Raw genomic sequence first — 41,727 nt, 5'->3', positions numbered from 1 at the left:
GGGTCGGCATGGTCAGCGGCAGCCTGGACGTGGGCCCCCGCCCGGGCGGCGGTTTCCGGATCCGCGCCGTCCTCCCGCTCAAGGCCGCACACTGACCGGTCCCCCGCGACCGCCGGGACCGCCGCAGCACCCGCGGGCCCGGCCGCGGAGCGTCGACCGGGGCCGCGTGCCGGCCGGGCGTCAGTGCGGCCGCGCGGTCGGCCGCAGGACCGTGGCCGCGAGCACCAGGGCCGCCGCCAGCAGGCCCGCGGCCACCGCGAAGGCGAGCCGGAAGCCGGCCGCGAGCGCCTCGGCGCCGGGGTGGCCGGCGGCCGCGAGGGCCCCGGTGCGGCCGTCGGCGAGGGCGGTGAGGACGGCGACCCCGAACGCGCCGCCGATCTGCTGGGTGGTGTTGAAGAGGCCGGAGGCGGTGCCGGCGTCCGCCGGACCGGCGCCCGACATGCCGAGGACGGCGAGGGTGGAGAGCACCAGGCCGCCCCCGCCGGCGAGCAGCATGGTCGGCAGCAGGTGGACGGCGTAGTGCGCGTCGGCGGGCAGCCGGGCGAGCAGGCCGAGCGCGGCGACCAGCAGGGCGAGGCCGGCGAGCAGGACGCGGCGCTCGCCGAAGCGCGCGCTCAGCCGGGCGGAGAACAGCAGGGAGACCGCGCCGATGGCGACGGCGGCCGGCAGCATCGCGAGGCCGGTGGCGGCGGCCCCGTAGCCGAGGACGTTCTGCAGGTAGAGGGCGACCAGGATCTGGAAGCCGAACATCCCGGCGATGGTCAGCACCTGGACGAGGTTGGCGCCGGAGACGTCGCGGGAGCGGAACATCCGCAGCGGCAGCAGCGGGTGGGCAGCCCGGCCCTCGTGCCACAGGAAGGCGGCCAGCAGGGCGACGGCGAGGGTGCCCGGGCCGAGGGTGCGGGCCGAGGCCCAGCCGTGCTCGCCGGTCCCGACGACGGTGTGGACGCCGAGCATCAGCGCGGCGGTGATCAGCACGGCGCCGAGGACGTCGGCGCCGGCCCGCAGACCGGGGCCGCGCTCGGACTCCAGCACCCGGACGGCGAGCAGGGCGGCGGCGAGGCCGAGCGGCAGGTTGATCAGGAAGATCCAGTGCCAGTCGAGGGCCTGGGTGAGGACTCCCCCGAGCACCTGGCCGATCGAGGCGCCGGCCGCGCCGACGAAGCTGAACGCGCCGATCGCGCGGCCGCGTTCGGCCGGCTCGGGGAAGAGCGTGACGATCATGCCGAGGCTGACCGAGGAGGCGAGCGCGCCGCCGATGCCCTGCAGGAAGCGGGCGCCGATCAGCAGTCCGGGGCTGGTGGCGAGGGCGCAGAGCAGCGAGGCGGCGGTGAAGAGCGCGAGCCCGGCGACGAACACCCGCTTGCGGCCGATCAGGTCGCCGAGCCGGCCGGCGAGGAGGAGCAGGCCGCCGAAGGCGATCAGGTAGGCGTTGACGGTCCAGGTCAGGCCGGACGGCGAGAAGCCGAGGTCCTCCTGGATGGCCGGCAGGGCGACGGTGACGATCGAGCCGTCCAGGATGATCATCAGCATGCCCGCGCAGAGCACCGCCAGGGCGAGCGCGCGGGAGCGGGCGGGGGTCGCGGGGGGCGCGTCGGTCGCGGCCGGAGCGTGCGTGGTCATGGTGGTTCTCCCGGTTCGTCGAGTACCGGGAAGGACGCTATCAGATTGTTTTGTTCGGGACTATCTATGTCGGGAGCAGATCCGCGATCGGGCTACCCGCGCGCCCGACGGGCCCGGCGCACGGTGCGTTCGCTCTCCACCGGCTCCGCGAGGTGGCCGTCGACGAGGTGCGTCAGGGCCTCGACGAACACCTCGCGCTGGGGCTGCGGCAAGGACTCCAGCAGCTCGCGGTGCACCCGGTCGGCGATCGCGGTGCCCTGCACGACGGCGCGCTCGCCCGCCTCGGTGACCGAGATGATCCGGGCCCGGCGGTCGGTCGCGGACGGGCGGCGCTCGGCCAGGCCCGCCTTCTCCAGCTCGTCGACGGTGACCACCATCGTGGTCTTGTCCAGGTCCGCCAGCTCGGCCAGCTGGATCTGGGTGCGCTCGGCCTCCTGCGCGTGGAACAGCACGCAGTACGCGCGGGGGGTGATCCCGAGCTCGGTGAAGGCGGCCGCCATCCGGGTCGCCAGCACGTGGCTCGCGTGGTCCAGCAGGCCGGAGATGTCGCGGATCTCGCGCACGGGCGGGGTCGTCGTCATACGTCCGAGGTTAGCAACGGCCCGTCTGCTGCCGGATGATCCCGTTGACAACCAACACCGGGTCTACGGGATGCCCAACTCGAACAGCGCATAGCCGGCGTACCAGCCCGCCGCGACGGCGGGCATCGCGAACATCCCGACCAGCGAGGAGGTCCGCACCCGGCGCAGCGCGAACGCCAGGCCGATGCAGAGCGGGAAGGCCGGCAGCAGGTAGCGCGAGATGTTGCCGAAGATCTGGTTGCTGCTCAGCGCGGTGGCGATGGTGAGCGCGGTGTAGACCCACAGCACCAGCGGCGGGCGGGCCCGCCAGAGCAGCACCAGCAGGCCGGGCAGGGCGATCAGCAGGGCGATGGCGATCAGGTCCGGTACGGGGTTGGACTGCCAGAAGTCCCAGTGGCCGGTGATCACGTCCATGATCGTGCGGAGCGTGGAGGCGCCGCCGTCGAAGTAGCGGTTCCAGGCGCCGCGCTGGAGCTTGAAGTAGCCGCCCCAGTCGCCCATCTTCCAGCCGACCCAGGCGACGTAGCCGATCAGGCCCCACGGGGTGATCAGCATCGCGGTCAGCGGGCGGGCCACCCCGTCGGTGCGGCGGACCAGCGCGACCAGCGCGGCGATCGACACCGCGGCGATCAGCGCGGCGGCGGTCGGCCGGTTGAGGCCCGCCACCAGCGCCAGCAGACCGGCGGTCAGCCAACGGCGGGTCATCACGCAGTAGCAGGCCCAGGCGGACAGCGCGACGAACAGCGAGTCCGAGTAGACCGCCCACTCCACCCCGGAGCCCGGGAACAGGCCCCAGATCACCGCGGCGGTCACACCCGCCCGGAAGCCGCCGAGCCGCTCGGCGATCGCGAAGATCCCGGCCGCCGCGAACAGCGAGGCGAGCACCGAGACGACGATCCCGGAGCCGTACGGACCGAGCCCGGTGACCGCGCCGACCAGCCGCATCAGCCAGGGGTAGAGCGGGAAGAAGGCCGCCGAGTTCTCGTAGTAGGTCGCCAGCGGGAAGCCGTGCAGCGGGATCAGCTGCGGGTTGTACCCGTTCTCCGCGATCCGCTGGTACCAGACGCCGTCCCAGGTGCCGAGCACGTCCCAGGGGTTGGCGCCGCCGCCGCGGCCCGGCTGCTTCTTCAGGTAGTCGCCGGTGTGCGACAGCAGCAGCAGGAAGACGGTCAGACCGGTGGCCTTGACCACCGCGTACGCGCCCAGCGCTGGGGCGAAGCGGTCCACCAGCGCGCCGAACCGCCCGGGTGCCCGGCCGGTCCGTTCCCCGGCCGGTGCCGATGCGGCCGTCGCCCCGGTGGGCGCCCCGGGCTCGGTGCTGGACGACTCGGTGCTCGATGCCGTGCTCATCTGCTCTGGGTACTCCCCGCCCCGCTCGTGGTCCGCGCGGCTCCGGCGCAACGATTTTCCCGTGAGCCTACGGCACGCTCCCCGCCGCACCCGCCGTCCCCCGCCCGCCGGGAAAACCCCTGGTGCCCGGGCCGCGCCGCCCACGAGGATTCCCGGCATGCCGCACACCCCCTCGCCCCGCCGGATCCGGGCCGCCCACACCGCCGACACCGTCACCGTGTACCAGGCCTTTCCGCCGGAGATCGCCGGGCCCGCGGCGGCCGAGGGGCGGTTCCCGGACGCGTTCGAGCGCGACCGGATGACCTGGATCAAGCCGTCGTTCCTCTGGACGATGCACCGCAGCGACTGGGGCCGCAGCCCGGGCCAGGAGCGGGTGCTGGCGCTGGAGATCAGCCGGGAGGGCTTCGACTGGGCGCTGGAACGGGCCGTGCTGAGCGCCTACACGGGCCGGGTGCACGAGTCCCGGGCGGCGTGGAAGCGGGAGCTGCGTCAGAGCCCGGTGCGGGTCCAGTGGGACCCGGAGCGCGACCTGGCCCTACGGCCGCTGGACCACCGGGCGATCCAGGTCGGGCTGCGCGGCGAGGCGGTGCGGCGGTACGCGGACGAGTGGATCCTACGGATCCGGGACGTCACCGGGCTGGCCGGGCGGGTGCGGCTGGAGCGGGATCCGGCGCTGCTGCCGGTCGAGACGGCGTACCCGCTGAACGCGGCCGTCGCCGCCCGGTTGGGGGCGGCGACGGACTGAGCGGCTGGTGGTGCGGCTCTGGTGCGGAGGGCAGTGCGGCCGGTGGTGCGGCCGGATCAGCCCTGGACGTAGACGATGCCGAGCTTGGTCAGCTGCCAGAGCTGGTTGGCGGCGCCGGTGTCGGCGGCGAGCTCGACGAGCGGGTTGCCCTTGGCGTCGAGGGTGCTGCCGGCGGCCAGGACCCTGCTCTGGTCCTGGGAGTCGGCGATCTTGTAGCGGCCCTCGCCGGCCGGCTTGAACACCCAGTGCTGGTTGCCGCCGCCGTTGCAGCGCCACTGCTGGATCCGGGTGCCGGGGGCGGTCGCGGCGGCGTTGGCGTCCAGGCACATGTCGCGGTTGCCGCTGAAGTCGAGCTCGAAGCCGCCGCCGGCCTTGGCCTCCAGCACGAAGGACTGGTTGAGCCCGCCGCCGGCCGGGTAGCTGATGGCGGCCCGGCCGTTGGTGGAGTCGCCGTAGCTGCCGCCGCCGGTGAGGTCGAGCACGTTGCCGGTGCCCGCGTTGGTCAGCTGGTACCAGGCACCGTCCTCCGGGACGTCACCGAACGGCTTCCCGGGGGTGAGCGGCTGGATCGACGTGGTGTTCTGCTGGTTGAGCGTGCAGAAGGCCTGGGTCAGCTCGGGCCGGGAGTAGAACTGGCCGAGGCAGACGCCCTCGCCGCGGTAGCCGGCCACCCGCAGGTGGTACGACTGGCGGACCATGTTCATGCACAGCCCGGGGATGCCGATCTGCGAGTCGCAGCCGTTGCGCACCCACTCGGAGAGGTTGATGACGTCCCCGTTGCTGTACTCGTACGGGGAGCTGGTCCACTCCGCGCAGACCTCGTGCCCGAAGGCGACCCGCCGCTGGTCCAGGTAGCGGACGCCGGGCACCTGCTCGGCCGCGCCGCGCAGCGCGTCGCTGAAGGTGGGGACCACCCAGTTGTGGCCCCAGGCGAGGTCCTCGGGGAAGGCCGGGCAGCCGTCGGCGATCTTGCCGAGGTAGTCGTTGCGGCGGATGTCCGGGGTGATCGGGTTGAAGTACGACTGGTAGACCAGCTGGTAGGCGGAGTCGGCGTAGCCCGCCTTGCGCATGGTCTGCCGGATGTTCTGGAGCGCCGCGACCACCTTCGGCTGGACGCCCCGGGCGCGCCGGCGGATCTCGTCGCTGCCGATGGTGTCGCGGCAGCCCTGGTCCTTGGGGATCGGGAAGTACTGCGCGAGGCAGTGCATCATGACGCCGCTGAAGTCGAAGTCGTCGTTGGCGCCGATCGTCACCACGACCAGCTTCACGTCGTACTTGGACGCCGCGTCGGCGAGCTTGACGTCCTGTTTGGGCTCGCCGAAGTCGCCGCTGCCCGGGCCGGTGATCTTCGCCAGCTCGGGGTCGCTGACCAGGTCGCCGGTCTGGGCGCCGGAACAGGCGAGGTCGATCGGGGTCACCCCGGGGATGTCGGTGACGAAGATCTCCGACTTGGGGTGCCGGTGGCAGTAGTTGGTGGGGCTGTCGGTCTCGGGGAAGTAGCCGTCGTTGGTGTCGGTGCCGGCGCCCTCCCCGGAGATGGCGCTGTCGCCGAGGGCGACGATCGCGGCCGGTTTGACGGCGGCGGGCGCGGGGGCGGGGGCGGAGTCGGCGAGGGCGGCGGGGGCGCCGGCCAGGCCGAGGGTGGCGACGAGGGCGCCGGTGGCGAGTGCCGCCGACAACCGGGACCTGATCACACGCGACTCCTTGCGGGGGTGGGGGGCCGCCCGGGCGGGGCGCCGAGCGGCGCGGAGCAAGAGAGAGGAGCTGAAAAGGTGAGCAGGACTCGGATTCTAGGTACTGACAAGTAATACAACAAGACTCGTGACAATGCCGGAACCGGCGGCCGGAGGATTCCCCGGAAAACAGGAGCCGCCGCCCCGCGCCCCAGGAGGGAAGCGCGGAGCGGCGGCTCCTACCGGCCGAACCGGGTACGGGCTCAGCCCAGGTTGGCGCAGTGGTTGCCGAACGCCGGGTTCAGCAGACCGATCACGTTGATGGTGTTGCCGCACAGGTTGACCGGAACGTGCACCGGGATCTGAACCTGGTTGCCCGAGATGACACCGGGGGAACCGGCGGCGACGCCCTCGGCGCCGGAGCTGGCCATCGCGGTGCCGGCGCCGGCGGCCACGATGCCCACCACGGCCGCGCCGACGGCGGCGGTCTTCTTGATGCTCATGCGAGCCTCCTGACTGTTCAACAGAGATGCACGGGGAGTGCGACATCAAGAACGAGACCCGTCCGGACCGGTTGCGACGGTGCGCGCAGTGTCACCCGTCCGGAGTAACGGGGCCCCCGGTCGGCATTCGGGTGATCGGCTTCGGCCGGACCGTTTCCCCGCACGCGATCCCTCGTTCTCCCTCACGGAACCCGGTCCACCGGCCCCTACACACGAATCGAGTACCGCCCATGTGCAAGCTCGCCCACGGCGTCGTCGGCACCGCGGCCACCGGCGGCTCGATCGACGTGGCGGGCCTCCCGAACGCGGCGTCCGGCAACCCCCGCCGGAACGCCTGACCGGGAATTCCACCTGGTCGCGCCTTTGTCCGAAGCCTTTCCCGGCCGTGCGGGAATCGTTTCCGGAGGCGCTGCAGAACGGCGGCTGCGTCCACGCCCGAGCCACGGGCGGAACACGCCGGTGTGCGCCGCCCGAGTGACAATCACGGCAATCCCTGAAGCGATCGGGTGAGTATTCGTGCTCGCCCGGACACCCGACATTCCCTTCCGTCGGGCAGAAACTCGGAGGAAAGACATGCGTAACTTCAAGAAGGCCGCCGCGCTGTCGCTGGCCGCCACCGGCCTGGTGCTCGGTGCCGCGGGCGGCGCGTTCGCCAGCGCCGGTGCCGAGGGCGTCGCCGCCGGCTCCCCGGGCGTGCTCTCCGGCAACCAGATCCAGGTGCCGATCCACATCCCGCTGAACGTCTGCGGCAACAGCATCGGCCTCGTCACCATCCTGAACCCGGCGTTCGGCAACAAGTGCGCCAACATCGGCTGAACCCGCGGTCGTCCCAGTGACGACAGCTGGTTCACCGAGCCCTGCCGCGCCCCGAGTCGACGGGGCGCGGCACGCTCCCCCCGTGTGTGATCGAGGAGATCAACCCCCATGCAGAACGTGAAGAAGGCCGCCGTCCTCTCCGCCGCCGCCGCCGGCCTGGTGCTCGGCGCGGCCGGCTCCGCCGCCGCCAGCTCGGGCGCCGAGGGCGTCGCCGCCGGCTCCCCCGGTGTCGCCTCCGGCAACCAGATCCAGGTGCCGATCCACATCCCGATCAACCTGTGCGGCAACTCCGTCGACGTGATCGGCGCGCTGAACCCGGCCTTCGGCAACAGCTGCGCCAACGCAGAGGCGCACCCGAAGCCCGCGGACGACTGCTGATCCCCGATCGGCACGTGTTCCGGCCGTCCTGCCCCCCGACCAGTCGGCCGGGGGGCAGTTCGGCGTCCCCGGACGGCCGTCCGGGACCCCCGATCCACCGAAGGGTGATCCGCATGGTTTCGAAGAAGAGCGGAGCCGGACTGGCCGCCGCGGTCGGCGCCGCGGTGCTGCTCGGCGCCGGTACGGCGCAGGCCGCCACCGCCCCGGCCGGCCAGCCGCCCGCGGGCCCGGCCACGCTGGCGAAGACCGACGTCGGCCAGGCCCTGAACGGGACGACCTCCGGCCTCGGCTACGGCGTCGCGCCGATCAAGAGCCTGCGCCTGGACCCGTGGGCGAACTCCTCCGCCGACGTGCTCAACAACGGCGCCACCGTGAAGCCGGACCAGGGGCTGGCCCCGATCGGCACCGACACGCTGACCGGCCCGCTGAGCGCGGGCGGCGGCGTCAAGGACCTGCCGCTGGTCGGCGGGCTGACCGGCGTCCTGCCGGGCTGAGCCCGCGCACGCGCCGGAGCCCGGCACCCCTTCGCGCGAGCGGGGTGCCGGGCTCCGGCGCGTCGGAACGCCGGGGTCGGAGCGGGGTCAGAGCCGGGTCAGGTCGGTCAGCCCGGTCTGCCGGACCACGCCGGTGGCGGTGGCGGTGGTGGCCGCCGGGTCGGCCAGACCGGTCTGGCCCACCACCTCGGTGGCGGTCGCCGCGGTGGTGGTGGTCAGGTCGTTCACCTCGTCGGTGACGGAGAGCCGGTGGTCCTCGCCGCCGAGGCTGGCATTGGCGCCGGGGACGGCCTGCACGGCGCCGGTGAGCAGCCGCGGGTCGAGCTCGTCCACCTTGAGCCGGCCGTCGGCGAGCTGGCCGGCGCCGTCCTTGGCGAGCGAGAGCGGCTTGCCGAGGGTGAGGCCGGGGGTGTCGGCGTGCAGCGGCGCGGCCGGGGCGTCCAGCAGCACCTGGCCGAGGTCGGCGCCCTGGTCGACCAGCGGCAGCGGCAGCTCGGCCTTGGCGCTCGGGCCGACCTTGCCGGTGCTCAGCTGGGGGACGATCCGCTCCGGGATCAGTTCGGTGCTGGTGCTGGTGGTCCGGCCGGGCAGCGGCGGCATCACCAGCGAGGTCGGGATGCCGGCCGAGAGGTGGCTGCCCAGCGGGGTGAGCGGGATGTCCGCCGGGACCTGCTGGGTGGCCAGCGCGTCCTCCAGGGCTCCGACCTGGTCGGGGCCGACCGGGGCGGCCGAGGCCGATCCCTGGGAGGCGAGCATGCCCGCACCGACCGCCAGCAGCATCGCGCCGGCCCGCTTGGAGAACTTCATGCTTTTCACCGTTCTGCTGTCCGTACTGGGGATCACTGAGGAAGGGCTGCGCGGGCGCAGCCGGAAAGCAATCTGCCTCAACGAGTGAGCGGGAGTACGGATTGCGGCGGTTAACCGGTTCGGCCTAATAATCCGACCGGAAACCATCCTTCGCCGCGCCTCCCGGACTCTTTTCAAAAATCCCCGTAACCTTCCGTGCCGTCATTCTTTGATCTGGACGTCAGTGACTGCAGACCGGGTCTGAGCGTTCTACGCGTTGCACGCAAGGAATCCAAGAGCATTTTCAGAGAGGGATCTCCCCATGATCCAGAAGTCCTTCGCCGCTGCCGGCCTGGCCGTCGCCGCGCTGGCCGCCGCCGCCGCGCCCGCCTCGGCCATCGGTGACGCGGACGGCGCCGCCGCCTCCATCGAGGGCAACGGCGGCACCAACTTCACCGGGACGGTCGGGAACAACAGCCCGAACTTCCACTTCCTGGACAACGCGAACGTCTGCCTCCCGGAGATCCACAACATCGCCGTCGGCGTGCTCGGCGTGGCCGTCCCGGTCGAGGTCCCGATCGCCAACAGCGGTGGCAAGCAGTACTGCACCCAGGGCCAGGGCACCCAGAGCCACGGCGACGCGGGCGTGTCCCACCTGATCGGCTGACGTTCCGTTCAGCTCCCCCTGCACCACCCCCCTCTGATCCACCTTCGAATCGCTCCCCGATTCACCCCCGAGAGGAATACCGGAAATGATCAAGAAGTCCCTCGCCGCCGCCGGCCTGGCCGCCGCCGCCATCGCGATGTCCGCCGGCTCGGCCTCCGCCATCGTCGACTCGGACGGCGCCGCCACCTCCGTCCAGGGCAACGGCGGCACCAACCAGACCGGCACCCACGGCAACGGCAGCCCGAACTTCCACACCCTGGACAACGCCAACATCTGCCTGCCGGAGGTCCACAACATCGCCGTCGCCGTCATCGGTGTCGCGGTTCCGGTCGAGGTTCCGGTCCTGAACAGCACCCCGAAGCAGATCTGCAACGTCGGCCAGAACACCCAGTCCTCGGGCGACGCGGGCGTCTCGCACCTGATCGGCTGATCAAGGGGCATGGCACGGACGGAGGGCCCGGGGAGGAAGGTCTCCCCGGGCCCTCCGGGCTTGACGGACCAGCTGTCCGGCCGACCGCCCGCACGGGTGGGACCGGTCGGGTGACCGGTCGTCCGGCGCGGCGCGTGGGGCGCCGGGTCGGACGACCGGATGTGAACACGTGTCAGAGCGCCCGCGGGGGCGCTCCCAGAGAGAGGGCAGATCCATGAAGAGCACGCTGGCCAAGGCCGCGCTGACCGTCACCGCCGCGCTGGCGCTCGCGGGTGCCGCCACCCCGGCCTTCGCCCACGTCGGCCTGGTCGGCGGCGGCGATTTCGTCGCCACCGCGAACGACCCGTTCCTGGCGGCCGAGGGCTTCGGCATCGCCCACACCACCGACACCGCCGCGGGCGGCTTCGGCGCCGTCGCCGCCACCTCGACCGACATCGTCGGCGGCGGCGGGGGCTTCGCCCACATCAAGGGCTGGAACTAGCGGAAACGGAAGGCCGGGCCGCACCCCACGGGGAGCGGCCCGGCCTTCTGCGTGGCGCGTTCCGGGGCTCCGCGTCCGCTACTTCAGCAGTCCGGCGGCTTCGAGCGCCCAGTAGGTGAGGATCTGCTCGGCGCCGGCCCGGCGGATCGAGGTGAGCGTCTCCATGATCATCCGCTCCCGGTCGATCCAGCCGTTCGCGGCGGCCGCCTCGACCATCGCGTACTCGCCGGACACCTGGTACGCGGAGACCGGCACCGGGGAGGCGTCGGCGACCTGGCGCACGATGTCCAGGTAGGCCATGGCCGGCTTGACCATCACCATGTCGGCGCCCTCGGCGAGGTCCTGCTCCAGCTCGCGCAGCGCCTCGCGGGCGTTCGCCGGGTCCTGCTGGTAGGCCTTGCGGTCGCCCTTGAGCGAGGAGCCGACGGCCTCGCGGAACGGGCCGAAGAAGGCCGAGGCGTACTTGGCGGTGTAGGCGAGGATGCCCACGTCCTGGTGCCCGGCCTCGTCCAGCGCCCGCCGGATGACACCGATCTGGCCGTCCATCATGCCGGAGGGGCCGACCAGGTGGACACCGGCGTCGGCCTGCACCCGGGCCATCTCGGCGTAGCGCTCCAGGGTGGCGTCGTTGTCCACGCTGCCGTCGGCGGCCAGCACGCCGCAGTGGCCGTGGTCGGTGTACTCGTCCAGGCAGAGGTCCGACATGACCACCAGCGAGTCGCCGACCTCGGAGACCACGTCCCGGATCGCCTGCTGCAGGATGCCGTCCGGGTTGGTGCCCTCGCTGCCGGTCGCGTCCTGCACCTCGGGGACGCCGAACAGCATGACGCCGCCCAGACCCGCCTCGGCGGCCTCCACCACGGCCTTGCGCAGGGTGTCCCGGGTGTGCTGGACCACGCCCGGCATCGACGTGATCGGGACGGGCGCGCTGACGCCCTCGCGGACGAACAGCGGCAGGATCAGCTCCGCCGGGTGCAGCCGGTTCTCGGCCACCAGGCGGCGCATCGCCGGGCTCTGCCGCAGTCGGCGCGGGCGTACGTACGGGAATTCAGCGGACACGGCTTCTCTCTCCGAACGGTTGTGCAGCACCGGGGGCGACGGTCGGCCGCCCCCGGCCGTGAGGGGTGTCAGCGGGCCTTGCGGCGCGACCCCGGACGACGCTCGCTGGGCCGGTAGACCGGCTCACCGGCGGCCGTCGCGGTGTCGCGGCGCTTGGCCCCGAAGTCTGCCAGCGCCTGGGCCAGCGCGGCCGCCGACGGCGCCGGGGCCATCACGTCGACCCGCAGGCCGTGCTCCTCGGCGGTCTTGGCGGTGGCCGGGCCGATGCAGGCGATGACCGTGACGTTGTGCGGCTTGCCCGCGATGCCGACCAGGTTCCGGACGGTCGAGGACGAGGTGAACAGCACCGCGTCGAAGCCGCCGCCCTTGATCGCCTCGCGGGTCTCGGCCGGCGGCGGCGAGGCGCGCACCGTCCGGTACGCCGTCACGTCGTCGACCTCCCAGCCGAGCTCGACCAGCCCGGCCACCAGGGTCTCGGTGGCGATGTCGGCGCGCGGCAGCAGCACCCGGTCGATCGGGTCGAAGACCGGGTCGTACGGCGGCCAGTCCTCCAGCAGACCGGCGGCGGACTGCTCCCCGGAGGGCACCAGGTCCGGCTTCACGCCGAAGTCCACCAGGGCCTGCGCGGTGGTCTCGCCGACCGCGGCGACCTTGATCCCGGCGAACGCCCGGGCGTCCAGGCCGTACTCCTCGAACTTCTCCCGGACGGCGCGCACCGCGTTCACCGAGGTGAAGGCGATCCACTCGTAGCGGCCGGTGACCAGGCCCTTGATGGCCCGCTCCATCTGCTGCGGGGTGCGCGGCGGCTCGACCGCGATGGTCGGCACCTCCTGCGGCACCGCGCCGTACGAGCGCAGCTGCTCGGACAGGCCGGTGGCCTGCTCCTTGGTGCGCGGCACGAGGACGTTCCAGCCGAACAGCGGCTTGGTCTCGAACCACGAGTGCGAGGCCCGGTGGGCGACCTGCTCGCCCACCACGGCTATCACCGAGGTGGCCGGGTCGACCGGGGCGGAGACCGGCGAGGGCAGCACCCGGGCGGCCTTCAGGTCGGCCGCGATGCCCGACAGGGTGGAGGTGAAGGTCCGCTGCCGGGTGGTGGTGCCGGAGAGCGTCGCGCTGAGCGCGGAGTCCGGCTTGCGGCCGTTGGAGACCAGCGCGCCCGCGGTGGCCGGCAGCTGGCCCAGGGTGGTGCGGACCACCAGGGTGGTCTCCGGCGCGCCCAGGTCGACCGGACCGCCGGCGAGCAGCTGGGCACCGTCCACGAAGCGCACGTCGGTGCCGGCGCCGCCCCGCAGCGGGACGCCCGCGTACGCCGGGACGCCGACCGACTGGGCGACGCCCGGGATCACCTCGAAGGGGATCCCGTCGCCCGCGCAGCTGAGCATCTCCTCGGCGGCGCAGCCGTCCAGGCCCGGGTCGCCGTCGACGGTGCGGACCACGTGCTTGCCCGCGCGGACGGCCTCGGCGACCACCTTGGCCAGGTCGAACCCGGCGCCCTCGGCGGCCGGGGTGTGCACCTGCACGGCGGCCGGGCAGTGGCTGCGCACGGCGGCGGCGGTCAGCGGGTCGGCGACCAGGACGTCGGCGGTGGACAGCACCTCGACCGCGCGCAGGGTCAGCAGGCCCGGGTCCCCGGGGCCCGCGCCCAGGAAGGTGCACCGTCCGGTGGCGGGCTGCCCGGCGGGGAACAGGGCATCGGTGGCGGCGGTGGGGCTCATCGGGCTCGCTCCCCCATCAGGGTGGCCGCGCCCGCGCCGAGCAGCCGGTCAGCCAGCGCGCGGCCGAGGGCCACCGCCTGCTGCTCGGCGGTCTCGTCGAGGACGATCGGACCGTTGGCGGACATCTTCAGCAGGGCGGAGCCGTCGGGGTCGCCGACCACGCCGTCCAGCCGCAGTTCGTACTCCCGGCCCCAGGTGGCCAGGGCGGCCACCGGGGCCGAGCAGCCGGCCTCCAGGGTGGCCAGCAGGGCGCGCTCGGCGGCCACGGCGACCCGGGTGGGGGCGTGGTCCAGGGCCGCGAGCGCCGCGGTCAGTTCGCTGTTCGCGGTGGTGCACTCGATCGCGAGCGCGCCCTGGCCGGGGGCCGGGATCATCAGCTCGGGGTCGAGGTGCTGGGAGATCTCGGCGCTGCGGCCGAGCCGGTTCAGGCCGGCCGTCGCCAGCACCACCGCGTCCAGCTCGCCGCCGGTCACGTAGCCGATCCGGGTGTCCACGTTGCCGCGGATCGCGACGGTCTCCAGCTGGGCGCCGCGGGCGGTGGCCCAGGCGTTCAGCTGGGCCATCCGGCGGGGCGAGCCGGTGCCGATCCGGGCCGGGCGGCCGGCGCCGGCCAGCTTCTCCACCAGCTCGTCCAGGTTCAGGCCCTCGGCCGCGACCAGGGCGTCCCGCACGTCCTCGCGCTCGGGGACGGCGGCCAGCGCCAGGCCCGCGGGGGCGGCGGTGGGCAGGTCCTTGAGCGAGTGCACGGCGAAGTCGATCCGGCCCTCCAGCAGTGCGTCCCGCAACGCGGAGACGAACACGCCGGTGCCGCCGATCTGCGCCAGCGCCTCGCGGGAGGTGTCGCCGTAGGTGGTGATCTCGACCAGCTCGACGGCGCGCCCGGTGACCCTCGTCACCTCGCGGGCCACCATGCCCGACTGGGCCATGGCGAGGGCGCTGCGCCGGGTGCCGAGCCGCAGGGGCGCGGTGGCCGAGGGCTGCTCCGTGATCGGTTGACCATTCATGGGGTGATCGTCCCGGTGGTACTCGTGGGATGGCTGACGGTTCATCTGGTGCCCCCGGCGGAGGGCTGGGGCGCGCCGCCGACGGGTGTGCCGGACACGGCGTGCACGGCCGCCGGGTCGAGGTCGAACAGCTCGCGCAGGGCCTCCGCGTAGGAGGCACCGCCGGGCTCGGCGGCCAGCTGCTTCACCCGGACGGTCGGGGCGTGCAGCAGCTTGTCGACGACCCGGCGGACGGTCTGGCCGATCTCGGCGCGGGAGCGCTCGTCCAGGTCGGGCAGCCGGGCCTCCAGCCGGCCCAGCTCGGCGGCGACGACGTCGGAGGCCATCGAGCGCAGCGCGACCACGGTCGGCGCGATCCTGGCGGCCCGCTGGGCGGCGCCGAAGGCGGTCACCTCGTCGGCGACGATCCGGGTGACCTGGTCGACGTCGCCGGCGCCGGGGGTGGCGGCGTGCGCGTGGGAGAGGCTCTCCAGGTCGACCAGCAGGGCGCCGTCCAGCTCGTGCACGGCGTGGTCGACGTCGCGCGGCATGGCCAGGTCGAGCAGGGCGAGCGGGCCCCGGTCGGCCGGGCGCAGGGCGACCGCGGCCGCCACGTCCTCGGCCTTGATCACCACACCGGCCGCGCCGGTGCAGGAGATCACCAGGTCCACGTCGGCCAGCGCCTCCGGCACCTTGGCGAGGTCCAGGGTGCGGGCCGCGTCCGGGCCGAGGATCTCGACCAGCCGCTCGGCGCGGGCCGCGGTCCGGTTGGCGATCAGCAGGTCGGTCACGCCGGAGCGGACCAGGGTGGCGGCGGCCAGCGAGCTCATCGAGCCGGCGCCGACCACCAGCGCGCGCTTGCCGGCGATCTCGCCCGCGCCCGCCGCGACCTGCTCCAGGCCGAAGGTGACCAGCGACTGGCCGGCCTTGTCGATGCCGGTCTCGCTGTGCGCCCGCTTGCCGACCCGCAGCGCCTGCTGGAACAGCTCGTTCAGGCCGCGCCCGGCGGTGTGCTCCTCCTGGGCCTTGGCCAGGGCGTCGCGCAGCTGGCCGAGGATCTGGCCCTCGCCGACCACCATCGAGTCCAGTCCGCAGGCCACCGAGAACAGGTGGTGGACGGCGCGGTCCTCGTAGTGGACGTACAGGTGGGAGGTCAGCTCCTCCAGGTCCACCCCGCTGTGGTGGGCCAGCAGCAGCGACAGCTCGGCGACGCCGGCGTGGAACTTGTCCACGTCCGCGTACAGCTCGATCCGGTTGCAGGTGTTCAGCAGCGCCGCCTCGGCGACGGTCGCGGTGGCGGCCGCGTCGTGCAGCAGCCGGGTCGGCACCTCACCGGTCAGCGCGGCGCGCTCCAGCACCCCGACCGGGGCCGTGCGATGGCTCAGCCCTACGACGAGAAGGCTCATGCCCGCCCCCCACAGCTCTCGGTGTTCATGCGGGCATCACCGCGGAGAGATCCCCGTCGCCGCCCTTGGCGGCCTTTCCCTTGGCCTGCTCGGCAGGGTCCTTGACCGCCGACTCGGCGGTGCCGCGGCCCTTGCCGTTCCCGCCGGCCGCGCGGCGCAGCTTGGCCGCGGCCGCCCGGACCGGACCGGGGGCGCGGTCCAGCACCGACTCGGCGCGGTCGTCGGGCTCCTCGCCGGCCTTGCGCTGCTCGTGGAAGGCCAGGATCTGCAGCTCGATGGAGAGGTCCACCTTGCGCACGTCCACGCCGTCCGGGACGGTCAGCACGGTCGGGGCGAAGTTCAGGATGCTGGTGACGCCGGCCTCGACCAGCCGGTCGCAGACCTGCTGGGCCGCACCGGGCGGGGTGGTGATCACACCGATCGAGACGTGCTGGCTCTCGACGATCGACTCCAGCTCGTCCATGTGGCGCACCGGCAGGCCGGCCGCGCTGGTGCCGACCACGTTGGGGTCGGCGTCGAGCAGGGCGGCCACCCGGAAGCCGCGGGAGGCGAAGCCGCCGTAGTTGGCGAGGGCGTGGCCGAGGTTCCCGATGCCGACGATCACGACCGGCCAGTCCTGGGTCAGTCCGAGCTCGCGGGAGATCTGGTAGACGAGGTACTCGACGTCGTAGCCGACGCCGCGGGTGCCGTAGGAACCGAGGTAGGAGAAGTCCTTGCGGAGCTTGGCCGAGTTCACGCCGGCCGCGGCGGCCAGCTCCTCGGAGGAGACCGTCGGCACCGAGCGCTCGGAGAGCGCGGTGAGGGCCCGCAGGTAGAGGGGGAGGCGGGCGACGGTCGCCTCCGGGATGCCCCGGGCACGCGAGGGTCGGCGCGCGGCGCCCTGGTCGGGCGTCTGCGAACTGCTCTGTGGTGATCGGCCGATTGCCACGGTGCTCCTGTGGGTGAAGCTGGGCTTTGGCAGCCAGGCTATGCGTTTGTGAACGTGTGCACAAAGATGGTGTCCGATTTGTCCCCGCACAGTGATGCGCATCACGCCGTGGAACCCATAGCACCGGCATGCGTCAGCACGACCTCCGGGGCCTGGGAACCGGGCAGCCAGGGGCCGTACGGCGCCTCCCGGCGCAGCAGCGGGACCGGCCCGCCGGACGGGCGGGAACGGGCCCGGCCCAGCCGCGGCCAGGGCACTCGGGCGGCTTCCCGCAGCGGGCCGGCCCAATCGTCCGGCGGGCAGGACGGGGCGTCCAGGCAGTGCCGCAGCAGGTCCGCCGTCACCCGGGCGTCGCCCAGCGCGGTGTGCGCCGGGTACCAGCCGAGCCCCGCCGCCTCCACGCAGGCCGCCAGACCGTGGCTGCGGGCCTCCGGCAGGTGGGCCCGGGCCAGGTGCATCGTGCACAGCAGCGGGACGGGCGGCAGCGGCACCCCGATCCGGGCGAACTCGCGGTCCAGGAAGGCGTGGTCGCAGCTGACGTGGTGGCCCACCAGCACCCGGCCCGCCAGCAGCTCCAGCAGCCGCGGGGCGATCTCGCGGAAGCGCGGCGCGCCCTCCACGTCGCACTGGCGTATCCGGTGCACATGGGTCGGGCCGACCGGGCCCAGCGGATCCAGCAGGGTGGCGAACTCATCCTCGGGACACAGTCGCTCGTCGAGCAGCACCACCGCGACCTCGACCACCCGGTGCCGCCACGGACTGCGGCCGGTCGCCTCCACGTCCACCACGGCGAAGCCCCGGGCCCCGGACGGGGCTTCGGGCGTCGCAGGGGTCGGGCCGGGAAGCATGGACGGCACTCCTCGTGTGCTCAGCCCCCCTCGGGCGCAAACGCGTTCGATCGTAAGCCGACCAACCCGCCCCGCCCCAAGCCGAAACGGAGTGCTTTTGGCAACGATTCGGCGAACCGCCCCCGCCGATCGGCGGGGGGGACGGCCGGGCCCGTCCGGACGGCGGATCAGCCGCGGATCAGGCGCGGATCAGCCCCCGAGGGCCGCGCGCAGCCGGCGCTCGTCGACCCGCCAGAAGTCGTGCTGACGGCCGTCGATCAGGGTGACCGGGATCTGCTCCCAGTACCGGCGGTACAGCTCCTCGTCCTGGGTGATGTCCTTCTCCTCGAAGGACGCCCCCAGCTCGCCCGCCACCCGGACGATCACCTCACGGGCCTCGTCGCACAGGTGGCAGCCGGGCTTGCCGACCAGGGTCACGGTACGGTCCGCGGGCTTCGGGCTCTTGCGTCGCAGCAGTGGGCTCACCCGGCCCATTCTGCCCACTCGCCCGCCCGCCGGTCCGAAGGGCCCCGGGGCGGGCGCCCCCCGCGCGCCCGCGCGCGGGGAGGCTGTTCACCTCACGGGCACGGCTCCGTCACGGCCGCTCCGCGCCCGGCTGGCTATGCTCGATGCCATGGCCGTGCTCCGAAGGCTCACCCAGGCAAGACGTTCCACCGGCGAGCGGAGCGCCCTGGCGGGCGAGGCCGCGGCGGAGGCGGCCGAGGCCGCGCTGCGCGCCGAGCCCGAGCCCGCGTCGGCCCCCGCGCCGCAGGCCGCGGACGCGACCGCCGCGGCCAAGCCGGGCCGGGCCCCCAAGGCCCCGGCCGAGAACCACACCCCGGAACCGGACGACCCCCGCGCCGCCGCCTTCTTCGACTGCGACAACACGATCCTGCGCGGCGCGGCGATCTTCTACCTCGGTGTCGGCCTCTACCGCCGCGGCTTCCTCACCCGCCGCGACATCGCCCGCTTCGCCTGGCAGCAGGCCTGGTTCCGGCTGCACGGCGCCGAGGACCCGGACCACATCTCGGACGCCCGGAACACCGCCCTCGGCATCGTGGCCGGCAAGCGCACCGCCGACCTGGAGGAGATCTGCGAGGAGATCTTCGAGGAGGTCGTCGCCGACAAGATCTGGCCCGGCACCCGCGCCCTGGTCCAGATGCACCTGGACGCCGGCCAGCGGGTCTGGCTGGTCACCGCCGCCCCGCTGGAGGTGGCCCGGATCATCGCCCGCCGGCTCGGCATGACCGGCGCGCTCGGCACCGTCGCCGAGGCCCGGGACGGCCAGTACACCGGCCGGCTGGTCGGCGACCTGCTGCACGGCCCGGCCAAAGCCGCCGCCGTCGGCGCACTGGCCCGCCGCGAGCGCCTGGACCTCGACCGCTGCGCCGCGTACAGCGACTCGGCCAACGACATCCCGATGCTCTCGCTGGTCGGCCACCCGTACGTGGTGAACCCGGACGGCGCGCTGCGCCGCCACGCCCGGGCCCAGGGGTGGCGGGTGCGGGACTTCCGGACCGGGCGGAAGGCGGCCCGGGTGGGGCTGCCGGCGGCGGCCGCGGTCGGCGTGCTGGCCGGCGCGACGGCGGCCGGGGTGGCGCTGCACCGCCGTCGCCGCCGGGCCTGACGCCCCGCCCGACGGCCTTCCGGAGCCGTCGCCGGTGCTCGCGCGGGCCCGTACGGCAGCCTCGCCCGTGTGGGTGAGCGGGCGTCAACCAGGGCCCTGACCTGGCCGCTCTTACGGGCGAACTCCCTTGCAGCGCCGGGCAGTCCGGACCGGATGTGCGAACCCGACAGCCCGTGACCGGTTCTGATCGTTCGCCAGGCCGGGAAAGTCAGGGGTTACCGAGCCCCGAGGCAGGGAAACCGCCCGCCAGGCCGCCGAATTGGTCACCCTGAGCGCCTGTTCGATCACGTTGAGCCGGATGAACGATGACAGCTCCGGTCAGTGTCAGCCGAATATGCGCAACAAATGGATCCCAAACGACCACTTCGACCACACGGTGTAGCTGTCATTGCACAAAGCGTTATTCTCTCCTGGATGCACGTCACCACGCGTCCCGCTCGAACGGACGCTTCGGGGAGTGCTCTCCGCGCAGGCGGAGGTGATCCGTCCACAGTTCTGCCTCTGGGAGTCCCGTGTACCCACCCGTCCGGAACGACGCGCCTGCACCCTCCCGCCCGTCGTCCGCGCCCCTGCGCCCCCGCACCGGCCACCGCGGCCGCCCCACCGCCGAGCGGCAGATCTCGACCGGCCTGGACCTGCTGCGCAGCCTGCTCCGCAGCCAGCTCGCCACCTCGCCCCAACTCGTGCCCGCCGGCGGATCGTTCGGTCACCCGCACGGCCCCGGCCTGGCGCTGCGCACCACCGCCGCCGGCTCCACCGGCACCGGCTCGCGCGGCCGCACCGGCACCACCGGCACCGGGCGCGGCCGCACCCGGACGGCGGCCGGCACCGGGTACGAGACCGAGCACAACCCGATCATGGAGCTGGTCGAGCGGGCCCAGGCCGGCGAGAGCGACGCCTTCGGCCGGCTCTACGACCACTACGCGGACACCGTCTACCGGTACATCTACTACCGGGTCGGCAGCCGCGCCACGGCCGAGGACCTCACCAGCGAGACGTTCCTGCGCGCGCTGCGCCGGATCGGCACCTTCACCTGGCAGGGCCGGGACTTCGGCGCCTGGCTGGTGACCATCGCCCGCAACCTGGTGGCCGACCACTTCAAGTCCAGCCGGTTCCGGCTGGAGGTCACCACCGGCGAGATGCTCGACTCCAACGAGTGCGAGCGCAGCCCCGAGGAGTCGGTGCTGGAGTCGCTCTCCAACGCCGCCCTGCTGGACGCCGTGCGCCGGCTCAACCCGCAGCAGCAGGAGTGCGTCACCCTGCGCTTCCTGCAAGGGCTTTCGGTCGCCGAGACGGCCCGGATCATGGGCAAGAACGAGGGCGCCATCAAGACCCTCCAGTACCGCGCCGTACGCACCCTCGCCCGGCTGCTCCCGCCCGACGCGCGGTGAGCCGGGGGTGACCGAGGGGGGCATAGCCGGGGGGTCGCCCGGCCGGCCGTCACCGTCCGCGCCCGACCGACACGTCAGAGTGAACGGTCGGTCCGATGATCAGCCGTGCGTAACCGACCGCCCGCACCGATCGTTGGCCAGCGTGCAAGCCTCCACCAGGCGTACGGTCAAGCCGAATTGCGACCAGTCACCCGATGGAGTGGCTTTGGCCCGCCGGGGCAACCGTCCGGCAGGCCGGGGTGTCGACAACGACGAAGGGAGGTGTGGCCCGTGACGGCAAACGTGCTGGAGCACCGGCGGGCGAAGGCCTTCGCCGAGGCGCTGGAGGCCCACCGGACGGAGCAACGCGCTGCGGCCGACGCGGAATCGGCCAACACCGCTGGCACCGGCGCCGGTTCGGCCGCGATGGCCGGACTGGTCGGCTTGACCGACGCGCTGGGAGGGCTACCCGGACCGGTGCTGGACCAAGAGGTCCGAACGGTCCAACGCGCCCAGCTGATGGCCGCGTTCGAGCAGGCCTTCGCCGGCGGACCGGGCGCTTCGGTGCCCCGCCAGCGTCGCCACCGGGCGATCCGGACGGCGCCGCGCGGCCGTTGGAGCAGGCGGTTCGCGATCGGCGGGCTGGTCGCCGGGCTCGCCGTGGGCAGCCTGGCCGGCGCGGCCGCCGCGAGCACCGGAGCGCTCCCCGGGGACACGCTGTACGGGCTGAAGCGCGGCCTCGAAGGCCTGCGGCTCGACTTCGCGGGCTCCGACTCGGAGCGCGGCGAACTGCTGCTGGACAACGCCGCCACCCGGCTCGGCGAGGCCAAGGCCCTGGTCGGCCGCACCGGCCCGAGCGGCGGACTCAGCCCGGCCACCGTCGAGCAGGTCCGCCACGCGCTCGACGACATGCACGCGGACGCGCTCAGGGGCCGCGAGCTGCTGCGCTCGGTCTACCGCAGCAACGGCTCGCTCGACCCGATGCGCGCCCTGGCCGGGTTCGCCCACGACGAGGACGGCAGCTGGAGCGAACTGCAGGGCAAGCTGCCCGTCCAGCTCACCCAGCAGGCCGATCTGGTGAACCGCCTGTTCGACGACATAAGCGAGGACGTCGCGCCCCTGCGGCTGGCCCAGCCCCCCGCCAAGAGCGGTGGCACCGCCGGCCCCGGAGCGAGCGGCGGCTCGTCCCAATCGACCGGCGGCGCACCGGCCGGCTCCCCCGCCGACGGCTCCGGATCCGCGCAGGGCACCGACCGGGCCCCCGGCGGCGGCTCCACCGGCGGCACCCGCCCCGGCGCCACCGACCACGCCCCGGCCAACCCCGGCGCGGGCGCGACGGGCGGCAGCGGCGGCAAGGGCGGCCTGCCCGGCGCCCTGCCCACCGGTGCCCCGGACGCCGTCAACGGCCTGGTCGGCAACCTCACCAACGGGCTCACCGGCGCCAAGCCCTCGCCGAGCGCCGACGCGCCCCCGCAGCAGGCGCCGCAGCCGTCCGGCACGCCCGACGCCCCGGACGGCGCCCGTCAGCAGGGCGTCGAGGTGCCCCCGCTGGTCCCGGGCCTGCTGCCCGGGCTGAGGATCCTCGGCGGCTGACCGGGGTGTGCGCAGGGCCCGGCGGAGTGCGATATCCGCCGGGCCCTTCCCACGGGCACGGGGGGCCGGAAGCGCGCGGGGGGTCAGCAGCGCGCGGGGGTCAGAAGAACACCGAGCGGCGCTGCACCAGCAGTTGGTACAGCGAGTGCTGGATGGTCTCGCGCACCTCGTCGGCCAGGTCGAAGACCAGCATCGGGTCCTCCGCGGCCTCCGCCGGGTAGCCGTCGGTGGCGATCGGCTCGCCGAAGCGGATCGTCCACTTGGTCGGCAGCGGCAGCATCCCGAGCGGGCCGAGCCAGGGGAAGGTCGGCGTGATCGGGACGTACGGCAGGCCCAGCAGCCGGGCCAGCGTCTTCACGTTGCCGATCATCGGGTAGGTCTCCTCCGCCCCGACGATCGAGCACGGCACGATCGGCACCCGCGCCCGCAGCGCCGAGGCGACGAAGCCGCCGCGGCCGAAGCGCTGGAGCTTGTAGCGCTCGGAGAAGGGCTTGCCGATGCCCTTGAAGCCCTCCGGCCAGACCCCGACCACCTCGCCGCGCTCCAGCAGCGCCTGGGCGTCCTCGTTGCAGGCCAGCGTGTGGCCGGCCTTGCGGGCCAGCTCGTTGATCCCGGGGAGCACGAAGACCAGGTCGGCGGCGAGCATCCGCAGGTGCCGCCGGTTCGGGTGGTGGTCGTGGATGACCACCTGGGTCATCAGCGCGTCCAGCGGGATCGTCCCCGAGTGGTTGGCGACGATCAGCACGCCGCCCTCGGCCGGGATGTTCTCCACGCCCTGGACGTCGATCCGGAAGTACTTCTCGGCCAGCGGGCGCAGCAGCGAGAGCAGCACCTCCTCGGTGAGCTCCCGGTCGAAGCCGAACTCGTCCACCTCGTAGTCGCCGGTGACCCGGCGGCGCAGGAAGGCCAGGCCCTCGGCGGCGCGGCCCTCCCAGCCCTTGCCGAACAGCCGGGTGGCGGCCGGGCCGAGCGGTCCGGACAGCGCTCCGCCGACGGCCCCGGCGAGCCGGTCGGCCAGGCCGGGGCCCTCCGGCGAGCTCCAGCTGGGGGCGGACTCGATCGGGATGACCTTGGCCTCGCCCGGCGCGTTCTCGGCTGCGGCACTCATCGCGGGTTCAGCTCCTCGGTCGGCGGGGGCGGTTCGGTACGGCGGGGCCGGCGGCGGACCCTTCGGGGCCGAGCAGGGCGGTCAGCCGGTCGGCGACGGCGGCCAGCCGCTCGGGCGGCAGCAGCCCGGGACCGAGCGCGGCGGCGAAGTCGGCGAAGGCCTCGGGGGTGGTGAAGGCCGGGCGGTAGCCGAAGGTCTCGCGCAGCCGCGCGGTGTCCACCACCCGGCCGTGGGTGAGCAGCCGCAGCTGCTCCGGCGAGACGTCGACCAGCCGGGTCTGCCGGGCCAGCACGGCCATCCAGCTGACCGCGGGCAGCAGCAGCGGCAGGGTGGGCCGGCCGAGCCGGCGGGCGCACTGGGACAGCAGCAGGACGCCCTCGCCCGCCACGTTGAAGGTGCCGGTGTTGACGGTGCCCGGCTCGGGCTCGTCGGAGGCCCGGCAGAGCACGGCGACGGCGTCGTCCTCGTGGACGAACTGCAGCCGCGGGTCGTAGCCGAGGACGGTCGGCAGCACCGGCAGCGCGAAGTACTCGCTGAGCGGGGTGTCCGCGTCCGGGCCGACGATGTTGGCGAAGCGCAGCACCGTCACCGCGACGTCCGGGCGGCGCCGGGCGAAGCCGCGGACGTAGCCCTCGACCTCCGCCGCGTCCTTGGCGAAGCCGCCGCCGGGCGGGTCCTTCGGCTGGATCCGCTCGCTGAACACCGCCGGGTCGCGGGGCGCGGAGCCGTACACGCCGGTGGTGGACTTCACCACCAGCCGGCGGACCCCGGGCGCCTTCTGGCAGGCGCCGAGCAGCTGCATGGTGCCGATGACGTTGGACTCCTTCACCGCCGAGCGGTTGGTGGAGCCCAGGCCGGTGGCGCTGACGCTGAGGTGCACCACGGTGTCCACCCGGTGCTCGGCGAGCACCCGGGAGAGCGCCGGGCGGCGCAGGTCGAGCTGGTGGAAGCGGTACGGGGCGGCCGGGCCGGCCGGTTCCTCCACGGGCAGCCGGGGCGGCTGCACGTCCACGCCGACGACCAGGTCCACGCCCGGACGGCGGCGGACCTCGGCGGCGAAGCGGGCACCGAGATGGCGTGCCACGCCGGTGACGAGCACGACCACGCCCACGGTGCTGCACCCCATTCCCTCGACCCGAGCGGCCTGCGTGCACCGTACCGCGCCGCCCCGCCGGGCCGTGAAACGACACCGCCCGCCCGGCCTCAGGGGCCGGGCGGGCGGTGGAAGCGCTGGGCGCGCTGGGCGCGGCCGGGGGCGCTTACTTCTTGTTGCGACGCTGAACGCGAGTCCGCTTCAGAAGCTTGCGGTGCTTCTTCTTGGCCATACGCTTGCGACGCTTCTTGATGACAGAGCCCACGGAACAACCCTCGCTCACTGAGACTCTCGCCCGTGAGAGACGGAGTCCATACGACTGACGTGAGGGCCTAGCCTACCGTCCGCGACGCGAAGGCCGTAATCGCGCTCCCGGTAACCGGGAAACTCGGGGGAAATCTCCGGCGAACCGGGGCGGATCCGCGGTTGCGGACCCGCCCCGGCCGACCCGGTGCTACGCGCTCTCGAGCCGCACGTAGGACTCCTTGAGGTACTCGTGCACCGCCTGCTGGGGCACCCGGAAGGACCGTCCGACCCGGATGGCCGGCAGTTCTCCGCTGTGCACCAGTCGGTACACCGTCATCTTGGACACCCGCATGACCGCAGCGACCTCCGCCACGGTCAGGAAGACGACTTCCTGCAGGGGACGCTCCACGGAACTCATGACCATCACCCGACCCTTACCCGTGTGCAAGGCACCGGCTTCCCCTCCGGTGACTCCACCGGCACACGTGTATCCCCAGAGTAGTTATGGGTGGTACCAGTGGGAAGAGGGGAAGTGCAGTCCTCGTACGGTGAGAGATAGGACCGTTGCAGTACGTAGCCGCTCGACGGATCGCACGGGTCGGCGTACGCACCGCCCGACCGGCGCCTCCGTCGGGGCGGCGGGTTCAGGCCAGCAGGCCGTGGTGGGGGAACACCGCGCGGCGGCCGGCCAGGATGGCCTGATCGAGCCGGTCGGCGGGATCGTAACCCGCGTCGAAGTCGCGCCAGGCGGGGCGGGCGCCGTCGGTCATCCGCAGCGGGGCCGGGCGGCGGGTGCGGCGGTAGACCTCGGCGCGCCAGGACTCGGGGGTCTCGGTGGCCGGGTCGACGGGCCGGCCGGCGGCGGTGGCGACCAGGTGGGTCCAGCTGCGCGGGACGACGTCCACCACGGCGTAGCCGCCCCCGCCGGTGGCGACCCAGCGGCCGTCGGCGTACCGGTGGGCGAGGTCGTGCAGCTCCTCGGCGATCAGCCGCTGGGCGTCCACGGTGACGGCGAGGTGGGCGAGCGGGTCCTCCAGGTGGGTGTCCGCGCCGTGCTGGGTGACCAGGACCTGTGGCCGGAAGGCGGCGAGCAGTTCGGGCACCAGGGCGTGGAAGGCGCGCAGCCAGCCGGCGTCGCCGGTGCCGGCCGGCAGCGGCAGGTTGGCGGCGGAGCCGGGGGCGTCCGGGCCGCCGGTCTCCATCGGCCAGCCGGTCTGCGGGAAGAGCGTGGCGGGGTGCTCGTGCAGCGAGACGGTGAGCACCCGGGGGTCGTCCCAGAAGGCCTGCTGGACGCCGTCGCCGTGGTGGACGTCCACGTCGACGTAGGCGACCCGCTCGGCGCCGAGTTCCAGCAGCCGGGCGATGGCCAGCGCGGGGTCGTTGTAGATGCAGAAGCCGGAGGCCTTGGCGGGCATCGCGTGGTGCAGTCCGCCGGCGAAGTTGACGGCGTGCGGGGTCTCGCCGCGCCAGACCGCCTCGGCGGCGGCCACCGACTGACCGGCGATCAGCGCGGAGGCCGAATGGACGGCGGGGAAGGACCAGTTGTCGTCGGTGCCGAGGCCGTGCCGGGGGTCGGACAGCTCGGGGTGGGCGGCGGCGTGCTTGACCGCCTCGACGTACTCCCGGGTGTGCACCAGCCGGAGGGTGGAGTCGCCGGCGGCCGGCGCGGACCGGACGGTCACCCCGGGACCGGTGTCCAGGCCGAGGGCCTCGACCAGGCGCATGGTGAGCGCCAGCCGGGTCGGGTCCATCGGGTGGCCGGGGCCGAAGTCGTAGGCGGTGACCGCCTCGTCCCAGAAGAGGTGCAGGCCGCAGGGGGTGTCGCGCTCGGCTTCGGGCATGGCCTCCACCGTAGCGGGTGGCGGTGGACGGTCCGTGGCCAGGGCGCGCGGGCGGAGGGCGCCCGAGGCTCGTTGAGGCGGTACAGACAAAATCTTCACGACTACCTATGCTCTGCGCCATGAAGCCATTCAGCGTGCAACGCCTTGGGGTAATTCTCGCTGCAATACTGGGACTTGGCGTGTTCTTTGCCTCCCAGCCGGCCTCCGCCGCGGTCAGCGGGACCAACTTCAGCGTCGACCGGTCGACCGCGAAGGCCGGTGACCAGCTGACCCTGACGCTGGCCCTCACCAACAACGAGGCCAGCGACATCTACTTCGCCTACGAGTCCATCCAGCCGACCTGGCCGGCCAACCAGCTGAGCGGTGTCTTCACCGTCACCGGATGCTCCGGCGACACCGTCGACTGCTCGACCGCCGGGAACACCACCAGCTTCCACTTCAACGCGCCGATCGCGCCGGGTGCCACCAGGACGGTCACGGTCACCGTCAAGATCACCGACACCCCGCCGTGGGACACCACCACGCCGTACACGCTGAACTGGGCGCCGTACGTCTACTACGAGTTCGGCCAGGTGGGCGGCACGTCCACGGCCCAGGACCAGGGCTGGGCCTTCGGCACGACCAGCCTGCAGACCACGATCCTCGGCTGACCCGGTCCCACCCCCGCTCCCGCGCCCGCCCTCATCCGGCGGGGGCGGGGGCGGGGGCCGACGCCGGTGCCGGGGCGAAGCGGTCGGCCAGCGGCAGGACGGCGAGCACCAGCAGCATCGGGGCGAGCAGCGCCCAGCGGTAGGAGCTCGCGTCGGCGATCGCGCCGACCAGCGGCGAGCCGATCAGGAAGCCGACGTAGTTGAAGAGGTTGAGCCGGGCCACCGCGGCGTCCGAGTCGGCCGGGAAGAGCCGGCCGCCCGCCGCGAACACCTGCGGGATGATCGCGCAGATCCCGAAGCCCAGCACGGTGAACCCGGCGATGCCCGCCCAGGCGGCGGGCGCGGCCGCGGCCACCGCGAAGCCGAGCGCGGCCAGCGCCGCACCCGCGCGGACCACCGGGACGGCGCCGAAGCGCTGCACCGCGCGGTCGCCCAGGGCCCGGCCGAGCAGCATCGCGACCATGTAGCCGAGGTAGGAGAGCTTGGCGAGGTCCTCGCGGCTGCCCAGCCCGTCGGTGAGGTACTTGACGCTGTAGTTGGAGACCGAGGCGTCGGCGATGTACGCGAAGGCCATCGCCAGGCAGAGCGGCAGCAGCGGCCGCCAGGGGATGGACCGGGCGGCGGCCTCGGCGGCCTCCCGGACGGCGTCGCCGAGTTCGGCCGGACCGGCGAACCTGGTGCCGGTGAGCACCGCGAGCGGGGCGATCACCGCGGCGGCCGCGCCGAAGAGCAGCGGCAGCCCGAGGTCGTAGTGCGAGCCGAGGCCCGCCAGGGCCGCGCCGACGATGCCGCCGAGGCTGAACGCGGCATGGAAACCGATCATGATCGAGCGGCCGTAGCGGTGCTGCAGGCCCACTCCGAGCATGTTCATACTGGCGTCCAGCGCCCCCACCAGCAGGCCGAACGCGCCCAGGGCCAGGGCGAGTTGCCACAGCGCGTCGCCGAGCCCGGCGGCCGCCAGACTGAGGCAGACGGCGGGCTGGACCACCCGTAGCACGGCCCGCGCGCCGGTGCGCTTCACCAGTTGCTCGGAGGCGATCGAGCCCACCCCGGCCAGGATCGGCACCGCGGCCAGGAAGACCGGCAGCAACCCGTCGCTCAGCCCGTAGCGGTGCTGGATCTCCGGGATGCAGGTGACCAGCAGCGCGAAGGTGGTGCCCTGGAGCAGGAAGCTGACGGCGAGCGCGGCCCGCCCGACCCGCAGGCCGGGCGCCACCGGGGGCTGAACGGGCCGCGCGGGCGGCGCGGCACTCTTACGGACCTCCACACGGGCCTCCTGGCGACCTCGCTACCGACCGGTAGGACGATGTTGGCGAGAGCGTAGGCGGTGCGCCGCGCCAGCGGGAGGGGTCGCGCAGGATCTTCCGGCCGGGCCGCCGCGGGCTACTTGCCGCCGGAGGCCAGCTCCCGGGAGCGGTCCCGGGCCGCCTCCAGGGCGGCCAGCAGCGCGGCCCGCACGCCGTGGTTCTCCAGCTCGCGGATGGCCGAGATGGTGGTGCCGGCCGGGGAGGTGACCGCCTCGCGCAGCTTCACCGGGTGCTCGCCGGAGTCCCGCAGCATCACCGAGGCGCCGATCGCGGACTGCACGATCAGGTCGTGCGCCACCTGGCGGGGCAGGCCGAGCAGGATGCCGGCGTCGGTCATCGCCTCGACCAGGAAGTAGAAGTAGGCCGGGCCCGAGCCGGAGAGCGCGGTGGCCGCGTCCTGCTGGGACTCGGGCAGCCGCAGCGCCTTGCCGACCGAGCTGAAGATCTCCTCGGTGCGCGCCAGGTGCTCCTCGGTGGCGTGCGAGCCGCCGGAGATGACGCTCATCCCCTCGTCCACCAGGACGGGCGTGTTGGGCATCACCCGGACCACCGGGGTGCCGGCCGCCAGCCGCTCCTCGAACCAGGCGGTCGGGACACCGGCCGCGGCCGAGATCACCAGGCGGTCCACTCCGACGTGCGGGGCCAGCTCCTCCAGCAGGGTGCCCATGTCCTGCGGCTTGACCGCGAGGATCAGGGTGTCGGCGAGCTTGGCGGCCTCGGTGTTGGAGACCGCCACCACGCCGTACCGGGCGGCGAGTTCGGCCGCGCGCTCGGGACGGCGGGCGGTCACCAGGACGTCCGCCGGGTCCTTGCCGGCCCGCAGCAGGCCGGAGAGCAGGGCCTCCCCGATCTTTCCGGTGCCCAGGAAGGCGATCTTCTGTCCGTGTGCTGCGCTGCTGCCCATGGTCCGCTCCTTGCCTCGGTACTGCGGCCATCCTCGCACCGCGCGGGGGCGGCCGTCGGGACCGTCCGGTCCGTGGTCGGCGGGCCGGTTCGCCCCTTCCCCTCCCGGCCGGATCCCGGGCGGATCCCGGGCGGACCGGCCGGATCCCGGGCGCCCCTAGGGAGAAAACCAGGGGGTTCCCCTATGGCCTCCGGGCCGGGGCGGGCGCACCGTGGAGCCATGGCACACGACGAAATGTCCCGACGTGAGAACCGGCAACTCGCCGTCGCCTCGGCGACCGTGGGCCCGTGGCGGACCGCCGCGGGGGTCGGTGCGGTGGTGGGGGCGACCTCGCTGGGGATCGAAGCGATCTCCGGCGGCTGGTCGCTGAGCATGCTGGCCGGGCCGGCCGGCTGGGCCCTGTTCTTCTTCTTCCTGGTCGGCACCGTCGGCGGCCGACTGCGCCGCGACACCGCCGACCGACGGCTGCGCCGCTGGGCCGACGAGCACCCGTGGCAGTCGGCCCTCCCGGCGGCCGGCGGCCTGTTCGCGCTGAACACCCTGGCGCAGCTGTTCCTCGGCGACGCCGGCCTGTTCGAGGCCCTGTTCATCTCGTTGCTGCCGGCCGGCCTGCTGCTGGCGATCGCCGGGGTGGTGGGGTCGGTCAAGCAGGCCCGCGGCAAGGGCTGAGCCGGCGCGGTTGCGGAGGAAACGGGGCGAATCGCAGCCCGATGGACACGAGTTCACCACCCGGTGTGCCCCCGATCGACGCATCGTCACACCCCGTCGTCATACTGGCGCGATGCCGATAGCCGAAGACCCCGAGCCGCGCCCCACCGGGGGCGATGAGCCGGACGGGTCCGCCCCGTCCGGAGCGGGCGGGAAGGACCCGTTCTCCGACCTCGTCCTGGACGACGACTTCGTCCGGGGCGCCACCGTCAAGGAACAGAGCGGGCGCACCCGCATGCTGGCCGCCCGGTGGAAGCACACCCCGCCGGTCGACCCGGGCGGCCGCCGCTCGGTCAACGACGGCCCGCGGCCCAAGCGCCGCTTCGGCCGCGGGCCGAAGCCCCCGGTGGTCGACGCCTGGGGCAACCCGCGCCCGCGCCGCGGCGCGAACCTGCGCGCCCCGCTCTACGTCGCGCTGACGGTCGCGGTGCTGCTCGCGGCACTGAACGTCGACGGGCTGCGCAACTGGTACCACGACCACGTCGGCGGCTCCGGCGCGGCCCACGCCCCGGTGCCGACCGTCGCCCCCGAGACGGCCAAGCCGACCACCGCCCCACCGAAGGTCGACGCGCAGCAGCCGACCGTCGCCCACCCCTGGGCCGGCTCCCCCGCCGAGGGCTGGCCGAACGGCGCCGACGCGTTCGTCCTCCCCGAGGCCCAGGCCACCGGCGTGTTCAGCACCGCCCAGGTGGCTTCGCAGCTGCAGTCCGTCAAGGACTACCTGATCGCCGCCAACCTCGACCCGGCGGTGGTCGCCGGCGGCCGACCGGACGCCGCCCTGGCGCTGCTGGAGCGGCAGGACCAGGACGGCGCGCGGGCGGCTCTGGAGCACCCGTCCAAGGAGAACGACCCGACCGACTGGTTCAGCCGGTTCGACCCGCGCGACGCGATCCCGGTGGGCGACACGGTCAAGGTCCTGGGCCGGATGACCTACGAGAGCGACGGCGACAAGGGCGTCCTGATCCACACCGACTTCAGCTTCGTCTACGCGCTGCGCCCCGGCCCGGAGGCGGGCCAACGGGCCGGCTCGCCCCAGCCGACGAACCGCGCCCCGCAGCCGGCCGAGCCGGCCGCGCCGCAGGGCGGCGGCACGGCCCGGCCGGTGGGCCTGGTGGTGCGGACGGACGACGTGGCCGGGGACACCTGGACCACCCGCACGATCGTGCGGCGGGTGGACACCTTCCGCTTCTACGACCCGGGGCGCTACCAGGTCCAGCCGAAGAAGATCGTCTACGCCAAGAGCCAGACGGACCCCGCCAACTCGGCCTGCGACGTCTACGACGGCTTCTTCCACCCGCAGTTCGACCAGTTCGCGCCGCTGCGGCAGGACACCCCGGGCTCCCGGCCGACCGGTCCCGCCATCGACCCGTACGACCGTCGCGAGGACATCCAGCCGACCGAGGGCTGCGGCACGATCAGCCGCAACTGACCGGTCAGCGCTTGCGCTTGGGCCGGCTCGGCGCCTTGGCGGCGGGCCGGCCGCCGCGGGCGGCCCGGCGCTTCTCGTACTGGGCGACGGCCCGCTCGTACGAAGCGCGCCGCACCGCCTCGCCGGGGGCCTCGACCAGGCTGCGGACGAAGTAGGCGGCCAGGGCGCCGGCGCTGCCGATCAGCCAGACCGCGCCGAGCGAGGTGTCCTCGGCCATCCAGCCGGTCAGCCGGTCCTTGCCCTCGGTGAGCAGCTTCCAGGTACGCCGGACGGACATCAGCGAGCAGATCGCGACGGCCGCGGTGAGCAGCGCGTTGAGGAAGGTGCCGTTGTCGGAGAGGGCGATGCCCTCGACGCCGAAGCGCAGCAGCAGCACGACGGCGGCGGTCGCGGCCAGCGCGCCGACGGAGACGGCGACCCGGCGCGGCCAGTAGCCGCCGTCCCGGTTCAGCCAGCTGGTGCCGAACCAGCGGATCGGCTCCGGCTCGGGGGCGCCGGCGGCCGCGGGGGCGGGGGTGGGGGGCTGCTCGCTCACGCCGTCGATTATCACCCGACGGCCGTGGGTGGTGGGGGTGCCGTCCGTTCGCCGGAGACGGCCCGTACGACCGGGGACCACACACGACGGAGGAGCCGCCCCGGCCCGCGGGGCGGCTCCTCCGTGCGTCTGCCCGTCCGTCCCGGGCGCTCAGCCGAGTTTGGTCACGTCGCGGACGGCGCCCTTGTCGGCGGAGGTGGCCATCGCGGCGTAGGCGCGCAGGGCCTGGCTGACCTGGCGGTCGCGGTTCTTCGGGCGGTAGCCGCCGGAGGCCTCCAGGGCGCGGCGGCGCTCGGCGAGGACCTCGTCCGGGACCTCCAGGGAGATCGTCCGGCCGGGGATGTCGATGGCGATGGTGTCGCCGTCCTCGACCAGCGCGATGGTGCCGCCGGAGGCCGCCTCCGGGGAGGCGTGGCCGATGGACAGGCCCGAGGTGCCGCCGGAGAAGCGGCCGTCGGTGACCAGCGCGCAGGCCTTGCCGAGGCCGCGGCCCTTGAGGAAGGAGGTCGGGTAGAGCATCTCCTGCATGCCCGGGCCGCCCTTGGGGCCCTCGTAGCGGATGACGACGACGTCGCCCTCCTTGACCCGCTTGGCCAGGATCGCCTCGACCGCGTCCTCCTGGGACTCGACCACGACGGCGGGGCCGCTGAAGGTCCAGATCGACTCGTCCACGCCGGCGGTCTTCACGATGCAGCCGTCCTCGGCGAGGTTGCCGTACAGCACGGCCAGGCCGCCCTCGACGGAGTAGGCGTGCTCGACGCTGCGGATGCAGCCCTTGGCGGCGTCGGTGTCCAGCGACTCCCAGCGCTCGGACTGGGAGAAGGCCTCGGCGGAGCGGACGCAGCCGGGCGCGGCGTGCCACAGCTCGACGGCCTCGGCGGAGGGCGAGCCGCCGCGCACGTCCCAGGTCTTGAGCCACTCGGCGAGCGAGTCGGCGTGCACGGTGTGGACGTCCTCGTTGAGCAGCCCGGCGCGGTACAGCTCGCCGAGGATGGCCGGGATGCCGCCGGCCCGGTGGACGTCCTCCATGTAGTACGAGCCGTTGGGCGCGACCTTGGACAGGCAGGGCACCTTGCGGGAGATCGCGTCGATGGCCCGCTGGTCGAAGTCCAGCTCGGCCTCCTGGGCGGCGGCCAGCAGGTGCAGGATGGTGTTGGTCGAGCCGCCCATGGCGATGTCCAGGGCCATGGCGTTCTCGAAGGCGGCGCGGGTGGCGATCGCCCGGGGCAGGACGGAGGCGTCGTCCCCGCCGTAGTAGCGGTTCGCGATCTCGACGACGGTGCGGCCGGCGTTCTCGTACAGGGCCCGGCGGGCGGTGTGGGTGGCGAGCACCGAGCCGTTGCCGGGCAGCGAGAGGCCGATGGCCTCGGTGAGGCAGTTCATCGAGTTGGCGGTGAACATGCCGGAGCACGACCCGCAGGTGGGACAGGCGTTCTCCTCGATGATCGCGATGTCCTCGTCGGAGACGTTCTCGTTGACGGCCTGCGAGATCGCGTCGACCAGGTCGAGCTTGCGCACGGTGCCGTCGACCAGGGTGGCCTTGCCGGCCTCCATCGGGCCGCCGGAGACGAAGACGGTCGGGATGTTCAGGCGCAGCGCGGCCATCAGCATGCCCGGGGTGATCTTGTCGCAGTTGGAGATGCAGATCAGGGCGTCGGCGCAGTGCGCGTTGACCATGTACTCGACCGAGTCGGCGATCAGGTCGCGCGAGGGCAGCGAGTAGAGCATGCCGCCGTGGCCCATCGCGATGCCGTCGTCCACGGCGATGGTGTTGAACTCGCGCGGGATGCCGCCCGCCCGCTTGATCGCCTCGGAGACGATCCGGCCGACCGGCTGGAGGTGGGTGTGGCCGGGGACGAACTCGGTGAAGGAGTTGGCGACCGCGATGATCGGCTTGCCGAAGTCCTCGCGGGCTACGCCGGCCGCCCGGAGAAGCGCCCGGGCGCCTGCCATGTTGCGACCGTGGGTGACCGTACGGGACCTCAGCTCGGGCACTGTGCTCCACTCCTTCGGGGCTCTCGACGGCGCCCCGCCGGTGGGAGGTGCGGGGCCCGCTGTGGCTTACGAGCCTACGCCCGCCGTCCGGCCGGCGGACCGGCCGTCCGCGATGCGGTCAGCCGGGCGGACGGTCGGCCGGTCGGCCGGTCGGGCAGGCGGACGGCGGAGGGTCGGGCGGGCGGTGGCCGCGGTCGGAATCACTCCGGGAGGACGGCGACGGTGAGGTCCAGCGCGTACGGCTCGACCACGGTGCCGTCCGGGAACTCGGCGAGCAGGGCCGCGCGCTCGGCGGCCAGCACCGGCGCCCGCTCCTCGGGGCCGATCGAGGCCAGGTAGGAGCGCGAGGTGAGGTCGGTCAGCGCGTGCTCGACGGTGATCCGCCGCTCCCAGTGCAGCACCGTCCGTCCGACCGCGAGGCCGGCCCGCGCGAAGTCGTCGACGTGGGCGCCGATCCCCCGGTAGCCGTGGTAGCGGGTGGGCAGCGCGGCGGCCAGCCGCCGGGCCCGGGCGCGGACCCACGGCACGGTCTCGTCGTGCACGTTCCACCAGGTGGCGAGGGCCCCGCCGGGCCGCAGCACCCGGATCGCCTCGGGCACCGACCGCTCGGGGCGGGTCCAGTGGAAGGCCTGGGCGTAGCCGACCAGGTCGGCGGACCGGTCGTGGAAGGGCAGGTCGTCGCCGGTGCCGCGGACCAGCGGCAGCGTGGGCGAGGAGGCCAGGAACTGGGCGGCCATGCCGGCGCTGGGCTCGACCGCGACGACGTCCGCGCCCCGGGCGGCGAGCAGCCGGGTGGCGATGCCGGTGCCCGCGCCGACGTCCAGCACCCGGGCGCCCTTGAGGCCGCGGCCCCACAGCCGCTCCAGCGCGTCGAAGAGCTCGTCGGGGTAGCCGGGCCGCGCCCGGGCGTACTCGGCGGCCACCGCGCCGAAGCTCGTGGCGGCCTCCCGGTGGTCCTGGTCCTCCGTCATCTCTCCCCCTCCGCACCGGCGTTCGCACCCGCACGGGCCCGACCCGGGTCAGCGTACGCGCGAGGGGGTGGCCAGGTGCAAGCGGGTGAAGGCGAGCGCCTCGGCCAGATCGGCCTCGCGTTCGGCGGGCGACGCGGAGCGGCGGGTGTTGACCTCCAGCACCACGTGGCCGTCGAAGCCGGTGCGGGCGAGGTGCTCCAGCAGCTCGGCGCAGGGCTGCTTGCCGCGGCCGGGGATCAGGTGCTCGTCCTTGCCGGAGCCGCTGCCGTCGGCCAGGTGCACGTGGGCCAGCCGGTCGCCCATCCGCTCGACCATCGCGAAGGTGTCGGTCCGGGACGTGGCGACGTGCGAGAGGTCGATCGTGAAGTGCCGGTACTCCTCGTCGGTGACGTCCCAGCCCGGCGCGTACGCCAGCACCTCGCGGTCGCGGTAGCGCCACGGGTACATGTTCTCGACGGCGAAGCGGACGTCGGTCTCGCCCGCCATCCGGTTGATGCCCTGGACGAAGTCCCGGGCGTACTGGCGCTGCCAGCGGAACGGCGGGTGGACGACGACGGCGCTCGCGCCGAGCTTCTCCGCGGCCGCCCGGGCCCGGACCAGCTTGGTCCACGGGTCGGTGGTCCACACCCGCTGGGTGATCAGCAGGCAGGGGGCGTGCACGGCCAGGATCGGCAGCTGGTGCGCGTCGGAGAGCCGGCGCAGGGCGTCGACGTCCTGGCTGACCGGGTCGTTCCAGACCATCACCTCGACCCCGTCGTAGCCGAGCTTGGCGGCCAGCTCGAAGGCGACGGCGGTGCTCGCCGGGTACACCGAGGCGGTGGAGAGGACCACCTTGGTGTCAGGGATGTGCAGGGTCGGGTGCTGGGGCAGCACCAGCCGGTCGGTGGTGCGCAGCAGCGGCGGGCGGGCGGCGTCCCGGCGGGCGGCCTTGACCGAGCGCACCGACTGGACGGCGGCCTTGGCGGCTCCGGCGGCCCGGGCGGTGCGGGTCTCCTTCGGCGCGGCCTTGGCGGCGGCCCGGCGGGGCGCGGGGGCCTCGGCCGCCTTCGCGGGTCCGTCCTTCTCGGCGGGGCGCCGCCGGGCGGCGGGCTTCGTCCCGGCCTTCCCGGCGGCCTTGGTCGCGGCCTTCCCGGCGGCCTTGGTCGCGGCCTGCTCGGCGGCCTTGGTCCCGGCCTTCCCGGCGGCCTTGGTCCCGGCCTTCTTGGCGGTGGCCTGCTTCGCGGTGCGCTGGGCCGCCTTGACGGCCTTCGCGGCCTTGGCGGCCTTCGCGGCGGTGGCCCCCTTGACCGCCTTGCCGAGCCGGCGGCGCGGAGCGTCCGACCGCGGCTGCCCGTCCCCGGGAGCGCGGCCCTCCCGCGTCCCGTCCTCGCCCGCTGGTTGCACCACGGGAGACAGCGTAAGCGGAGCGCGCTCCGAACGGGACGCCGTCCTACGGAGTGAGCGCCGGCCGGCGACGGTCGGCGGGGCTGTCCATGGCGTCCAGGCGGCGCAGGATGATGCCCTCGCGCAGCGCCCACGGACAGACGTCCAGCTCGGCGAGGCCGAACAGGTCCATCGCGGCGTCGGCGACCAGCGCGCCGGCCAGCAGCTGCTTGGCGCGGCCCTCGGAGACCCCGGGGATCCGCGCGCGCTCGGCGACGGTCATCGTGGACAGCCGGGGCAGCCAGGCGGCCAGCCCGGTCCGGGTGAGCCGGCGGTCGGCGTACGGTCCGGCGTCGGCGGGGGCGGCGCCGGTCATCCGGGCCAGCTGCTTGAAGGTCTTGGAGGTGGCCACGGCGTGCCTGGGCGGTCCCAGGCGGGAGATCTCGCCGACCACGGTGCCCAGCTCGGCCCGGATGTGGCGTCTCAGCTCGCGCAGCCCGTCCGGGTCGGCGACGTCCCCGGGCAGCCAGCGGGCGGTCAGCCGGCCGGCGCCCAGCGGCAGCGAGCAGGCCGCGTCCGGCTGCTCGTCCAGACCGCAGGCGATCTCCAGCGAGCCGCCGCCGATGTCCAGGTTGAGCAGTCGGCCGGAGGACCAGCCGAACCAGCGGCGGACGGCCAGGAAGGTCAGCCGGGCCTCGTCCTGCCCGGAGAGCACCCGCAGCTCGACGCCGGTCTCGGCGGCCACCCGGCGCAGCACCTCCTCGCCGTTCGCGGCCTCGCGCACGGCGGAGGTGGCGAACGGCAGGATGTCCACGACGCCCTTGTCCTCGGCGACCCGCAGCGAGGACGACACGTGGCCGAGCAGCCGCTCGACACCGGCCTCGCCTATCGCGCCGTCCTTGTCCAGCAGCTCGGCCAGGCGCAGTTCGGCCTTGTGGGAGTACGCGGGAACCGGGGCGGCACCCGGGTGGGCGTCCACCACCAGGAAGTGGACCGTGTTGGAACCTACGTCGAGAACACCGAGTCGCATAACCCTCCACGCTACGCGATCCGGAACGGGGCGAGGCCGGTCCCGTCGGGGTTCGCGCTGGTCCGGGGACGGCTTCCGGGGTGGGGCGAGGGCCCGGCCGCCGGCGCCGGGAGGGCTCACCGCCGCGCTCCTCCGGGCAGTTCGGGCAACGCCCGTGCGGCGGCGGCGCGGTGGTCGGACCGCGTCCGGCTGGCAGCTCGAACTCGACCCGGGCGTGCGGCAGTTCGGCCGCGAGGGCGTACGCCCGGTAGCCGCCGGGCAGGGCGCTCAGCCGCAGGTCGGTCCGGACGGACAGCACGTCCTCGGCCGCCACCCCCTGCTCGCGCAGCCACCACCAGCCGCGCAGCGCCGGGTGCGGCAGACCGGCCGCCGAGCGCAGCACCAGCGACCCTCCTCGCCCGCGGCGTCCCGGTGCGTCAGCTCGGCACGGGCACCGCGGCCGGTCACCGGCGGGCGGGTCGGGTCGTGCCGCCCGCACCGACGAAGTCCCGGTACAGCCCGACCACGTCGTCCACCGGGACAGGGCCACACCGTGAACCGTCCGTTCTCCCGGTCCACCACGGCGCACGCCGCCCCCACAGGTGGGTCGGCCCCCGCCGCCCGCTCCTGCCCCGCCACCCGTCACCAGCCCCGCGAAAGCTCTACCCTTGCCGGGTGGCACCAGCAGAAACGTCCAAGAAGAAGGCCAAGGCGAAGCCCACGGCCTCCCCCGCCCCCGTCGACCTCGCGATGCCGACCCTGCGCCGCGAGATCCCGCGCGACGAGGTCCCGCTCGACTTCGCCCGCGCCTGGGTCGAGTTCGCCGACCCCGCCGACGAGGAGCAGGTCTTCCGCTGCGACCTCACCTGGCTGACCTCCCGCTGGTCCTGCGTGTTCGGCCAGGGCTGCCACGGCATCCGCGAGGGCCGCGGCGAGTCGGACGGCTGCTGCACGCTGGGTGCGCACTACTCGGACGAGGACGACGAGAAGCGCGTCCTGGAGCACGCGGCGCGGCTGACGCCCGAGCTGTGGGAGAACTTCGCCGAGGGCACCGACGCCAAGGGCCGGATCGTGTCCGACGGCGGCATCACCATGCTGGACGAGGACGGCGACCGCCAGACCCGCCGGGTCGGCGGCGCCTGCATCTTCGTGAACAGCCCCGACTTCGCGGGCGGCGCCGGCTGCGCCCTGCACGCGCTCGCGCTCCAGGAGGGCCGCGAGCCGCTGGAGACCAAGCCGGACGTCTGCTGGCAGCTGCCGATCCGCCGCACCTACGACTGGATCGACCGCCCGGACGACACCCGCTACCTGCAGGTCTCGATCGGCGAGTACGACCGCCGCGGCTGGGGCCCGGGCGGCCACGACCTGCACTGGTGGTGCACCGGCGCCCCGGCGGCCCACCAGGGCGCGGACCCGGTGTACGTCAGCTACCGCCCCGAGCTCACCGAGCTGATGGGCGCGGAGGCGTACGAGGTGCTGGCCCGCCTGTGCGAGGAGCGGATCGCCGGCAAGGGCGACCGCAAGTTCGCCCCGCACCCGGCCGACCCGGTCAAGAAGAAGAAGTAGCGGCCCCCACGCCGGTACCGACCCTGCGGTACCGGCCCCCGGCCGGCACCACCCCTGCGGCACCGGCCCCCGCCGGTACCGGCCTACTTGTCGATGTCCCCGACCACGAAGAACATCGACCCCAGGATCGCCACCATGTCCGCGACCAGCGTCCCCGGCAGCAGCTCGGTCAGCGCCTGGATGTTGTTGAAGGACGCCGAGCGCAGCTTGAGCCGCCACGGCGTCTTGTCGCCGCGCGACACCAGGTAGTAGCCGTTGATCCCGAGCGGGTTCTCGGTCCACGCGTACGTGTTGCCCTCGGGTGCCTTGAGCACCTTGGGCAGCCGCTGGTTGACCGGGCCGGGCGGCAGGGTGGCGAGCTTGTCGAGGCAGGCGTCGGCGAGGTCCAGCGCGTTGAGGGTCTGCTCCAGCAGGCACTCGAAGCGGGCCAGGCAGTCGCCCTCCTCGCGGGTGACGACGGTGAGCACCTGCCGCAGCTCCTCGGAGCCGTACGCGAGGTACGGCTCGTCGCGGCGCAGGTCGAAGTCGAGGCCGCTGGCGCGGGCGATCGGGCCGCTGACCCCGTACGCCTGGGCCTGCGCCCTGGTGAGGACGCCGACGCCGGCGGTGCGGGCGCGGAAGATCTCGTTGCCGAGGACGAGCTCCTCGAAGACCGGCGTCTCCGAGCGCACCTTGGCGACGGCGGCGCGGACCCGGCCGAGCCAGCCGGCCGGGAGGTCCTCCTTGAGGCCGCCGACCCGGTTGAACATGTAGTGCATCCGGCCGCCGGAGGCCTCCTCCAGCACGTGCTGGAGTTCCTCGCGGCCGTGGAAAGCGTGGAAGATCGGGGTGATCCCGCCCAGTTCCAGCGGGTAGGAGCCGAGGAACATCAGGTGGTTGAGCACCCGGTTGAGCTCGGCGAGCAGGGTGCGGATCCACACCGCCCGCTCGGGGACCTCCATGCCGAGCATCCGCTCGACACCGAGGACGACGCCGAGTTCGTTGGAGAAGGCGGAGAGCCAGTCGTGCCGGTTGGCCAGCATGATGATCTGCCGGTAGTCGCGGGCCTCGAACAGCTTCTCCGCGCCCCGGTGCATGTAGCCGATCACCGGCTCGGCGGTGATGATGCGCTCGCCGTCGAGCAGCAGTCGCAGCCGCAGCACGCCGTGCGTGGCCGGGTGCTGCGGACCGATGTTGAGCACCATGTCGGTGGTGCCCGCCTGGCCCGTGACGTTCTCGGCTCCCGCCCCGATGCCGACCGTGGTCTCCCTCATGCCCCCAGAGTCTGCCATCCCGGCAGGGGCTCCAAGCTCAGCGGTACCGGCATGCGGACGGCCTGGACCAGCCACCCGAAGGCGCCCAGGCCGCCCGGGTCGGTCAGTTCGGCCGCCTCGCCCGCCCCGCCGAGCGCCCGCAGGTAGCCCTCCGGGTCGGCGGAGGCGAGGGTGAGGGGCGGCCGGCCGCCGCTGACGCCGAGCGCGCGCAGGGCCTCGCGCTGCGTCGTCCACAGGCTGTGGAGACCGGGGACGGCGACGGCGTCCAGGGCCACGTGCGCGGTGACGTCGCAGGAGCCGTCCGGCACCGGCGCCACCTCCCGGCCGTCCCGGAAGCCGGTGAAGGTCCCGAAGGGCGGCCGCCGCCCCGCCGTGTGCCCGTAGTCGACGGCGACGGCCAGCCCGCGCTCCAGCCCGGCGACGGCCCGCGCCCAGGCGGCGTCCCGGGGGCCGCCGAACTCCACCACCTCGCCGGGCTCGGCAACCGGCCACCAGCGCTCGGCCCAGGCGGCGTCCGGCCCCGACACCTCCGCGCCCGGACGGGTCGCACCGGTCGCGGGGTCCACCTCGACGTAGCGCAGCACCCCGTCCTCGTCCACCTCGCCGGCGTCCAGCGGCACGTTGTCCAGCCACTCGTTGGCGAACAGCAGCCCGGTCACGCCGCGCGGCAGCTCCGCCGTCCACAGGGCTGTGGACGGAAGGCCGGCCGGGCGCTCGGCGATCTCCACGCCGTACGGGCGCAGCCGGGCCAGCACCTCGCCGGGCAGCTCGGCCAGCACGCCGGTCAGCAGTTCGCCCCGCCCGGCCCCGACGTCGACGAAGGCCAGCTCCTCCGGACGACCGAGGGCCGCGTCAACCTCCAGGAGCAGCCGGGCCACCGCACGGGCGAACTTCGGCGAGGCGTGCACCGAGGTGCGGAAGTGACCGGCGGGGCCCTCCGGCCTGCGGTAGAAGCCCCGGTCGGGGTCGTACAGGGCCTGTTCCATGGCGGGCGCCCACCGCATCCAAGTCATGGGGCGGGACGCTACCCGGCGGTCACCGGCCCCTCCCAATCGGAGCCGGGGCGTCTCCGACCTACGGAGTAGGGCGGATCGCCCTACCGGCGGACCTGGGCACGCGGAGCGACTGCCTACGCTGGACACGTGCATCGACTCAACGCCTGGCTCCGCCGTCACCCCATGGTGGTCGACTCCGCCTGGGCGGCGATCGTGCTCTTCTTCGGCCTGGTGCCGAACGACAGCTTCCCCGACGACGGCTGGCGCTTCGACGCGAGCATCCTGGTCGCGGTGGTGCTGCCCGCCCTGATGGTGGTGCGCCGCCGCTACCCGGACGTCACGGTGGCCGCGGCCGCCGGGGTCGGCGTCAGCCAGGTGCTCGCCGACGTCGAACCGGGCGGCTCCTCCATCGCCTACCTCGTCTTCGCCTACACCGGCGCCGCCTTCGGCCAGAAGTGGACGTCCCGGCTGGCGCTGACCGCCGGGCTGGCCGCCGGCCCGCTGGTGTTCTGGCAGATGAACCCGATGAAGACGGTCCGGGACGGCACCGACCACTACGTCTCGCGCCCGTACAGCGTCGGCGAGGCCGTGCTGATCATGCTGCTGATGAGCACCCCGTTCATCCTGTGCTGGGCCTGGGGCCGGCTGACCAGGGTCCGCCGCGCCTACCTGACCGAGCTGGAGGACCGCGCCGCCCGGCTGGAACGCGAGCGGGAC

At 73.9% G+C, this 41,727-nt stretch carries 41 protein-coding genes and 1 pseudogene; 15 read left to right on the top strand and 27 right to left on the bottom strand.

Translation table 11 applies throughout. The features are described 5' to 3' along the window. Positions 1 to 180 precede the first annotated feature (180 nt). The 3 genes from ACIRD3_RS38995 to ACIRD3_RS38985 all read right to left on the bottom strand — a co-directional run bounded on the left by ACIRD3_RS38995 (position 181) and on the right by ACIRD3_RS38985 (position 3,554). Positions 181 to 1,623 carry an MFS transporter gene (locus ACIRD3_RS38995; RefSeq protein WP_402226491.1) on the bottom strand — a complete coding sequence of 481 codons (1,443 nt, stop codon included), beginning with the start codon at positions 1,621 to 1,623 and terminating at the stop codon, positions 181 to 183. 92 nt (positions 1,624 to 1,715) lie between these two features. Continuing rightward, positions 1,716 to 2,204 carry a MarR family winged helix-turn-helix transcriptional regulator gene (locus tag ACIRD3_RS38990; protein ID WP_402226488.1) on the bottom strand — a complete coding sequence of 163 codons (489 nt, stop codon included), beginning with the start codon at positions 2,202 to 2,204 and terminating at the stop codon, positions 1,716 to 1,718. Between the two features lie 63 nt (positions 2,205 to 2,267). Next, positions 2,268 to 3,554 (bottom strand): hypothetical protein, encoded by a 1,287-nt coding sequence (locus ACIRD3_RS38985; protein WP_402226485.1) that lies wholly within the window; start codon positions 3,552 to 3,554, stop codon positions 2,268 to 2,270. Between the two features lie 157 nt (positions 3,555 to 3,711). Between ACIRD3_RS38985 and ACIRD3_RS38980 the strand changes: the two genes are divergently transcribed. Beyond that, positions 3,712 to 4,299: a DUF4291 domain-containing protein gene (locus ACIRD3_RS38980; protein WP_402226482.1), complete on the top strand. Its 588-nt coding sequence runs from the start codon at positions 3,712 to 3,714 to the stop codon at positions 4,297 to 4,299. 56 nt (positions 4,300 to 4,355) lie between these two features. On the opposite strand, the gene ACIRD3_RS38975 is transcribed toward ACIRD3_RS38980, so the two are convergent. Both ACIRD3_RS38975 and ACIRD3_RS38970 read right to left on the bottom strand, forming a co-directional pair. Then, positions 4,356 to 5,993 (bottom strand): RICIN domain-containing protein, encoded by a 1,638-nt coding sequence (locus tag ACIRD3_RS38975; protein WP_402226479.1) that lies wholly within the window; start codon positions 5,991 to 5,993, stop codon positions 4,356 to 4,358. Positions 5,994 to 6,235: 242 nt separating this feature from the next. Beyond that, positions 6,236 to 6,475 (bottom strand): chaplin, encoded by a 240-nt coding sequence (locus ACIRD3_RS38970; protein ID WP_402226476.1) that lies wholly within the window; start codon positions 6,473 to 6,475, stop codon positions 6,236 to 6,238. Positions 6,476 to 7,048: 573 nt separating this feature from the next. On the opposite strand from ACIRD3_RS38970, the gene ACIRD3_RS38965 reads away from it, so the two are divergent. The 3 genes from ACIRD3_RS38965 to ACIRD3_RS38955 all read left to right on the top strand — a co-directional run bounded on the left by ACIRD3_RS38965 (position 7,049) and on the right by ACIRD3_RS38955 (position 8,163). Then, positions 7,049 to 7,291, top strand: coding sequence for a chaplin (locus tag ACIRD3_RS38965; RefSeq protein ID WP_402226473.1), 243 nt, complete (start codon positions 7,049 to 7,051; stop codon positions 7,289 to 7,291). Between the two features lie 108 nt (positions 7,292 to 7,399). Then, positions 7,400 to 7,669, top strand: a complete 270-nt coding sequence (locus ACIRD3_RS38960; protein WP_402226470.1) for a chaplin — start codon at positions 7,400 to 7,402, stop codon at positions 7,667 to 7,669. Positions 7,670 to 7,782: 113 nt separating this feature from the next. After that, positions 7,783 to 8,163, top strand: a complete 381-nt coding sequence (locus tag ACIRD3_RS38955; protein ID WP_402226467.1) for a hypothetical protein — start codon at positions 7,783 to 7,785, stop codon at positions 8,161 to 8,163. A gap of 87 nt (positions 8,164 to 8,250) precedes the next feature. On the opposite strand, the gene ACIRD3_RS38950 is transcribed toward ACIRD3_RS38955, so the two are convergent. Continuing rightward, positions 8,251 to 8,970: a hypothetical protein gene (locus tag ACIRD3_RS38950; protein WP_402226464.1), complete on the bottom strand. Its 720-nt coding sequence runs from the start codon at positions 8,968 to 8,970 to the stop codon at positions 8,251 to 8,253. A 301-nt stretch (positions 8,971 to 9,271) separates the two neighbouring features. Between ACIRD3_RS38950 and ACIRD3_RS38945 the strand changes: the two genes are divergently transcribed. The 3 genes from ACIRD3_RS38945 to ACIRD3_RS38935 all read left to right on the top strand — a co-directional run bounded on the left by ACIRD3_RS38945 (position 9,272) and on the right by ACIRD3_RS38935 (position 10,527). Then, positions 9,272 to 9,616: a hypothetical protein gene (locus ACIRD3_RS38945; RefSeq protein WP_030232098.1), complete on the top strand. Its 345-nt coding sequence runs from the start codon at positions 9,272 to 9,274 to the stop codon at positions 9,614 to 9,616. An 85-nt stretch (positions 9,617 to 9,701) separates the two neighbouring features. Further along, complete coding sequence (locus ACIRD3_RS38940) at positions 9,702 to 10,046, top strand: rodlet layer protein (protein ID WP_121174808.1); 345 nt, start codon at positions 9,702 to 9,704, stop codon at positions 10,044 to 10,046. Between the two features lie 214 nt (positions 10,047 to 10,260). Continuing rightward, positions 10,261 to 10,527 carry a hypothetical protein gene (locus ACIRD3_RS38935; RefSeq protein WP_402226460.1) on the top strand — a complete coding sequence of 89 codons (267 nt, stop codon included), beginning with the start codon at positions 10,261 to 10,263 and terminating at the stop codon, positions 10,525 to 10,527. A gap of 78 nt (positions 10,528 to 10,605) precedes the next feature. Here ACIRD3_RS38935 and hemB read toward each other — a convergent pair whose 3' ends face one another. From hemB to ACIRD3_RS38900, 7 genes are all read right to left on the bottom strand, one after another. Next, positions 10,606 to 11,586, bottom strand: a complete 981-nt coding sequence (gene hemB, locus ACIRD3_RS38930; protein ID WP_402226458.1) for a porphobilinogen synthase — start codon at positions 11,584 to 11,586, stop codon at positions 10,606 to 10,608. A gap of 68 nt (positions 11,587 to 11,654) precedes the next feature. Then, on the bottom strand, positions 11,655 to 13,304 hold the full coding sequence (locus tag ACIRD3_RS38925; RefSeq protein WP_402226455.1) for a uroporphyrinogen-III synthase: 1,650 nt from the start codon (positions 13,302 to 13,304) through the stop codon (positions 11,655 to 11,657). Continuing rightward, positions 13,301 to 14,308: a hydroxymethylbilane synthase gene (gene hemC, locus ACIRD3_RS38920; protein WP_402226452.1), complete on the bottom strand. Its 1,008-nt coding sequence runs from the start codon at positions 14,306 to 14,308 to the stop codon at positions 13,301 to 13,303. Before hemC ends, ACIRD3_RS38925 begins: the two co-directional genes overlap by 4 nt. A 41-nt stretch (positions 14,309 to 14,349) precedes the next feature. Next, positions 14,350 to 15,693: a glutamyl-tRNA reductase gene (locus ACIRD3_RS38915; RefSeq protein WP_402226450.1), complete on the bottom strand. Its 1,344-nt coding sequence runs from the start codon at positions 15,691 to 15,693 to the stop codon at positions 14,350 to 14,352. 25 nt (positions 15,694 to 15,718) lie between these two features. Beyond that, on the bottom strand, positions 15,719 to 16,621 hold the full coding sequence (locus ACIRD3_RS38910; protein ID WP_402226448.1) for a redox-sensing transcriptional repressor Rex: 903 nt from the start codon (positions 16,619 to 16,621) through the stop codon (positions 15,719 to 15,721). Between the two features lie 101 nt (positions 16,622 to 16,722). Beyond that, a complete protein-coding gene (locus ACIRD3_RS38905) occupies positions 16,723 to 17,469 on the bottom strand; it encodes an exonuclease domain-containing protein (protein WP_402226445.1) in 747 nt (248 codons plus the stop codon). 189 nt (positions 17,470 to 17,658) lie between these two features. Then, the gene (locus tag ACIRD3_RS38900; protein ID WP_402226443.1) at positions 17,659 to 17,943 is read right to left on the bottom strand and encodes a glutaredoxin family protein; all 285 of its coding nucleotides are present in this window, start codon (positions 17,941 to 17,943) and stop codon (positions 17,659 to 17,661) included. A 139-nt stretch (positions 17,944 to 18,082) separates the two neighbouring features. On the opposite strand from ACIRD3_RS38900, the gene ACIRD3_RS38895 reads away from it, so the two are divergent. The 3 genes from ACIRD3_RS38895 to ACIRD3_RS38885 all read left to right on the top strand — a co-directional run bounded on the left by ACIRD3_RS38895 (position 18,083) and on the right by ACIRD3_RS38885 (position 22,038). Next, positions 18,083 to 19,075, top strand: a complete 993-nt coding sequence (locus tag ACIRD3_RS38895) for an HAD family hydrolase (protein WP_402226440.1) — start codon at positions 18,083 to 18,085, stop codon at positions 19,073 to 19,075. A gap of 617 nt (positions 19,076 to 19,692) precedes the next feature. Then, complete coding sequence (locus ACIRD3_RS38890; RefSeq protein ID WP_402226506.1) at positions 19,693 to 20,466, top strand: ECF subfamily RNA polymerase sigma factor, BldN family; 774 nt, start codon at positions 19,693 to 19,695, stop codon at positions 20,464 to 20,466. 270 nt (positions 20,467 to 20,736) lie between these two features. Beyond that, the gene (locus ACIRD3_RS38885; protein ID WP_402226438.1) at positions 20,737 to 22,038 is read left to right on the top strand and encodes a DUF5667 domain-containing protein; all 1,302 of its coding nucleotides are present in this window, start codon (positions 20,737 to 20,739) and stop codon (positions 22,036 to 22,038) included. A gap of 100 nt (positions 22,039 to 22,138) precedes the next feature. On the opposite strand, the gene ACIRD3_RS38880 is transcribed toward ACIRD3_RS38885, so the two are convergent. The 5 genes from ACIRD3_RS38880 to ACIRD3_RS38860 form a co-directional block, all read right to left on the bottom strand. Further along, the gene (locus ACIRD3_RS38880; RefSeq protein WP_402226435.1) at positions 22,139 to 23,146 is read right to left on the bottom strand and encodes a lysophospholipid acyltransferase family protein; all 1,008 of its coding nucleotides are present in this window, start codon (positions 23,144 to 23,146) and stop codon (positions 22,139 to 22,141) included. Positions 23,147 to 23,153: 7 nt separating this feature from the next. Continuing rightward, positions 23,154 to 24,257 (bottom strand): NAD-dependent epimerase/dehydratase family protein, encoded by a 1,104-nt coding sequence (locus ACIRD3_RS38875; protein WP_402226503.1) that lies wholly within the window; start codon positions 24,255 to 24,257, stop codon positions 23,154 to 23,156. Positions 24,258 to 24,405: 148 nt separating this feature from the next. After that, a complete protein-coding gene (locus tag ACIRD3_RS38870) occupies positions 24,406 to 24,504 on the bottom strand; it encodes a 30S ribosomal protein bS22 (RefSeq protein WP_003948845.1) in 99 nt (32 codons plus the stop codon). A gap of 189 nt (positions 24,505 to 24,693) precedes the next feature. Next, on the bottom strand, positions 24,694 to 24,903 hold the full coding sequence (locus tag ACIRD3_RS38865; protein WP_045699258.1) for a helix-turn-helix domain-containing protein: 210 nt from the start codon (positions 24,901 to 24,903) through the stop codon (positions 24,694 to 24,696). A 226-nt stretch (positions 24,904 to 25,129) separates the two neighbouring features. Beyond that, the gene (locus ACIRD3_RS38860; RefSeq protein WP_402226430.1) at positions 25,130 to 26,326 is read right to left on the bottom strand and encodes an acetoin utilization protein AcuC; all 1,197 of its coding nucleotides are present in this window, start codon (positions 26,324 to 26,326) and stop codon (positions 25,130 to 25,132) included. Positions 26,327 to 26,505: 179 nt separating this feature from the next. On the opposite strand from ACIRD3_RS38860, the gene ACIRD3_RS38855 reads away from it, so the two are divergent. Next, complete coding sequence (locus ACIRD3_RS38855; protein ID WP_402226427.1) at positions 26,506 to 26,976, top strand: hypothetical protein; 471 nt, start codon at positions 26,506 to 26,508, stop codon at positions 26,974 to 26,976. 31 nt (positions 26,977 to 27,007) lie between these two features. Here ACIRD3_RS38855 and ACIRD3_RS38850 read toward each other — a convergent pair whose 3' ends face one another. Together ACIRD3_RS38850 and proC are read right to left on the bottom strand one after the other, a co-directional pair. Continuing rightward, positions 27,008 to 28,180: an MFS transporter gene (locus ACIRD3_RS38850; protein ID WP_402226500.1), complete on the bottom strand. Its 1,173-nt coding sequence runs from the start codon at positions 28,178 to 28,180 to the stop codon at positions 27,008 to 27,010. 179 nt (positions 28,181 to 28,359) lie between these two features. Beyond that, positions 28,360 to 29,187, bottom strand: coding sequence for a pyrroline-5-carboxylate reductase (gene proC, locus ACIRD3_RS38845; RefSeq protein WP_402226425.1), 828 nt, complete (start codon positions 29,185 to 29,187; stop codon positions 28,360 to 28,362). Between the two features lie 219 nt (positions 29,188 to 29,406). Here proC and ACIRD3_RS38840 point away from each other — a divergent pair, with 219 nt between their 5' ends. Then, a complete protein-coding gene (locus tag ACIRD3_RS38840) occupies positions 29,407 to 29,856 on the top strand; it encodes a hypothetical protein (protein WP_402226423.1) in 450 nt (149 codons plus the stop codon). A 112-nt stretch (positions 29,857 to 29,968) separates the two neighbouring features. Beyond that, positions 29,969 to 31,324, top strand: coding sequence for a hypothetical protein (locus ACIRD3_RS38835; RefSeq protein WP_402226421.1), 1,356 nt, complete (start codon positions 29,969 to 29,971; stop codon positions 31,322 to 31,324). A 4-nt stretch (positions 31,325 to 31,328) separates the two neighbouring features. Here the strand turns inward: ACIRD3_RS38835 and ACIRD3_RS38830 are convergent, their stop codons facing one another. The 5 genes from ACIRD3_RS38830 to ACIRD3_RS38810 form a co-directional block, all read right to left on the bottom strand. Continuing rightward, positions 31,329 to 31,859 (bottom strand): hypothetical protein, encoded by a 531-nt coding sequence (locus ACIRD3_RS38830; protein WP_402226418.1) that lies wholly within the window; start codon positions 31,857 to 31,859, stop codon positions 31,329 to 31,331. A gap of 150 nt (positions 31,860 to 32,009) precedes the next feature. Continuing rightward, positions 32,010 to 33,854, bottom strand: coding sequence for a dihydroxy-acid dehydratase (ilvD, locus tag ACIRD3_RS38825; protein WP_402226416.1), 1,845 nt, complete (start codon positions 33,852 to 33,854; stop codon positions 32,010 to 32,012). 200 nt (positions 33,855 to 34,054) lie between these two features. Beyond that, complete coding sequence (locus ACIRD3_RS38820) at positions 34,055 to 34,825, bottom strand: class I SAM-dependent methyltransferase (protein WP_402226413.1); 771 nt, start codon at positions 34,823 to 34,825, stop codon at positions 34,055 to 34,057. 48 nt (positions 34,826 to 34,873) lie between these two features. Then, positions 34,874 to 35,677 (bottom strand): sugar phosphate isomerase/epimerase family protein, encoded by an 804-nt coding sequence (locus tag ACIRD3_RS38815; protein ID WP_402226497.1) that lies wholly within the window; start codon positions 35,675 to 35,677, stop codon positions 34,874 to 34,876. A gap of 577 nt (positions 35,678 to 36,254) precedes the next feature. Then, the gene (locus ACIRD3_RS38810) at positions 36,255 to 37,217 is read right to left on the bottom strand and encodes a Ppx/GppA family phosphatase (RefSeq protein ID WP_402226410.1); all 963 of its coding nucleotides are present in this window, start codon (positions 37,215 to 37,217) and stop codon (positions 36,255 to 36,257) included. Positions 37,218 to 37,946: 729 nt separating this feature from the next. On the opposite strand from ACIRD3_RS38810, the gene ACIRD3_RS38805 reads away from it, so the two are divergent. Then, complete coding sequence (locus tag ACIRD3_RS38805) at positions 37,947 to 38,762, top strand: hypothetical protein (RefSeq protein WP_402226494.1); 816 nt, start codon at positions 37,947 to 37,949, stop codon at positions 38,760 to 38,762. 83 nt (positions 38,763 to 38,845) lie between these two features. On the opposite strand, the gene ACIRD3_RS38800 is transcribed toward ACIRD3_RS38805, so the two are convergent. Then, positions 38,846 to 40,015: an NADH-quinone oxidoreductase subunit D gene (locus tag ACIRD3_RS38800; protein ID WP_402226408.1), complete on the bottom strand. Its 1,170-nt coding sequence runs from the start codon at positions 40,013 to 40,015 to the stop codon at positions 38,846 to 38,848. Beyond that, a complete protein-coding gene (locus tag ACIRD3_RS38795) occupies positions 40,012 to 41,028 on the bottom strand; it encodes an SAM-dependent methyltransferase (RefSeq protein WP_402226405.1) in 1,017 nt (338 codons plus the stop codon). The genes ACIRD3_RS38800 and ACIRD3_RS38795 overlap by 4 nt, the downstream gene beginning before the upstream one ends. A gap of 129 nt (positions 41,029 to 41,157) precedes the next feature. Here ACIRD3_RS38795 and ACIRD3_RS38790 point away from each other — a divergent pair. Then, positions 41,158 to 41,727: pseudogene (locus ACIRD3_RS38790) on the top strand (hypothetical protein); the annotation flags it as partial.

It is taken from the genome of Kitasatospora sp. NPDC093550, assembly GCF_044764985.1.
GTDB lineage: Bacteria > Actinomycetota > Actinomycetes > Streptomycetales > Streptomycetaceae > Kitasatospora.
The sequence above is the reverse complement of the archived record's forward strand: the minus strand, read 5'-3'. Positions and strand labels throughout refer to the sequence as shown.

Bases quoted from the DNA above. Each gene is read 5' to 3' on its own strand.
- ACIRD3_RS38995 (WP_402226491.1), bottom strand. From the start codon at position 1,623: ATGACCACGCACGCTCCGGCCGCGACCGACGCGCCCCCCGCGACCCCC.
- ACIRD3_RS38990 (WP_402226488.1), bottom strand. From the start codon at position 2,204: ATGACGACGACCCCGCCCGTGCGCGAGATCCGCGACATCTCCGGCCTG.
- ACIRD3_RS38985 (WP_402226485.1), bottom strand. From the start codon at position 3,554: ATGAGCACGGCATCGAGCACCGAGTCGTCCAGCACCGAGCCCGGGGCG.
- ACIRD3_RS38980 (WP_402226482.1), top strand. From the start codon at position 3,712: ATGCCGCACACCCCCTCGCCCCGCCGGATCCGGGCCGCCCACACCGCC.
- ACIRD3_RS38970 (WP_402226476.1), bottom strand. From the start codon at position 6,475: ATGAGCATCAAGAAGACCGCCGCCGTCGGCGCGGCCGTGGTGGGCATC.
- ACIRD3_RS38965 (WP_402226473.1), top strand. From the start codon at position 7,049: ATGCGTAACTTCAAGAAGGCCGCCGCGCTGTCGCTGGCCGCCACCGGC.
- ACIRD3_RS38960 (WP_402226470.1), top strand. From the start codon at position 7,400: ATGCAGAACGTGAAGAAGGCCGCCGTCCTCTCCGCCGCCGCCGCCGGC.
- ACIRD3_RS38955 (WP_402226467.1), top strand. From the start codon at position 7,783: ATGGTTTCGAAGAAGAGCGGAGCCGGACTGGCCGCCGCGGTCGGCGCC.
- ACIRD3_RS38950 (WP_402226464.1), bottom strand. From the start codon at position 8,970: ATGAAGTTCTCCAAGCGGGCCGGCGCGATGCTGCTGGCGGTCGGTGCG.
- ACIRD3_RS38945 (WP_030232098.1), top strand. From the start codon at position 9,272: ATGATCCAGAAGTCCTTCGCCGCTGCCGGCCTGGCCGTCGCCGCGCTG.
- ACIRD3_RS38940 (WP_121174808.1), top strand. From the start codon at position 9,702: ATGATCAAGAAGTCCCTCGCCGCCGCCGGCCTGGCCGCCGCCGCCATC.
- ACIRD3_RS38935 (WP_402226460.1), top strand. From the start codon at position 10,261: ATGAAGAGCACGCTGGCCAAGGCCGCGCTGACCGTCACCGCCGCGCTG.
- ACIRD3_RS38925 (WP_402226455.1), bottom strand. From the start codon at position 13,304: ATGAGCCCCACCGCCGCCACCGATGCCCTGTTCCCCGCCGGGCAGCCC.
- hemC (WP_402226452.1), bottom strand. From the start codon at position 14,308: ATGAATGGTCAACCGATCACGGAGCAGCCCTCGGCCACCGCGCCCCTG.
- ACIRD3_RS38915 (WP_402226450.1), bottom strand. From the start codon at position 15,693: ATGAGCCTTCTCGTCGTAGGGCTGAGCCATCGCACGGCCCCGGTCGGG.
- ACIRD3_RS38905 (WP_402226445.1), bottom strand. From the start codon at position 17,469: ATGCTTCCCGGCCCGACCCCTGCGACGCCCGAAGCCCCGTCCGGGGCC.
- ACIRD3_RS38900 (WP_402226443.1), bottom strand. From the start codon at position 17,943: ATGGGCCGGGTGAGCCCACTGCTGCGACGCAAGAGCCCGAAGCCCGCG.
- ACIRD3_RS38895 (WP_402226440.1), top strand. From the start codon at position 18,083: ATGGCCGTGCTCCGAAGGCTCACCCAGGCAAGACGTTCCACCGGCGAG.
- ACIRD3_RS38880 (WP_402226435.1), bottom strand. From the start codon at position 23,146: ATGAGTGCCGCAGCCGAGAACGCGCCGGGCGAGGCCAAGGTCATCCCG.
- ACIRD3_RS38865 (WP_045699258.1), bottom strand. From the start codon at position 24,903: ATGAGTTCCGTGGAGCGTCCCCTGCAGGAAGTCGTCTTCCTGACCGTG.
- ACIRD3_RS38860 (WP_402226430.1), bottom strand. From the start codon at position 26,326: ATGCCCGAAGCCGAGCGCGACACCCCCTGCGGCCTGCACCTCTTCTGG.
- proC (WP_402226425.1), bottom strand. From the start codon at position 29,187: ATGGGCAGCAGCGCAGCACACGGACAGAAGATCGCCTTCCTGGGCACC.
- ACIRD3_RS38840 (WP_402226423.1), top strand. From the start codon at position 29,407: ATGGCACACGACGAAATGTCCCGACGTGAGAACCGGCAACTCGCCGTC.
- ACIRD3_RS38835 (WP_402226421.1), top strand. From the start codon at position 29,969: ATGCCGATAGCCGAAGACCCCGAGCCGCGCCCCACCGGGGGCGATGAG.
- ACIRD3_RS38820 (WP_402226413.1), bottom strand. From the start codon at position 34,825: ATGACGGAGGACCAGGACCACCGGGAGGCCGCCACGAGCTTCGGCGCG.
- ACIRD3_RS38810 (WP_402226410.1), bottom strand. From the start codon at position 37,217: ATGCGACTCGGTGTTCTCGACGTAGGTTCCAACACGGTCCACTTCCTG.
- ACIRD3_RS38805 (WP_402226494.1), top strand. From the start codon at position 37,947: ATGCCGACCCTGCGCCGCGAGATCCCGCGCGACGAGGTCCCGCTCGAC.
- ACIRD3_RS38800 (WP_402226408.1), bottom strand. From the start codon at position 40,015: ATGAGGGAGACCACGGTCGGCATCGGGGCGGGAGCCGAGAACGTCACG.
- ACIRD3_RS38795 (WP_402226405.1), bottom strand. From the start codon at position 41,028: ATGACTTGGATGCGGTGGGCGCCCGCCATGGAACAGGCCCTGTACGAC.